At 69.7% G+C, this 46,522-nt stretch carries 39 protein-coding genes; 21 read left to right on the forward strand and 18 right to left on the reverse strand.

The genetic code is table 11. The features are described 5' to 3' along the window. Positions 1-345: 345 nt before the first annotated feature. Positions 346-666 carry a hypothetical protein gene (locus ABT130_RS30160; protein ID WP_350960958.1) on the reverse strand — a complete coding sequence of 107 codons (321 nt, stop codon included), beginning with the start codon at positions 664-666 and terminating at the stop codon, positions 346-348. Between the two features lie 403 nt (positions 667-1,069). Between ABT130_RS30160 and ABT130_RS30165 the strand changes: the two genes are divergently transcribed. The 11 genes from ABT130_RS30165 (at position 1,070) to ABT130_RS30215 (ending at position 18,870) form a co-directional block, all read left to right on the forward strand. Beyond that, on the forward strand, positions 1,070-1,981 hold the full coding sequence (locus ABT130_RS30165; protein WP_350960961.1) for an alpha/beta fold hydrolase: 912 nt from the start codon (positions 1,070-1,072) through the stop codon (positions 1,979-1,981). An 80-nt stretch (positions 1,982-2,061) separates the two neighbouring features. Beyond that, positions 2,062-3,243, forward strand: coding sequence for an adenylyltransferase/sulfurtransferase MoeZ (moeZ, locus tag ABT130_RS30170; RefSeq protein WP_350960963.1), 1,182 nt, complete (start codon positions 2,062-2,064; stop codon positions 3,241-3,243). Between the two features lie 175 nt (positions 3,244-3,418). Next, entirely contained in the window at positions 3,419-4,153 is a 735-nt protein-coding gene (locus ABT130_RS30175; RefSeq protein ID WP_350921863.1) for a hypothetical protein, read from the forward strand. Beyond that, positions 4,147-5,430 (forward strand): S8 family peptidase, encoded by a 1,284-nt coding sequence (locus tag ABT130_RS30180; RefSeq protein ID WP_350960965.1) that lies wholly within the window; start codon positions 4,147-4,149, stop codon positions 5,428-5,430. The genes ABT130_RS30175 and ABT130_RS30180 overlap by 7 nt, the downstream gene beginning before the upstream one ends. Before the next feature lie 130 nt (positions 5,431-5,560). After that, the gene (locus tag ABT130_RS30185) at positions 5,561-6,520 is read left to right on the forward strand and encodes a hypothetical protein (RefSeq protein WP_350921868.1); all 960 of its coding nucleotides are present in this window, start codon (positions 5,561-5,563) and stop codon (positions 6,518-6,520) included. Then, positions 6,514-7,821 (forward strand): S8 family peptidase, encoded by a 1,308-nt coding sequence (locus tag ABT130_RS30190; RefSeq protein WP_350960968.1) that lies wholly within the window; start codon positions 6,514-6,516, stop codon positions 7,819-7,821. The genes ABT130_RS30185 and ABT130_RS30190 overlap by 7 nt, the downstream gene beginning before the upstream one ends. A 129-nt stretch (positions 7,822-7,950) precedes the next feature. Beyond that, positions 7,951-8,301 (forward strand): hypothetical protein, encoded by a 351-nt coding sequence (locus ABT130_RS30195; RefSeq protein WP_343977409.1) that lies wholly within the window; start codon positions 7,951-7,953, stop codon positions 8,299-8,301. After that, the gene (locus tag ABT130_RS30200) at positions 8,289-8,597 is read left to right on the forward strand and encodes an MGMT family protein (RefSeq protein ID WP_350921873.1); all 309 of its coding nucleotides are present in this window, start codon (positions 8,289-8,291) and stop codon (positions 8,595-8,597) included. The genes ABT130_RS30195 and ABT130_RS30200 overlap by 13 nt, the downstream gene beginning before the upstream one ends. 113 nt (positions 8,598-8,710) lie before the next feature. After that, complete coding sequence (locus ABT130_RS30205; protein WP_350960971.1) at positions 8,711-11,611, forward strand: CDP-glycerol glycerophosphotransferase family protein; 2,901 nt, start codon at positions 8,711-8,713, stop codon at positions 11,609-11,611. A 274-nt stretch (positions 11,612-11,885) separates the two neighbouring features. Then, positions 11,886-15,086 (forward strand): ATP-dependent helicase, encoded by a 3,201-nt coding sequence (locus tag ABT130_RS30210; protein WP_350960974.1) that lies wholly within the window; start codon positions 11,886-11,888, stop codon positions 15,084-15,086. 103 nt (positions 15,087-15,189) lie between these two features. Beyond that, complete coding sequence (locus ABT130_RS30215) at positions 15,190-18,870, forward strand: ATP-dependent helicase (protein WP_350960977.1); 3,681 nt, start codon at positions 15,190-15,192, stop codon at positions 18,868-18,870. Positions 18,871-18,877: 7 nt separating this feature from the next. Here ABT130_RS30215 and ABT130_RS30220 read toward each other — a convergent pair whose 3' ends face one another. Further along, positions 18,878-19,465, reverse strand: a complete 588-nt coding sequence (locus tag ABT130_RS30220; protein WP_350960980.1) for a TetR/AcrR family transcriptional regulator — start codon at positions 19,463-19,465, stop codon at positions 18,878-18,880. Positions 19,466-19,582: 117 nt separating this feature from the next. Between ABT130_RS30220 and ABT130_RS30225 the strand changes: the two genes are divergently transcribed. From ABT130_RS30225 to ABT130_RS30235, 3 genes are all read left to right on the forward strand, one after another. Continuing rightward, positions 19,583-20,155, forward strand: coding sequence for a dihydrofolate reductase family protein (locus ABT130_RS30225; RefSeq protein ID WP_350960982.1), 573 nt, complete (start codon positions 19,583-19,585; stop codon positions 20,153-20,155). Between the two features lie 123 nt (positions 20,156-20,278). Next, positions 20,279-20,986, forward strand: a complete 708-nt coding sequence (locus tag ABT130_RS30230) for a TetR/AcrR family transcriptional regulator (protein WP_350960985.1) — start codon at positions 20,279-20,281, stop codon at positions 20,984-20,986. A 32-nt stretch (positions 20,987-21,018) separates the two neighbouring features. Continuing rightward, positions 21,019-22,212: a cytochrome P450 gene (locus ABT130_RS30235; protein ID WP_350960987.1), complete on the forward strand. Its 1,194-nt coding sequence runs from the start codon at positions 21,019-21,021 to the stop codon at positions 22,210-22,212. 74 nt (positions 22,213-22,286) lie between these two features. On the opposite strand, the gene ABT130_RS30240 is transcribed toward ABT130_RS30235, so the two are convergent. Further along, positions 22,287-22,616, reverse strand: a complete 330-nt coding sequence (locus ABT130_RS30240) for a hypothetical protein (protein WP_350960989.1) — start codon at positions 22,614-22,616, stop codon at positions 22,287-22,289. A gap of 432 nt (positions 22,617-23,048) precedes the next feature. Between ABT130_RS30240 and ABT130_RS30245 the strand changes: the two genes are divergently transcribed. Next, on the forward strand, positions 23,049-23,387 hold the full coding sequence (locus ABT130_RS30245; protein WP_350960992.1) for a hypothetical protein: 339 nt from the start codon (positions 23,049-23,051) through the stop codon (positions 23,385-23,387). Between the two features lie 81 nt (positions 23,388-23,468). Here the strand turns inward: ABT130_RS30245 and ABT130_RS30250 are convergent, their stop codons facing one another. Then, the gene (locus tag ABT130_RS30250) at positions 23,469-24,272 is read right to left on the reverse strand and encodes an SAM-dependent methyltransferase (RefSeq protein ID WP_350960995.1); all 804 of its coding nucleotides are present in this window, start codon (positions 24,270-24,272) and stop codon (positions 23,469-23,471) included. Positions 24,273-24,500: 228 nt separating this feature from the next. Between ABT130_RS30250 and ABT130_RS30255 the strand changes: the two genes are divergently transcribed. Beyond that, entirely contained in the window at positions 24,501-25,331 is an 831-nt protein-coding gene (locus ABT130_RS30255) for a hypothetical protein (RefSeq protein WP_350960998.1), read from the forward strand. Here the strand turns inward: ABT130_RS30255 and ABT130_RS30260 are convergent. Next, on the reverse strand, positions 25,284-26,660 hold the full coding sequence (locus ABT130_RS30260; RefSeq protein WP_350961001.1) for a phenylacetate--CoA ligase family protein: 1,377 nt from the start codon (positions 26,658-26,660) through the stop codon (positions 25,284-25,286). The genes ABT130_RS30255 and ABT130_RS30260 overlap by 48 nt on opposite strands. Positions 26,661-26,793: 133 nt before the next feature. Then, entirely contained in the window at positions 26,794-27,423 is a 630-nt protein-coding gene (locus ABT130_RS30265) for a TetR/AcrR family transcriptional regulator (protein WP_350921906.1), read from the reverse strand. Between the two features lie 833 nt (positions 27,424-28,256). Between ABT130_RS30265 and lepB the strand changes: the two genes are divergently transcribed. Both lepB and ABT130_RS30275 read left to right on the forward strand, forming a co-directional pair. Next, a complete protein-coding gene (gene lepB, locus ABT130_RS30270) occupies positions 28,257-28,859 on the forward strand; it encodes a signal peptidase I (protein ID WP_350961004.1) in 603 nt (200 codons plus the stop codon). A 102-nt stretch (positions 28,860-28,961) separates the two neighbouring features. Next, the gene (locus tag ABT130_RS30275; protein ID WP_350961007.1) at positions 28,962-29,468 is read left to right on the forward strand and encodes a DUF6879 family protein; all 507 of its coding nucleotides are present in this window, start codon (positions 28,962-28,964) and stop codon (positions 29,466-29,468) included. 470 nt (positions 29,469-29,938) lie between these two features. On the opposite strand, the gene ABT130_RS30280 is transcribed toward ABT130_RS30275, so the two are convergent. From ABT130_RS30280 to ABT130_RS30295, 4 genes are all read right to left on the reverse strand, one after another. Beyond that, positions 29,939-30,547 carry a hypothetical protein gene (locus ABT130_RS30280; protein ID WP_350961010.1) on the reverse strand — a complete coding sequence of 203 codons (609 nt, stop codon included), beginning with the start codon at positions 30,545-30,547 and terminating at the stop codon, positions 29,939-29,941. A 156-nt stretch (positions 30,548-30,703) separates the two neighbouring features. Continuing rightward, positions 30,704-30,916, reverse strand: a complete 213-nt coding sequence (locus ABT130_RS30285) for a DUF397 domain-containing protein (protein ID WP_350961012.1) — start codon at positions 30,914-30,916, stop codon at positions 30,704-30,706. A 28-nt stretch (positions 30,917-30,944) separates the two neighbouring features. Further along, positions 30,945-31,148 (reverse strand): DUF397 domain-containing protein, encoded by a 204-nt coding sequence (locus ABT130_RS30290; protein ID WP_350961014.1) that lies wholly within the window; start codon positions 31,146-31,148, stop codon positions 30,945-30,947. Positions 31,149-31,158: 10 nt separating this feature from the next. After that, a complete protein-coding gene (locus ABT130_RS30295; protein ID WP_350961017.1) occupies positions 31,159-32,001 on the reverse strand; it encodes a helix-turn-helix domain-containing protein in 843 nt (280 codons plus the stop codon). An 878-nt stretch (positions 32,002-32,879) separates the two neighbouring features. On the opposite strand from ABT130_RS30295, the gene ABT130_RS30300 reads away from it, so the two are divergent. Then, the gene (locus ABT130_RS30300) at positions 32,880-33,884 is read left to right on the forward strand and encodes an ATP-binding protein (protein ID WP_350961020.1); all 1,005 of its coding nucleotides are present in this window, start codon (positions 32,880-32,882) and stop codon (positions 33,882-33,884) included. A gap of 153 nt (positions 33,885-34,037) precedes the next feature. On the opposite strand, the gene ABT130_RS30305 is transcribed toward ABT130_RS30300, so the two are convergent. From ABT130_RS30305 to ABT130_RS30340, 8 genes are all read right to left on the reverse strand, one after another. Further along, entirely contained in the window at positions 34,038-34,928 is an 891-nt protein-coding gene (locus ABT130_RS30305; RefSeq protein WP_350961022.1) for an aliphatic sulfonate ABC transporter substrate-binding protein, read from the reverse strand. Beyond that, positions 34,928-36,040 carry an LLM class flavin-dependent oxidoreductase gene (locus ABT130_RS30310; protein WP_350961025.1) on the reverse strand — a complete coding sequence of 371 codons (1,113 nt, stop codon included), beginning with the start codon at positions 36,038-36,040 and terminating at the stop codon, positions 34,928-34,930. The genes ABT130_RS30305 and ABT130_RS30310 overlap by 1 nt, the downstream gene beginning before the upstream one ends. Next, positions 36,030-37,076, reverse strand: a complete 1,047-nt coding sequence (locus tag ABT130_RS30315) for an LLM class flavin-dependent oxidoreductase (RefSeq protein ID WP_350961028.1) — start codon at positions 37,074-37,076, stop codon at positions 36,030-36,032. Before ABT130_RS30315 ends, ABT130_RS30310 begins: the two co-directional genes overlap by 11 nt. A gap of 72 nt (positions 37,077-37,148) precedes the next feature. After that, on the reverse strand, positions 37,149-38,615 hold the full coding sequence (locus ABT130_RS30320; RefSeq protein WP_350961031.1) for a zinc-binding metallopeptidase family protein: 1,467 nt from the start codon (positions 38,613-38,615) through the stop codon (positions 37,149-37,151). Then, positions 38,612-39,334, reverse strand: coding sequence for an ABC transporter ATP-binding protein (locus ABT130_RS30325; protein ID WP_350921952.1), 723 nt, complete (start codon positions 39,332-39,334; stop codon positions 38,612-38,614). Before ABT130_RS30325 ends, ABT130_RS30320 begins: the two co-directional genes overlap by 4 nt. After that, a complete protein-coding gene (locus tag ABT130_RS30330) occupies positions 39,331-40,164 on the reverse strand; it encodes an ABC transporter permease (RefSeq protein WP_350921954.1) in 834 nt (277 codons plus the stop codon). Before ABT130_RS30330 ends, ABT130_RS30325 begins: the two co-directional genes overlap by 4 nt. Then, positions 40,161-41,177, reverse strand: a complete 1,017-nt coding sequence (locus ABT130_RS30335) for an ABC transporter substrate-binding protein (protein WP_350921957.1) — start codon at positions 41,175-41,177, stop codon at positions 40,161-40,163. The genes ABT130_RS30330 and ABT130_RS30335 overlap by 4 nt, the downstream gene beginning before the upstream one ends. Further along, positions 41,170-42,159, reverse strand: a complete 990-nt coding sequence (locus ABT130_RS30340; protein ID WP_350961034.1) for an ABC transporter substrate-binding protein — start codon at positions 42,157-42,159, stop codon at positions 41,170-41,172. The genes ABT130_RS30335 and ABT130_RS30340 overlap by 8 nt, the downstream gene beginning before the upstream one ends. Positions 42,160-42,285: 126 nt before the next feature. Between ABT130_RS30340 and ABT130_RS30345 the strand changes: the two genes are divergently transcribed. Beyond that, entirely contained in the window at positions 42,286-43,062 is a 777-nt protein-coding gene (locus tag ABT130_RS30345; RefSeq protein WP_350921961.1) for an IclR family transcriptional regulator, read from the forward strand. Positions 43,063-43,218: 156 nt separating this feature from the next. After that, positions 43,219-46,437 (forward strand): penicillin acylase family protein, encoded by a 3,219-nt coding sequence (locus ABT130_RS30350; RefSeq protein ID WP_350961037.1) that lies wholly within the window; start codon positions 43,219-43,221, stop codon positions 46,435-46,437. Positions 46,438-46,522: the final 85 nt, after the last annotated feature.

Here is a 46,522-nt window from a genome sequence, read left to right on the forward strand (position 1 = left end):
CTCTTCCCCTCCCCGCCGCTCTTCCGTTGTGGTGACGTGCCGGAGGTGGGGCACATGGGCGAGGGCCCCGCGGTTCGAAAACCGCGGGGCCCCGCTGTGATTCGTGAGAAATGAGAACTCGCACTTTGTCGAGAGCCAGGGCTTGGGGATTTCTCCTCAAGTTCCGGTATTCGAGGTCCGGTCGCTGCTTCTCGGTGAGAAGCGGTGATCGTGGCGAATACGGTGCCCTGTCGCTCCGTTACGGTTCCGAAGCCGCTTCAAATCGCGGATTCGGCCGTGAGTGGCCTCATGTTCCGGCTGTGCCGCGCCCCGATCGGGGTGTGACTCCGGTGATCGGGAGGCCTGCTACGCCCTTTCCCTTTCCTCGCGCTCGACGAGAACGGGTACGAGGCGGTCGTTGCGGTTGAAGTTGTCCAGGTGGTTGTCGTTGTTGCTGCGGTTGTTGAGGGTCAGCCTGAAGCGGTGGTGGGTGCGGCGGAAGTGCGAGCGGCCGCAGCCGCAGCCGCGACCGCAGCCGCCGCCCCAGGTCGGGAAGGCGGCGCCGGTGATCGTGGTGGTCATCGCGCTGGCGCTGGTGACGGTGGTCGCTGCGCCCATGCCGACGACTCCGCCGGTCAGCGCCGTGCTGATCGCGAGCCCTGCGAGGACACCCTTGTACTTGGGCATTGCGTTTCCCCCTTGAAAGGATCGGTTGCCCCGATTTTCGGCACTTACCGAATCATCCGGGAATTACCGGAGATGGCGAGTGATGAGCCACCCCTGGTTGTCATGATTTCCTCGCATGTCTGCCGATAAACAGAGATCAAATCCTTTTGCACTCTCCTTATCTATTTGTGGTCGATCTTGGATGGTTACCGGCTAATTTAAGATTAAATGTCTTTAATGTCGCTTTTGTTCTTCAAGGAGAGGGGGCTGGAGGGGGCATCTAACTAATGGCGATAAAGTGTGTAATAAAAAGATATTCAGCTAAAATAGGCTTATGTGCCTTTTGTGGCATCCGGGGGCTGTCGTCTGTCGTAGCGAGAGGCGAACTATCGTGGAAGAGCGGCCGGACGACAGGAGGAGACGCGTGGTACACAAACCGATCCCCAACTGGCAGGGCGAGATGGTCGACCTCGGCGACCAGCGGATCCACGTGCGATCGACCCCGCCAGGCCCCGCGGAGACCGCCGTCTACGTACACGGCCTCGCGGGCTCCGCGACCAACTGGACCGACCTGATGGGTGAGCTCTCCGACGTGGTGACCGGTCATGCCGTCGACCTGCCGGGCGCCGGATACTCGCCCGAGCCGCCCGGCGGCGACTACTCCGTCGACGCCCACGTACGGACCGTCACCGCCCTGATAGAGCGGGTCTCGCGGACCCCCGTCCACCTGTTCGGCAACTCCCTGGGCGGAGCCGTCTCCGTGCGGCTCGCCGCCACCCGTCCCGACCTGATCCGCTCGCTCACCCTGATCTCACCGGCCCTGCCCGACCTGCTGCCCAGGTACGGCCCCGTGCGGGTGGCGCTGTCCGCCGTGCCCAGGCTCGGCGAGTGGGCGGCGAGCCGGCTGAGCCTGCTGCCCGCCGAGCGCAGGCTCGGTGCCACGCTCGCCATGTGCTACGCCGACGTGGGGAGGATTCACCCGGAGCGGCTCAAGGAGGCGATCGAGGAGGTGCGCCGCCGGGACGGCCTCCCGTACGCGGGGGCGGCACTGATCAACTCGGCGCGCGGCATCGTCGCCGAGTACTTCCGGCGCGGGGAGACGAACCTATGGCGGCAGGCGGCCCAGGTGACCGCGCCCACGCTGGTCGTGCACGGCCGCCACGACCGGCTCGTCAACCCCCGGATGGCGGCCCGTGCGGGCCGGACGTTCCCGCAGGTGAAACTGGTGCTGCTGCCCGACGCCGGGCATGTGGCCCAGATGGAGTTCCCCGACAGGGTGGCCCGCGAGGCCAGGATCCTGATAGGTGAGACGGTCCTCACTCCGGTTGGGGAATGACCAGGGCACCAGGTTAGGTTGTGAGTGGAGCGTGCTGCGCTAGCCGTATCGTCAAGACCCCCTGAAACGGGAGCAGAACTGTGTCGTTGCCACCGCTGGTAGAGCCGGCAGCCGAGTTGACCGTCGATGAGGTGCGCCGCTACTCGCGCCACCTGATCATCCCGGACGTGGGCATGGCCGGGCAGAAGCGCCTGAAGAACGCGAAGGTGCTCTGTGTGGGCGCGGGTGGCCTGGGTTCCCCGGGGCTGCTCTATCTCGCCGCCGCCGGAGTGGGCACGCTCGGCGTCATCGACTTCGACGTGGTCGACGAGTCCAACCTGCAGCGGCAGGTCATCCACGGCCAGTCCGACGTGGGCCGCCCCAAGGCCGAGAGTGCCGCGGACAGCGTCAGGGAGATCAACTCCCTGGTCAACGTGGTCATCCACAACGAAGTGCTCACCACGGACAACGTGATGGAGATCTTCGCCGGCTACGACCTGATCGTGGACGGCACGGACAACTTCGCCACCCGTTACATGGTCAACGACGCGGCGGTCCTCCTCGGCAAGCCGTACGTCTGGGGCTCCATCTACCGCTTCGACGGCCAGGCCAGCGTCTTCTGGGCCGAGCACGGCCCCTGCTACCGCTGCCTCTACCCCGAGCCCCCGCCGCCCGGCATGGTCCCCTCGTGCGCCGAGGGCGGCGTGCTCGGCGTGCTGTGCGCGTCGATCGGCTCCATCCAGGTCAACGAGGCCATCAAGCTCCTCACGGGCATCGGTGAGCCGCTGGTCGGCCGTCTGATGATCTACGACGCCCTGGAGATGAACTACCGCTCGGTCAAGGTCCGTAAGGACCCCGAGTGCGTGCTCTGCGGCAAGAACCCGACGGTCACCCAGCTCCTGGAGGACTACGAGGCGTTCTGTGGCGCGGTCTCCGAGGAGGCCCAGGAGGCCGCCTCCGGCTCCACGATCACCGCGGCCGATCTCAAGTCCATGCAGGACGCGGACGAGAACATCTACCTGATCGACGTCCGCGAGCCGAACGAGTACGAGATCGTGTCCATCCCCGGCGCGGTGCTCATCCCCAAGGGCGAGTTCCTCAACGGATCCGCGCTGGAGGGGCTCCCGCAGGACAAGAAGATCGTCCTGCACTGCAAGTCCGGTGCCCGTTCCGCCGAGGTCCTGGCGGTCATCAAGAGCGCGGGCTTCTCCGACGCCGTCCACGTGGGCGGCGGCGTGCTCAGCTGGATCAAGACCATCGACCCGAGCCTGCCGACCTACTGACCGGCCCGGTGGGGCTTTCACCGCCCGCGCCCCGTGGAGCACGCGCCCCACGGGGCGCTCGCCGTTCCCCTGCCGTTCGGGAGGCACTCGCCCCGCCGCCACATGTGCTTTCCGCTCCGACGGATATGGACGGAACGGCGGATGGCACCCGCCTCACCGCATTAAGGTCGAGAGCGTGAACGAAGTCCCACGTCAGCGACGGCATTCATGGCCGGCGCTGGTCGTGGCATCGGCGCTGACGCTGTTCTGCGCGGTCGTGGCCGGGGTGGCGACCAGCGCCGCCGGAACGGAGCTCACCCGGGGGCCGACCCAGGCGGAGCTCGATCGGGCGGCACTCGACGAGGTGGCCCGGCGCTGGCAGGCGTGGCCCGCCGGGCGGGTCTTCCCCAAGACGGTCCGTTACGCCGCGGAGCAGGGGGGCGAGGAGAGGGCCCGCAGGGTGGGCATCTCGCCGGAGACCCGCTGTGACGACGCGGTCGACGCCAAGCTGCGCAAGGCGCTCCGGGAGGCCGGCTGCCTGGGCATCCTGCGCGCCACCTACATCGACGCGCTCCAGGGGATCGTCGTCACCATCGGGGTCGCGGCCTTCACCGACGAGATCGGCGCCACCAGGGCCAAGGCGGCGCTACCCAGGGGCGACCGGCCCTCGCCGGGCCTGAGGGCGCTGGCCTTCCCCGGCACCGTCACCGACCGGTTCGTCTCCGCGGGGCGCCAGGCCGGCCTCGTCCGGCAGGCGGGTCCCTACGTGGTGATGGCCACGGTCGGCCAGACCGACGGCCGGCCCGCCAGCGCGGTCGGCGAGCAGCGGCCCACCCTGTTCGCGTTCACCGGCGACATCGCCGACCGGATCCTCGCCGACCTGACCAGGCCCGCCCGTCCCGACTGTGCCTCCGCGGAGTGGCGATGCTGACCGTGCCGAGGCGTCTGTCCGCCGCCCGCGGGGCGCTCGCGGCGACGACGCTGCTGGCACTGGTGGTGCTGACGGGGGTGGCGGGACTGGCCCCGGCCGCGCGGGCCGACGACGTCAGGGACAGCCAGCAAGAGGTGCTGCGGACCCTCGACCTGCCCGCCGCGTGGCGGGTGTCCGAGGGGGAGGACGTGATCGTGGCTGTGCTCGACTCGGGGGTGGACAGCGGCCACCGCGACCTGGTCGGGTCGGTGATCGAGGGTAAGGACTTCACCGCCGGGGCCAACCCGCGGGGTGTGCAGCCCCTCCGGCTGCACGGCACGTACATGGCGTCGCTGATCGCCGGGCACGGTCACGGGCCAGGCGGGGCGGACGGGGTGATCGGTGTCGCGCCCCGCGCGAAGGTGCTGTCGGTGCGGGTTATCCTGGAGGACGAGGAGCCCGGGTTCCGGGAGTTCAACACCGCCGAGCGTTACGAGAACGTGGTGGCCAGGGGCATCCGGTACGCGGTGGACCACGGTGCCGACGTGATCAACATGTCGATCTCCAAGGAACTGGCGACCAGGGAGGAGCGGTCGGCGATCCGCTACGCGATCTCCAAGGGGGTCGTGCTCGTCGCGGCGGCGGGCAACGACGGCGCCGAGGAGACCGACGCCAGCGGCAACGCCCCCTACTCCTACCCGGCGGCCTTCCCGGGAGTGGTCTCGGTCGCCGCGACGGACCGGGGGCTGCGCCGTGCCTCGTTCTCCAACCGGAACCCCTCGGTCCTGGTGGCCGCGCCGGGGGTGGACATCCTCGGGGCAGGCCCCGGCGACGAGTACTGGGTAGGCCGCGGCACCTCGCAGGCGACCGCCCTGGTATCGGGGGTCGCCGCCCTCATTAAGGCGAAATATCCAGAAATGTCGCCCGTGCTGGTTGTCCAGGCGATCACTGCGGGAGCCACCCGGCGGCCCACCGGCGGCTACGACACCGGCATGGGCTTCGGCGTCGTCAACGCCACCCGGGCACTCGCCGCGGCCGCCAGGATCTCCCGGCACACCCTCACCGCGGAGGGGGCCGGTGGTCACGACCCCGCCCGCCCGCTGGGCCTGGCGGTCGAGCCGGTGCGGGTCGTCCACCGTGACCGGGACAGGATCAACCTGTACGGCGGGGTGGCCGTGGCCGCCGGGCTCGGCGCGATCGCCTGCCTGGTCACGATCGCCGTGTTCGTCGGCCGTGCGCGCTCGTCGACGACCTACCAGGAACCCACGCCCGACGCGGTCACCGCGCCCTGGCCGTGAGCACCGGGCCCGGACCCGGGTCGCGGCCGGAGCCGGGCCGAGGTCGGCACCAAGGTCGCCGCCGGAGCCGGCACCGCGAAAATGCACGCCGCTGATAGGGCGGAGAGGGCAGGCGACGTAGCATCGGAGTATGTCGCAGTCAGGGCGGTCCCAGGAGCCGGAGCGGCATCTGGGAGCCCCGGCCTCCCGCGCTCGCGGCGGCTGGCCACCGTCCGGCTCCCGGGTGAGCGCCGCGGGGGGCGGCCGGACCAGGCGGGCGCCCGCGCAGGACGCCACGGTCAGGCGGCACCGCGTGCGCTCCTGGCCCGCGGCGGGCCGTGACCGCGCGGCGATTCAGCGTGCCGAACTGGCGGCCCTGGAACAGGGCGTCCGGTTCCGTACGATCTTCCTGATCCTGGTGGGCACGATCCTCGCCATCGCCGCCACCAACGTGCTGACCGGTGCGGTCGGGCTGCTGCGCGAGACGAGCTCGCGCCCGCTGACCGCCGCCGAGCAGGCCCGCTACATCTCCGACGACATCGCCAGGCGCTGGTACACCTGGACCGCGGACCTGGTCTTCCCCGTCGAGCTGCAGTACATCGGCCTCGGCAGGGTCCAGCAGTACGCCCGCAGGGTCGGCCTCGCGCCCGAGGTGGCCTGCGCGGCCGGTACCGACGCGCAGGTGGGGTCGGTGCTCACCCGGCACGGCTGCCGCACGCTGCTGCGGGCCACCTACGTCGACCAGACGTCCACGTTCGTCTTCACCGTGGGCATCGCCGTGCTCGCCGACGAGGAGCGGCGGCTCGCCGCCTCCGCGCAGCTGGCCGTGGACGACAGGGTGGGGGTGCGGCCCGTGGCCTTCCCCGGCACGGCGACCGAGCTGTTCGGGGCGGCCCAGCGCCAGCACAACGCCTGGGTCGGCGTCGGCCCCTACATCGTCTTCTCCACCGCCGGTTACACCGACGGCCGCACCCGCCAGGCGATCGCCCCGGAGGAGATCCTGCACAGCGAGCTGTGGCCCGCGGCCCAGGCGGTCGCGGGGCGCATCGCCAGGGCCCTCGGCGACGAGCCGAGCGCCGTGCCCCAGTGCACCCAGGGGAACGTGTGCTGAGGCGGCGGTTGTGGGCGACGGGAGTGCTGGTCGCGATCTCGGTGGCGGTCCCGGCGGTGCCCGCCTTCGCGACCGTGCCCGCCGGGATGCCCGCCGGGATGCCCGCCGTTCCGGTACTGGCCGCGCCGCCGGAGGGCACCGCCGACGTGCGCGAGGACCAGCGCTGGGTGCTGGAGATGTTGCGCGCGCAGGAGGCGTGGAAGGTCACCAGGGGCTCGGGCGTCACCGTGGCCCTGGTCGACAGCGGGGTGGACGACCAGGTGGCCGAGCTGCGCGGGCGGGTGATCTCCGGACCCGACATGGGATCTGTCAAGTTCGACCGGAGCAAGCCGGACGCCGGACGGCACGGCACCGCCATGGCCTCGCTCATCGCCGGGGCGGGCAACGGCGAGGAAGGTCTTCTCGGGATCGCCCCCGAGGCCAGGATCCTCTCGCTGCCGCTGATCGTCGAGGAGCGGCCCAAGGACGGTTCCGTGCTGCCGGAGGAGGATCTGCGCTCGCGCACCGACAGCCCGCTGGCCCGGGCGATCCGTTACGCCGCGGACAACGGCGCCAAGGTCATCAGCATGTCGCTGGGTGCCTACGGGCCGCACCAGAGCGAGCGGGAGGCGGTCTCCTACGCGCTGTCCAGGGGCGTGGTACTCGTCGCCGCCGTGGGCAACGACGGAGACTCCCAGTACACCATGGACAACTCCACCTCCTTCTGGAACTTTCCCGCCGGATATTCCGGGGTCATCGGTGTGGGTGCGGTGGACAGGCTGGGCAAGCCGGCGAGCTTCAGCAGTGACAATCTGTCGGTTCTGGTTTCGGCGCCCGGTGTCGGGGTGCCGGTGGTCGTCCCCGGCGGAAACTACGGATCCTCTGAGGGGACCAGTTCGGCGACCGCGCTGGTGGCAGGGGTCGCCGCACTAATAAAAGCGAAATACCCGAATATTGCCCCGCAGATGGTGGCGCAGGCACTGGTCTCCACGGCTTCGGCGAGTCCCACCGCCGGCTACGACGACCACATCGGGTTCGGCGTCGTCGACGCCGCCGCGGCGCTCGCCAAGGCGGATCGGCTCGTGGCGGGTGCGGTGGAGATCTCGGTCCCGGATGACAAGCACTTCGGCGCCGGCGTCCCGCACGAGGAGTACAGCAGGCCGGGCCCCGATCCGCTGAGGCTCTGGCTTTACGGAACGGGCCTGGTCGGCGGCCTGGTGGCGTTCGCGGCGGCCGTGGTGATGCTCGGCCGGCACTCGGACGGGAATGGGCCGGTAGTGGTCGATGCCGAAACGACCAAGCGTGGGAGATCGCGGGGATAAGCGCAGTTTGAAGTCAATTAGAACGCGTTTAGGACACTGTTCGGATGCGGTAGCCCGAATGTCGGGATTTACACTCCGGGAAACCCGGAAGGTTCGCTATTCTCCCGCGTTATGGGGTACGAGTTGCGCGTGGAGCGCCCTGCGCCTCTCGCCTTCGCGGAACTCGCGACTGTGCTGGGGCAGGCGGGGTTCGAGTTCAGAGGGTCGCAGGAGTCGGGGGAGGTCCTGGCCCGCCACAATGGCGCGGTTCATGCCATAGCGATATGGAACGGCCGCCTGTCCGGCGCCCCCGGATCGGACTGGCAGGTGGCCCAGCTGGCACGCGTGTCCGCTCTGCTGGGAGCGCGGCTGGTCGGCGAGGACGGCGAGTCCTACGCGATCCGCGGCGGTCTGGTCGAGCAGTTGAACGGCTCGGTGGCCTACGAGTTCGGCAAACTCGACGAGATCCTCTCGGCCGGACCGACGGTATGGAGCCAGTAGGCCATCCCACCCCGTACGCCGAGCGGGTGCTGGATCTGGTCGAGCGCATTCCGCCCGGCATGGTGATGTCCTACGGCGACATCGCCGAGTATCTCGGCGAGGGCGGCCCGCGCCAGGTCGGCAGGGTGATGTCCACCTGGGGCGGGGGCGTGCCCTGGTGGCGCGTCGTGCACGCCGACGGCACCCCGCCACCCGGCCACGAGCAACGATGCCTGGCGAACTGGCGCGAGGAACGGACCCCGCTGAGGGGCGCCCGAGCCGATATGCGGGAGGCCCGATGGGACGGAAAGCCTTAGATCACAAAAGCCTGTAAATCCCGGGAACCCTTAATTCACCGCGTAACCGGCCCTGCCGTGGCGCACTACCATGGCCTAGGACAGCGCTCTGTCCGAAAGGCGGTGCTTTCCCCATGGCCATCGGTGCCACCCCCGCACGAGCCAGCGGCGACCCCGTCGTTGATCGTCTTCGGGTTGTCCAGGATCTCTGCGACCGGGGAGAACCACTCGACTCGATCATGGCCGCGGTGCTGGCCGACGGGCTGAAGCCGCATGAGCGCCGTCGTTTCGACGCCGACGCGCTGGCCGGGCCGCTGGGCTCCCGGCTGGACATCGCCACCAAGCGGGGTGCCGCGCGGCGCCGCGAGTTCGTCACGGTCCTGAAGCCGTACGTGACCGGTGTGGACGCGAGGGTCAAGCGGGACCTGCCGGTCGCCCGCAGGATCGCCTTTCACCTGATCGAGCACCGCGAGATCGACGACCTCGCCGACGGCGACGCGCTGCAGAAGCTCGTGGCCGCCGCGGCGGAGCCGTCCAGGCGCGTCCGCAAGAAACTCCGCTGGTACGCGGATCTGCCGCTCCAGGACGAGCTGCCCGAGGCCCTGTTCCGGCTGCGGGCCGCGGACCTCATCCCGATGACCCAGATCGAGGACATCTCCTGGTCCGGCGGGCGGCTGCACGTCAGCGGCCACGCCTATCTGGCCGGGCTGTCGGTGCGCAGCCGCCGCTTCAACAGGGCCACGGTGGTGCTGCGCGGCCCGCGCTGGCTGCCGCCGGTGCGGCTGCGCACCCGGAGGGTCTTCCACCCCGAGGCGACCTACGGCGCGGAAGAGGCCGGCTGCAACTACGACTGGTCCGGGTTCACCGCCGAACTGAGCCCGTGGCCGCTGCGCTGGCGTTCCGCGGTGCGGGCCGTCGTGCGCGGCGGCAAGCGGCTGCTGCGCCGCCGCGCCACCGTGCAGGACACCACCACCTGGCGCGCCGAGATCGTGATCTGGAGCCGGGGCGCCCGTGCCGTCGGCCTGCTGCGCGGTCCCTCCACCGGCCGTACCGAGCGCCCCTCGGGGCTTGATCTCGGCGGGGGCTGGTGGATCCGCCCCGTCTGGACCTCCGACCGGGCGCTCCAGGTGGTGCTACAGCCCACCAGGGCCGAGCTGACCGGCGTGAAGCTGGACGGCGAGCGGCTGGAGGTCCAGGTCTTCCTGCCGGGCAAGGAGGCGAGCAGGGGGCACGCCAGGCTGGACGGTCATCGGATCGCCGCGGACTTCACCCCCGTCGACGGCGGCACCGCGGTCGTCGTGCCGCTCGCCGTGGCCTCCCTGCTGCAGGAACGCGACGGCGGCCGTCTCTGGATCGAGCCCAAGGGCGATCCCGCCGCCTCCGTCATGATCGGCAAGGCGGAGGAGAGCCGCACGGTCGTCGGGGATCGTGAGATCACCGTGCTGCGTGACCGGCGTGACCGGGTGAGCGTCTCCGCGCACCGGATCCGCCCGGTCATCACCGCCGCGACCTGGGACGAGCAGGGCGTGCTCGTCCTGGAGGGCTCCTACCCGGGCTCCGGCGCGGCCGAGCTGACCCTCAAGCACCGCAGCGGGCTGATCCACGCCATCCCCCTGGAGCGGGAGGGCTCCCGTTTCACGGTGCGGATCGCGGCCGCCGCGATGCCCCGTTTCGGGGACACGGTGCCGCTGGGCAGCGGCACCTGGAGCATGGCGGTCCGCGACCCGGCCGGCCAGATCGTCCCGTTCCGCGTCGACCACGCCATCCTCGACGATCTGGACGAGGACACGAAGATCCGTGACGGCCGTGAATACCGCCTGATCTCCACCCGCTTCGACATTCCGGTGCTCTCCGTCGCCGAGCACCGCCCCGACGACGAGAAGGGCGCCGGCGGCCTGTACGCGCTGCGCCGCGGCTTCTATCCCGCGGAGCGGACCCGCGAGCTGAACGACGCGATCGTCTACGTCGCCTACGACGGGCGGCAGTACGAGGGCAACGTCCGCGCGATCTACGAGGAGCGCGTGCGGCGCGGCGACGCCGGAGAGCACATCTGGGTGGTCAAGGACGGCGCGTTCACGCCGCCGGGCCCCGCGGAGCTCGGCTTCGGCGAGGGCGAGGGGCCGACCGTGGTGCGCGCGGGCAGCCGCGAGCACTACGCGGTGCTGGCCCGCTCGCGGTACGTGGTGACCAACGGCTTCCTGCCGCCCTGGTTCCGGGCGCGAGAGGACCAGACGGTCGTGCAGACCTGGCACGGCACCCCGGTCAAGCGCCTGGGCAACGACCTGCCGCACATGTCCCGTGACCCCAGGCCGCCGGCCTGGCACCGGCAGGCGGTCGAGGTGCGCGGCTGGGACCTGCTGGTCTCCCAGAGTCCCTGGGCGACCCGGGTGCTGCGCAAGGCGTTCGGCTACCAGGGGGAGGTCCTGGAGAGCGGCTACCCGCGCAACGACGTGCTGGTGGCCCCCGACCGCGACGAGATGGCGGCGCGGATGCGCGCCAGGCTCGGCATCGCCGAGGGGGCGAGGGTGGTGCTCTACGCGCCGACCTACCGCGACTACGACCGCAAGAACGCCTCGATCCGCCTGGACCTGGCCGAGGCGCACCGGGTGCTCGGCCCCGGCCACGAGTTCCTGATCAGGGCGCACTCGATGCAGGCGGCGCCCAACGTGCCCGCCGGCCTCGGACGCGACGTCATGACATATCCCGATATTACAGATCTGCTGCTGATCGCCGATGTGCTGATCACGGACTACTCGTCGGTCATGTTCGACTTCGCGGCGACCGGCAGGCCGATGCTCTTCTTCACGCACGACCTGCAGCGCTACTCGTCCAAGCGGGGCATGTACCTCGACCTGGCCGCGGAGGCGCCCGGCCCGCTGCTCTCCACCGGGGCCGAGGTCATCAAGGCACTGCGGTCGATCGACGAGGTGACCGCCGCCCACGCCGAGCGGTACGACCTCTTCCAGCGCACCTACGCGCCCCGCGACGACGGCAAGGCGACGGCCAGGCTCGTCGACCACGTCTTCCTCTCCTGAGCGGTTCCCGGGGGCGGCCGCCGAGCGGCCCCCGGGATCGGCCGCTCGGCCCCTGAACCCGTTCCGGGACGTTCCGGCGCAGGTCAGCGCCTTGCTCTGATCATCGATCCCAGCCGGCCCCGCCCGTAGCCCACCCGGCGGGGCCGACAATCCGCCATGCCGTACCCGCCGACTCGGCACGATCATCGTCCGGGATCTGGTGGAATGGCGAGTTGTGAGTGGTCAGGACTGGCGGCTGGTACGTCGTGAGGGTGCGGGGAGAACTGTTGCCCCTGTGCTGGACGAGCACCAGCGGGCGGTGGTGGCCCACGAGAGCGGCCCGCTGCTCGTGCTCGCCGGGCCGGGCACCGGCAAGACCACCACGATCGTGGAGACCGTCGTGGACCGGATCGAGCGCCGGGGCGTCGACCCCGAGCGGGTGCTCGTCCTCACCTTCAGCCGCAAGGCCGCCGAGGAGTTGCGCGAGCGCATCACGGCCCGGATGCGCCGTACCACCCGCACCCCGCTCTCCCTCACCTTCCACAGCTACGCCTACGCGCTGCTCCGCCGTGAGGCGGTGATCGCCGGAGGGGTGCCGCCGCGCCTGCTGACCGGCCCCGAGCAGCTCCTGGAGATCCGCCGCCTGCTCCACGGCGAGCTGGAGGACGGCGCCGTCCACTGGCCGCAGGACATGCACGAGGCGCTCAAGACGCGCGGCTTCGCCTCCGAGCTCCGTGACTTCCTGGCCCGCGCCGCCGAACGCGGCCTCGACGGGCCGGAGCTGGTCGGGCTGGGCCGCCGCCACGGCCGCCCCGACTGGATGGCCGCAGGCAGGTTCGCGGACCGCTACCAGGCCAGATTCGACCTCGATCTCGAACCGGTGCTCGACTACGCGGAGCTGATCCGGGCGGCGGGGGCGCTGCTCTCCGACCCCGAGGTGCGCGACCGCGAGCGATCGGCGTACGACGCCGTCTTCGTCGACGAGTACCAGGACACCGATCCCGCCCAGGAGTTCCTGCTCCAGCAACTGGCGGGGGAGGGGCGCGACCTGGTCGCGGTCGGCGATCCCGACCAGTCGATCTACGGTTTCCGCGGTGCCGACGTCCGAGGGATCATGAACTTCACCGACCGGTTCCGCGACACCCACGGCGCGAAGGCCCCCGTCGTCGCGCTGCGCGTCTGCCGCCGCAGCGGCCGGAACCTGCTGCGGGCCACCCGCCGCGTCACCACCCGGCTGCCCGCCATCCCCGGCGGGGCCGCCCACCGTGACCTGCGCGCCCTGCCGGACGCCGACCCCGGTGACGTACGGGTGCTGGTGGCCGACGGGGCACCTCAGGAGGCGGCGATCGTGGCCGACACGCTCCGCAGGGCGCACCTGCTCGACGGGGTCCCCTGGTCGCGGATGGCGGTGCTGGTCCGCTCCGCGACCCGCCAGGTGCCGCTGCTGCGCCGCGCCCTGGTCACCGCCGGGGTGCCGGTCGTGGTCGGCGGCGGCGAGGTGCCGCTCTTCCAGGAGCCGGGCGTGCGGCCGCTGATCAGGCTCATCCAGGTGGCGCTGCACCCGGAGACCCTCGACGAGGGGGTGGCGGAAGAGTTGCTGACCGGCGCGCTCGGCGGCACCGACATGATCGGTGTGCGCCGCCTCCGCCGCGCCCTGCGGATCGCCGAGCACGAGGCGCTGGCCCAGCCCGCCGAGCACGAGGCGGCCGAGCAGGCGGATCGCGACGTGGCTCTCGATGTGGATCTCGATGTGGATCTCGACCTGGAGCGCGCGGCCCCCGGCCCCCGCTCCTCGGGAGAGCTGCTGGTCGCCGCGCTGAAGGACGCGCGGGAACTGGTGCGGGTGGAGCCGCACGTGGCGCTGCCCGCCGAGCGGGTCGCCGGTCTCATCTCCGCCGCCACCGAGGCCGTACGGCAGGGCGGCACCGCCGAGGACGTGCTGTGGACCGTCTGGCAGGCCACCGGGCTGGCCGGAAAGTGGACCGAGGTCAGCCTCAGGGGCGGTGTCAGGGGCACCATGGCCGACCGTGACCTCGACGCCGTCGTGGCGCTCTTCGACCACACGGCCAGGTTCGTCGACCGGCTCCCGCACGCCGGGGTGGACGTGTTCGTCGAGGACCTGGTCGCCCAGGAGATCCCCGGCGACTCCCTCGCCGCTCGGGCTCCCGACGGAGACAAGGTCCGCATCCTCACCGCGCACCGCTCCAAGGGCCTGGAGTGGGACGTGGTGGTCGTCGCCGGGGTCCAGGAGGGCGCCTGGCCGGACCTGCGGCTGCGCGGGTCCATCCTGAGTACCGACGACATGGTCGCCAGGGCCGAGGGTTCCGAGCACGAGAACCCGGCGGCCGTCTCCGCCGCGCTCGCCTCCCAGCTGCTGGCCGAGGAGCGTCGGCTGTTCTACGTGGCCGCCACCAGGGCCAGGAGCAGGCTCATCGTCACCGCCGTGGGCGGCGACGACACCGAGGAGCGGCCCTCCCGCTTCCTCACCGAGCTGGTGCCCGGCTCGACCGAGGAGGCGGGCGTCGACGAGCGGTCCCGCTGGCTGAGCATGTCCGCGCTGGTGGCCGACCTGCGATCGGCGGTCACCGACTCCACCAGGCCAGAACCGCTGCGCAGGGCGGCGGCCGAGCACCTGGCCAGGCTCGCCGCCGCGGGAGTGCCCGGCGCCCACCCCAACGACTGGTACGCCCTCACCCCCATCTCCGACGACCGCCCGCTGAGCTGGCCCGACGACATCGTGCGCGTCTCGCCCTCGGCGGTGGAGAGCTTCAGCAAGTGCGGCCTGCGCTGGCTGCTGGAGACCTCGGTGGGCGCGGGCGGCACCGACGTGGCCCGAGGTCTGGGCACCGTCGTGCACGCGCTGGCGGTCCTCGCCGCGACCGGCATGCCCACCGAGGAGACCCTCGGCAAGCGCCTGGACGAGGTCTGGAACGAGCTCGACTTCGGCGGTGTCTGGTACAACCGCAAGCAGCGCGCGGTCGCCGAGGAGATGATCTCCAAATTCGTCGCCTGGCACGAGAACAACCCCCGGACACTGGTCGGCCTGGAGGAGGCGTTCACGGCCATGGTCTCCGAGGGGGTGCAGATCAAGGGCCGGGTCGACCGGGTCGAGCGCGACGGTGAGGGCCGAGCCGTGATCATCGACATCAAGACCGGCAAGACCGGCGCCAAGGACGCCGAGCTCGAACGCCACCCCCAGCTCGGCGTCTACCAGCTCGCCGCGTTGCTCGGCGCCTTCCAGCGGCACGGCCTGACCGAGCCGGGCGGCGCGGCCCTGGTCCAGGTGGGCGACGCGGCGGGCAAGAAGCAGGCCAAGGAGCAGACACAGCCTCCCCTGTCCGACGACCCCGACCCGGATTGGGCCAAGGACATGGTCGGCACCGTCGCCGTCGGCATGTCGGGGCCGTTCTTTCAGGCCAAGGTCAACGACGGCTGCCGCACCTGCGCCGTACGGTCGAGCTGCCCGGTCAGCAAGAACGGAGACCAGGTGTGCTGAACCGCCTCGGCGCGGGGTGTCTCCGGCACCACGCGCCGTTCCTCGGGCACGTCCGTGCCGCTCTCCGGCACCGGGGCCGTGTCGCGTCCACCGGGGGCGCCGCGTGCTGAGCCCGGTTCAGCTTGCCGCCAAGCTGGGCATCCTGCCGCCGACCCCGGAACAGGCGGCCGTGATCGAGGCCGGGCTCGAACCGATGGTCGTGATGGCCGGGGCCGGGTCGGGCAAGAGCGAGACCATGGCCGGGCGCGTCGTCTGGCTGGTCGCCAACGGGCTGCTCCGCCCCGAGCAGGTGCTCGGCCTGACCTTCACCAGGAAGGCCGCCGCAGAGCTGGCCGCGCGGGTGCGCGAGCGGCTCAACGGTCTCGTCGAGGTCGGGCAGGTGCCGGCGGAGCTGATGGAGGGCGAGCCGACCATCTCGACGTACCACGCCTACGCGGCCCGTCTGGTCACCGAGCACGCCCTGCGCGAGGCGCTGGAGCCGACCATGCGCCTGGTCTCCCCGGCCGTCTCCTGGCAGCTCGCCAGCCGGGTGGTCAGCGCGTACGACGGACCGATGGAGCAGGTCGAGTGGAGCCCGGCGACCGTCACCCGGGCGGTGCTCGAACTGGCCGGTGAGCTGGCCGAACACCTGCGCACCCCGCAGGACGTGCGCGACGTCGGCACCAAGCTCGCCCAGCGGCTCGCCGAGCTGCCCGGCACCCCGACCAAGGACCAGCGCAGACCGCTGCTCACCCAGCGGGCCAGGGAGCAGCTGCTGCCGCTGGTCGAGGCGTACGACCGCCTCAAGCGCAGCCGGGAGGTGGTCGACCACGGCGACCAGATGGCGCTGGCCGCCAGGATCGCCGACCGGCACGCCGACGTCGGCGAGATCGAGCGCGGGCGGTTCGCCGTGGTCCTGCTGGACGAGTACCAGGACACCAGCCACGCCCAGCTCGTCCTGCTCCGCGCCCTGTTCGGCGGCGGCCACCCGGTGACGGCGGTGGGCGACCCCTGCCAGTCCATCTACGGCTGGCGCGGCGCCTCGGCGGGCAACCTCACCCGATTCCCCCGTGACTTCAGGACCGCCTCGGGGGAGCTCGCGCCTGTCAACCGCCTGTCGGTCAGCTTCCGCAACGGCGACGCCGTGCTGGACGTCGCCGCCCGGCTCCAGCTGCCGCTCCGGATGGAGGCCAGGGAGGTACCGGTCCTGGTGCCCGGTAAGAACCGGGTCGAGCGCGGCCGGGTGATGTGCGCCTTCCACGAGACCGCGGACGACGAGGCGCGCTGGGCCGCCCTGGAGATCGCCAGGGTGCTGGGCGTCGAGAGCGCGCCCGACGGCATGCCGTGGGGCGACGGCGAGCGCAAGAAGGCCAAGCAGAGCATGTGGGGCGGGCCGCAGTCGCTCCAGCCGCACGACGTGGCGATCCTGGCGCGCAAACGCTCGCAGTTCCCCGCGCTCCGCAAGGCCCTGGAGGAGCGCGGCATCCCGGTCGAGGTCGTCGGCCTGGGCGGCCTGCTCCTCGTGCCGGAGATCGCCGACATCGTCTCCACCCTGCGAGTGATCTACGACCCGAGCGCGGGGGACGCCCTGGTGCGGCTGCTCTCCGGTCCCCGCTGGCGGATCGGCCCCGCCGACCTCAAGGAACTGGGCGAGCGGGCCCGCGAGCTGAACCGGGAGACCCGCGAGGGCGCGTCGCCGGTGGCCGACCCGCTGGACCAGGTCGTGGCCGACATGGCCGAGGAGCGCGGCAGCCTGGTCGACGCCCTCGACGAGCTGCCCGACCGTCCCGCCTGGCAGGATCTGTTCTCCCCGCTGGCGGGGGTGCGGCTGGTCGCCATGGCCCAGGAGTTGCGCCTGCTGCGCGCCCACACCGGCCAGCCGCTGCCCGACCTGATCCTGGAGATCGAGCGCAGGCTCGGCCTGGACATCGAGGTGGCGGCCAGGGGGACGGCCGTCGGCCCGTTCGCCGCCCGCGCCGACCTCGACGCCTTTCTGGACGCCGCCGCCCGGTTCGCCGGAGACTCCGAGGATCCCACGCTGGGCGCGTTCCTGGCGTTCCTGAAGGCGGCGGACGAGGAGGAGAACGGACTGGACGCCGGGCGGGTGGGCGAGAGCAACAGCGTGAAGCTGATGACGGTCCATGCCTCCAAGGGGCTGGAATGGCCGGTCGTGGTGGTGCCCGGCCTCTCCCAGGCGCTGTCGAAGGCCGGGACGCTCACCGTCGGCACCGTGTTCCCGGCCCGCTCCACGACCAGCCCGAAGTGGACGGAGAACCCCCGCAAGCTGCCCTACCAGCTCCGTGGAGACGCCTCCGACCTGCCCGGACTGGCCGGGCTGGCCAAGGAGGAACTGGCCGACTTCGACGAGCGCTGCCGCGACCGCGACCTGCTTGAGGAGCGCCGCCTGGCGTACGTCGCCGTCACCCGCGCCCACTACCTGCTGATCGCCTCCGGCTACCGCTGGGGCACCGCGTCCAGGCCGCTGGAGCCGTCGGACTTCCTGCTGGAGATCCGCGACACCTGCGGCAGGGTGGCCTTCTGGGCCCCGGAGATGGAGGAGGGCGCCACCAACCCGCTCCTCGCCGAGCCGGCCGAGGCCCGGTGGCCGATCGAGCCGGACGATGCCCGCTACGCCGCCGTTCTCGACGGCGCCACCATGGTGGAGGCCGCCCTCGCGGCCCTCGCCGGGAGGGCCGCTCCCGTCTCCTTCGAGGACGTCCCCTTCCCCGAGGGTCCCCGGGACTACGAGGATGTCCCTCTCCCCGAGGCTCCCCGGGACGAGGAGGTGCCCTTCCCCGAAGATCCGTGGGACGAGGAAGCGTTCTTCCCCGAAGACCTGTCGGATGGGGAGGATGACCACGGTGACACCGTTCCCGAGGACCAGGGGGGTGGTGATGTGCCCCTTCCCGGCGATCCGCAGGAGGGGAACGTGCCCTCTCCGGGAGCCCCGGGAAACGGGGATGTGTCCTTTCCCGGGGAGGCGGATGTGCCTTTTCCCGGAGCGACGGACATCTGGCAGGGCGACCGCGCCGATTCCGAGGTCGAGGCCGGAGCCGGGGCCGAGGCAGGGGAACGGCGGCCGGTGCCGGCGGCCGAGCTGCGGGGGTGGGACAGGGAGCGGGCGAAGGCCTGGGAGCGTGACATCGAGCTCCTGCTCAGGGAGCGGGAGATGAACCGGCGGCGCGGTGGCGGCAGGGTGGAGCTGCCCGCCCACCTGACCGTCTCCTCCCTGGTCACGCTGGCCTCCGACCCCAAGGCGCTGGCCAGGCAGATCCGCCGCCCGGTGCCCAAGAAGCCCGCGCCGCTGGCCCGCCGGGGCACCTCCTTCCACCGCTGGCTGGAGGGGCGCTGGGGCCAGCAGCGGCTGATGGACGAGTTCGAGCTGCCCGGCGCGTCCGACGACTTCGAGGAGACCGACGCCCACCTCGACCAGCTGCGCGACCGCTTCGAGGAGAGCGAGTGGGCGGGCAGGGAGCCGCTCGACGTCGAGGTCCCCTTCGAAACCGTGATCGCCGACCGGGTGGTCCGCGGCCGGATGGACGCCGTCTTCCAGATCTCCGAAGGGCGCTACGAGGTCGTCGACTGGAAGACCGGCCGGCGTCCCCGGGGCAAGAAGGCCGAGGCCGCCGCCTCCGTCCAGCTCGCCGCCTACCGGCTGGCCTGGTCCCACCTGGCCGCCGTCCCGCTGGAGCAGGTGGGAGCGGCCTTCCACTACGTCCTGCTGGGCGAGACGGTCCGCCCCGTCGACCTCCTCGACGAGCACGGCCTGGTCGCCCTCGTCGAGTCGGTCCCAAGCCTCGGCTGACCCCGGTCTACCGGGCCGGGGTGTCCGGGGGCAGCAGACGGTCCACCGCATCGTTGATCAGGTCGTGGATTCGCGACTCGGGGAAGATGTCGGGCAGGGTGAGCCGCTCGACGATCAGCCAGTTCAGGGCCAGATAGAGGAGCACGACCACGGTGGTGTCGCCGGGCAGCCCCGTCTTCAGGTGGCGTTCGATGTTGGCGTCGAGGTCGGCCCGGATGGTGCGGGTGAGCACGGCGCGCAGCTCGGGGCGGCGGGTGGCCTCCAGCCGCAGCTCCAGCAGGGCCAGGTAGCCCGAGCGGAACTCGGTGATCCGGTCCACCACGTCGCGCATCAGCTTCGCCAGCCGTTCGCGGTCACGCGGCCCGGTCAGGCTGTCGGCCATGGCGCTCGCACCGGGGTGCAGTCGCTCATAGATGCGCCCGCCGGCCTGGGTGAGCAGGTCGTCGCGGTTGGCGAAGTAGTTGGACGCGGTGCCGTTGGGGACCGCCGCCCAGGCGTCGACGGCGCGGAAGGTCAGGCCGCGCGCCCCCTCAGCCGCCAAAACCTCGATGGCCGCGTCGACGAGCGCCGCCCGCCGTTCCGGATTCTGCCTCATCGGACCTCCCGCTTGACACCACTCTAAGTGTAGTACTACGTTCAAACCACTTCACTTAGAGTACTACGAACAGAGTGTTGTGGCCGGAGGCTCGCGCCACGAGACGAGGAGAATCGGATGCGAAAGCTCACCTACTACGTAGGTGCCACCATTGACGGCTTCATCGCCGACCCGGACGGCGGATACGACTTCTTTCCCGGGGTGGACGCCATGATGGAGTTCCTCGTCGCCGACTGGCCGGAGACCATTCCCACCGCCTTCCGCGCCCAGGCGGGTCTTGAGAACGTCGCGAACAAGCGGTTCGACACCGTCCTGATGGGGCGTGGCACCTACCAACCGGCATTGGACGCCGGCATCGTCAGCCCGTACGCCCACCTGCGCCAGTACGTCGTCTCGCGCACCATCCCCGAGATCGCCGACCCCGGGGTCGAGCTGGTCTCCGGCGACCCGACCGAGCTGGTACGGCGGCTCAAGCGTGAGGACGGCCTCGGAATCTGGCTGTGCGGTGGCGGGACGCTCGCGGGCGCCCTGTTCCCCGAGATCGACGAGCTGGTCATCAAGTGCTACCCGGTGGTCATCGGCTCGGGCATCCCGCTCTTCGCCATGAAGTCCGAGCCGAATCTCTTCGATCTGGTCGACACCCGCACCTTCGGAAACGGGGCCGTGGTCCTCACCTACACCAGGAAATGACCCGCGCGTTTTCGGCGCGATCGTCCGTCGCGAGGGGTTGTCCGGCTGAGGGCGAGGAGTTACCGTCTGACTTGTTGACCAGATTTCATAATTGGTCACGAGGTCAGAGGGAAAGGTTTCAGGGTGACGGAACGAGCAGGGCAGACCGTCGGCCGCGCCGACCGCATTCTTGACGCGGCGGCCGAGCTGCTCGTGCGCCTCGGCTACCGGAAGGTGACGATCGACGACATCGCCCGGCTGGCCGGCATCGGCAAGGGCACCGTCTACCTGCACTGGCGCACCAAGCAGCAGTTGTTCGAGGCCGTGCTGCTGCGCGAGTCCATCTGCTATGTCGAGGAACTCCTCGACGAGCTGCGCCGCGATCCGGCGATGCTGCTGCCGCACCGCTTCATCCCCGCGTCGTTCCTCATCGTCGACCGCCGGCCGGTGCTGCGGGCGCTGTCCGAGGGATACCTGCGGCAGGCGCAGAGCAGGCCGGCCGACGCCTTCCTGCACAGCCAGGAACTGCTCGCCGCCGAGCGGTTCTACGACCTGATGACCCGGCACGGCCTGCTCCGCGACGACGTGCCGAACCTGGCGTACACGCTGAGCGCGACGATGACCGGGTTCCACGTCTACGAGAACCTGGATCCGATGGCCACCGCGCTGGACATACGGGCCAAGGTCGACTCGATCGCCCACGTGGTCAGGCACGCCTTCGAACCGGCCGAGCCACCGACGCCCGAGGAACTGGCCAAGGCGGTCTCGGAGGTGATCGCCGTCTTCGAGGACCTGATCCCGCCCTACCGCACCTGGATCTACGCGCACGAGAGAACGCACGAGCCCGGCTGATCCCGGACCCGTCCCGATGAGAAAGGCACGCCATGACCACCATCGCCGACACATGGGGCCTGCACGAGGGGCACTTCTGGCTACGCGGAAGGCGGCCGGACCAGCCGGTGAGCTTCGACGCCGCCACCGGGATGTGGAACGTCTACGGCTACCCCGAGGCACTGCGGATTCTCGGCGATCCGAAGACGTTCTCCTCCGATACCAGCCGCGTGGTGCCCGAGGTCGCCAAGCCCGCCGAGCGCAGCCTGACGCAGCTGGACCCGCCCATGCACAGCAAGCTTCGCAAACTCGTCAGCCACGCCTTCACCCCGAAGGTCGTCGCCGACCTCGAACCGCGCATCGCCGCGCTGACCAACGAGCTGCTCGACGCGGTGGCCGAGACGGACCGGCTGGAGCTGGTGGCCGACCTCGCCTACCCGCTGCCGGTCATCGTCATCGCGGAGCTGCTCGGGGTGCCCAGCTCCGACCGCTACCTGTTCAAGCAGTGGGTGGACAGGATGTTCGAGGGGTCCCAGCGGTTCTCGCTCGTCAACCGGAGCGAGGAGCAGGAGCGCAACCTGGAGTTCGTCATGGAGCAGGCCAAACACCTGGCCGACTACCTTGGCGAACACGCCGCGGAGCGCAGGGTTCGGCCACGCGCGGATCTGCTCACCCAGCTCGTCGAGGCGGAGGTGGACGGTGAGCGGCTCAGTCAGGCCGAGGTGGTGAACTTCGCCAACGTTCTGCTGATAGCCGGGCACATCACCACCACCATGTTGCTGGGTAACACCGTGCTCTGCCTGGACGCCCAGCCCGAGCAGTTCGCCCGCGCCCGCGCGGACCGGTCGACGGTTCCCGCCGTGATCGAGGAGTCCCTGCGCTTCTTCAGCCCGTTCGCGGCCCTGGGCCGGGTCACCAACGTCGACGTCGAGCTCGGTGGACAGCACGTGCCCGCCGACCAGCTGCTCATGGTGTGGATCGCGGCGGCCAACCGCGACCCCCGGCAGTTCGCCGACCCCGACGTCTTCGACCCGACCCGTGACCCCAACCCCCACCTCGGTCTCGGCAGGGGAATCCACTTCTGCCTCGGCGCGCCGCTGGCCCGCCTGGAGGGCAGGGTCGCGCTCGACATCCTGCTCGACCGCTTCCCCCACCTGCGCACCGACCCGGACGAGCCACCGCAGTTCATCCCCAGCCCCAACATGACCGGCGTACGGAAACTGTCCCTGCTCACCTCCGCCGGCTGAGCGGGCTGCTCCGCCAGGAGGAAAGGGGCGTGGAGGCAAACGCCTCCACGCCCCTTTCCTGGTGTTCGTCGCCCCTAGCAGTGTCGGGCGCGGGCCTTCTTGTACCCCAACTCGAATCCGCGCTTGTACTCTGCGGAACCGCTAGGGGTACTGCTGCCCACGCCGCTCGTGCAGGAGGCCTTGCCGGCCTTGTACCCGGCCGCGTACCCCTTCTTGCAGTTCTTGTCTTTCTGGCATTGCTTGGTCAGGGACGGTTTCGCCGTCGCGGTGTGCGAGGGGCTGGGCGCTGCCGCCTCCGGGGCGGTCGGGGCCGCACCTGCCATGCCCGCCAGGCCGCCGATCAGCGCGATACCCGTCGCGCCGACTGCGATCGTCTGAAGGATTCGGTTGGACATGGTGCTCATCTCCCTTGCCGATCAAGCGGTGCCGTCGTGCCGGCCGAGGCCGGACCACGGGACCGCGACATTCTCAGCGGGAGAGTGATACCCGACATTCACTGACAAAAGCACACAAAACGGACTATTCATTTCAAACCTGTAATCATCGCAAAAAAATATTCGGCAGGAATCTGGGATTCATTGTTGAACGGATGAACTCCCGGGGGCAGGCAAGTCTTTTAGGCCCCACTCGACGAGCGGCACGCCCGGTTTGAGGGGGAAGCGGCGGGGCAACCCGCCACTCTCCCTCAGGTGCCTGAACGGGCCGCCCCAGGCTTGACGGTGCTCCGGCAGCCAAGATCCTTTATGTGATGAAAATAGGGATGCACGGAGAGGAAGGCCGCTCTACTCTCGGTTCCGCTGACATTCTTGAACGGTTGGACGGAACGGGAGGAACCCATGGAGAACGTGGCAGAGGCCCGTGCCGACGAGCGTGCCAGGATCGTCGCGGACCTGCGCCGTGCGGCCGAGGGCTACCGCTCCTACGCTGTCTTCATCGAGGAGATCACGGACCCGTCGACGCCGTGCGATCTGAGCGACAGTCTGCCGGTCGTGCAGGCGGAGGCCGAGATGCTGGAGAACGCCGCGAAGGTCGCCGAAGGCGATCGCCGGGCGCTGGCGAGGCTCATCCCGCCCGTCCTGCAGACGGACGAGGACGTCGCCGCGCTCGCTTCCTCTCCCGAGGACGCCGAGGTGCACAGGCGAATCCGCGACCATGCCGTCCAGACGCAGGAATGATCTTTCGTGACCGATGAAGCATCCGGGCAGGAAGCTCGTGCTCTCGCCCGGCACATCACGCGGGTCAGGAGGGTGTGACCGTCAGGGCTTGCGGCCTACTCCGACGTAGCCGATCGAGGTGTTCCGCTCGCCGAACAGGGGCGGATCGACAGGGCGCCAGTCCTTGGGGAACACCAGGCCGGGTTCGACCAGCTCGTAGCCGTCGAAGAAGCGGGAGATCTCCGCGTGCGTGCGCAGGCTCAGCGCCTCGGTGGCCCGGTTGTAGATCTCCAGAGCCTCCGGCGTGGTGTCGGGCTTGGCGTCGATCGCGTGACTGAGAACGAGGTGGCTGCCTGGCGCGCTCGCCTCGTAGAGCCGCTGGATGATCTGGTAGGCGCCCGCGCCGTCGGGGTTCTCGTCCGGGATGAAGTGCAGAATGGCCAGCAGCAGGAACGCCACGGGCCGGTCGAAGTCGACGTGCTCGCGCAGCTCGGCCAGCAGCGTCTCCGGGGCGCGCGCGTCGGCCTGCACGATGGTGACGTTGTCGCCGTTCGCCAGGAGCGCCCGGCTGTGCGCGCACACGATGGGGTCGTAGTCCACGTAGACCACGTGGGTGTCGGGCGCGACCGCGTGCGCGATCTCGTGGGTGTTGCCCCGCGTGGGCAGCCCGGAGCCCAGATCCACGATCTGCCGGATGCCCGACTCGACCAGATGGCGTACGGCACGTGCGAGGAACGCCCGGTTCTCCCTCGCGGAGTCGCGGGTCTCGGGGAAGAGCTTCAGAATCTGCTCGGCTGCGGCCCGGTCGGCGGCGAAATTGTCCTTGCCGTCCAGGTAGTAGTCGTACATCCGGGCGACATTGGGCACGTTCGGGTCGACCCCGGCCGGCGTAGCCTGATCATCCACGCTTGCTCCCGATTGTTCGGCATCCGTCTGGAATTGATCTTAGAGAGTCTGCCGAACGTTAGCAGCAGGATGAGGTCATCGATGTGGGGCTTCGGCGGCGGACGTCGCAGGGGCCGGCGAACAGCCCAAACGGCCTGCCCTCCCGGTCGGGTCTAATCCCTCCGGTGATGTGTCGATCATCCTCGCGAGTGACGTCACGGCCCTGCCTCTGTTGTCACGATCTGGTCTGTGGCAACGGAGGCAGCTCTACGGGCGGGTTGGTGGCGGGTCGTCGGGAGGGGGGTGCTGTTCCTCGCGGCGATAGCCGCCTCCTGGTGGCTCGTCGGTATCATCTTCGCCCTCGGCTCAGGATGGTCGTTCCTGGGCGGGTTTCTCGGCCTCGCCCTGGTCGGCTGTGCCCTGGTGGTGCTGGTCGGGATCTCCGAGGACGTCCCCTGGGCGGCCTGGGGGACATTTCCATTCCTCGCCGTACTGCTGTTGACCGGCATGTTCCTACCGGGCGACTACTACCTGAGCACCTTCGGTGAACCGGTGACCACGACCGTGGCGGAGCGGACATGGGTCGAGGGCCGGAGGTCGAACAGGGACCATTACCGGTATGTCCTGCGGGGTCCGGATGGTCGACTCCTTGAAGAGGTAATCAGGAAAAACAAGTACGAGCCGCCACTGGAGATCGGGGCGCCGGTCGAGATGCTGGTGGATCCCCGGGGCGTGTTCGAGGCCAGAGAGCCGTCGGAGCTGGGATCGTTCACCGTTCTCTGGGTCTCGGCGGCCGGGGTGGTGCTGATGGCGATCGTGCTCAGCGTGATGGGTGAGCTGAGGCGCCGGACCATGCTCCCCAAGGGTTCAGGCGCTTCGAAAGCCGATGACTCCGAAAGGCCCCCGACAAAGCGCGGTTCCGGGAACCCCGCCGAGTCCGACAGACCCAAAAGCGCACCCCCGACGCGCCGTCCGCCCGGCCATCCGGCCCCGACGGACGCGTGTGCGATACGGACTGGGTGCTCAACGTCGTCACGGCGTGGCCAGGGGGATGATCCTGCGGTATTTGCCGCCGGGTGACTGCTGTGGTGGCTCCTCGGCGCGTTCGATCGTGACCTCACCGACCTTGTGCTCGGTGAGCAGGTGGGTGACCTTGTCGCGCACGGTCTGCCACACGCGGTCGGCGTCGGCACCATCTGCGGTCCGTAGGCGTACGCGCAGGACGGCGGGCGCGGTCTGGACGAGCTGGAACTGCTCGATGCCGGGAACGTCCAGTACGGCGCCGAAGGCCATGGGCGAGATACCGACGTGCTCGCCGCGATCGGTGGGGAAGGTGAGCAGGTCAGCGACGCGGCCCTGCACCCGGATGGCGGGGAGCGGGTTGCCGCACGGGCAGGGGTCGGGGCGGAGCAGGACGCTGTCGCCGAGGTCGTAGCGCAGGATCGGCTGGACCCGGTTGGCGAGGTTGCTGATCAGGACGGTGTGCGAGTGCTGACCTGGCGGGACAGGCCGGAAGTCGGCGTCGACCGGCTCCAGGACAGCCCAGTCGCTGTTGACGTGGTACCAGCCGTGCGCGCAGCCGAAGCTGAGGAAGCCGCACTCGGTGGAGGCGTAGGCGGCGCGGACCTTGGCCTGGAACGCGGTGGCGATCCGCTCCCGGGCGTCCGGGGTCAACGTCTCACCGCCGGGGACGACGACCGCCGGGCGGATGCGCAGACGGCCCGCTTCCTGCTCCCCGGCCAGCAGCGTGAGCATGCCCACGAAGCCGGCAAGACTGGCGGGATCGTACCGGTTGAGCTCGTCGACCAACTCCGCCATCGGCTGTTTGATCGAGAAGACCCGCATCATCCGGCCGAGCCACGGTCTGTCCAGGCGGAACCGGGCCGGCGTCGCGACAGTGGAGAAATGGCCGCCGGGTGCGGTGACTATGGCGGTACGGCCGGCGCGGGCGAGGGTCCGGATGACATCGCGGGCCGCCAGCCCGCCGCTGGCGCGCAACCCGACGGCGGTGCTCACCGCCAGGCTCCGCTCGTCCAGCACGAAAAGGCCGCGCAGACCGCTGGTGCCGGAGGTGGTGACCACCAGGTACCCGCTCTGGAACCGCTCCCCTACAAGGCTCGGGTCGGCCACGAACGCCTCGACCCGCTCGAGCGTCACCTGGCGGTCGGTGACCCAGTCGTCGAAGCGGGCCATCAGCATCTTCTTGTCGGTGACCGGAAGCAGTGCCGGGTCGTCGACCTGCTCTGGCAGGTCCCGATACAGCTCGCGGTAGTACGGCGAGTGAGCGCGGGCGTAGGCCACCATCTCGGCCAAACGAGCGCGCTGCCGCTGCGCGATCGCCGCGGGGCCTTCCCGCATGGCGCGTCGTGCGTCGCGGACGAGCTGTCGGACGCTTTCTTTTTCTTCCATGAAGGGCTGGTCCCTTCTCCTCATTGGTGAGCGGAATGTTGCCTTCCTCGGGCGCTGGGCAGACCATCGGGCCCGGCGACAAGTGCATTCCCTGGCCTGGGAGCGCGGGCGTTGATGGTGTTGAGCGCCCTCGTCATGGGCTTTCCGTGGGCGGCCGCACCGAAAGCAGGCCATGCATGGCGATGTCGAGGCCACGCCGGGTGGCCTCCCACAGTTCCTCCTGCGACCGGCCAAGCTGGACGCTCGCCAGGCCCGCCTGCTGGATGGCGCCTATCAAGGATCCGGTCATCGCCGCCGCGGTGATCGGATCCAGATCGTCGGGGAACGCCTTCAGCAGTTCGCCGGCGATACGCCGCTGCAGCTCCAGCAGCAGGTACAGCCCCTTCGCCTGAAGCGCCGGCGTGGTTAGGGCCAGCCGGGCCGCCGCCGACAGCTCCTCGGGCTCCCGCCGGGGAACCTTGGGCCAGCGGTGGGCTCTGTACTCCTGGATCATCCTCGCCAACACCTCGCCCGGGCTCTCGTCCGGCCGACGTTCCGCGATCGCCCGGAACAGCACATCGAAGTCCCGCTCCGTGTCGACCCACAGCACCTCGTCCTTGCCGCGAAAGTAGTTGGAGAACGTCTTGGGATCGACGTCCGCCGCCGCGGCGATCTGCGCCACCGTGGTCTGCTCATACCCCTGCTCCTCGAACAGCCGGATAGCCGCCATGACGATCCGCTGTCGGGTCAGCCGCTTCTTCCGTTCGCGTCGCGACTCCTGCATGCCCCAAATATACGTCTACTAGAATTTTCCCGACAAGCGGAATAATTCATGAACTGTCACAAGGGCGCCAGGGGTATCGGTGAAGGAAGCGGTTCGGGAGATGCGCCGATCATCGTCACAGTGGATGAGTCATCGGTCACGGCTGAGCGGTGTGCGCGCAGCTAAGTGGTCTGCGCTGGAAGCCTCTCGGAGGTTTGACGGTCGGTGTGTCAGTGGCCATGTAAAAAGTGGGCCAGACCCACACGCACCTGGCCATTGACAATCGTGCTCAGCGTGATGGGTGAGCTGCGACGCCGGACCATGCTCCCCAAGGGGACAGGTGCTTCGAAAGCCGATGACGCCGATGACTCGGAGAGGCCCCCGACAAAGCGCGGTTCCGGGAACCCCGCCGGGCACGGCAGCCCCAAACGAGCGAACGGCTCCAAAAGATCCAAGAAGCGAAGAGGCTAGGGCTCCCATTGCGGCGGCATGGTCCTCGTTTCCCGGCGCCACGCCCACTGGCTGGGGAAACTCATGCACCACCTCCGTGGACACAACCCGTCTCAACGGCTGGTAACGCGTAATGGCGATGAGTTCGCCAGAGGCGCCGAAGCTCGAAACCCGGCTCTGTTGTCGACGTGGCCGGCGGCGTGCGGCATCGTGACCAGGCCGTCGACGAACGCGGTGATCTTGTGGTGGGAAGCGGTAGTTTTCATGTGAAAAGTGCCTCGTGGACTGGTGTGGACAGGGCCTTCGACAGGCCCTGTCCTCCCAGGTCGTAGGAACTTTTCCGGGGTAGACGATCAAGCCCGGCGAAATTCACCGCGAAAGCCCGAAGCCGATGGAGGCATCTCATGACCGCCGGGTCCGAGAACAAGCAGAACAAGTCCCCCCGCAAGGGTGGCGTGCGCGAGAGCCTGTTCCTGTTGGTTTGCGGCGTCGTGGTGGCGGTGCTGCTGCAGCTTTTCGTCTTCCGGCTGTTCTGGATCCCGTCGGAGTCCATGGAGAACACCCTGCGCGAGGGCGACGGCGTGGTCGTCAACAAGCTGCACGGTGCGACCGAGCGTGGTGACCTGGTGGTCTTCAAGGGCTGGAACGGCGAGGACACCATCAAGCGGGTCATCGCGATCGGCCGCGACACCGTCAAGTGCTGTGACGCCAAGAAGAGGATCACCGTGAACGGGGTCCCGCTCGACGAGAAGGACTACCTCCACCCCGACGACTTCCCCTCGGGGGAGGAGTTCGAGAAGGTCGTTCCCGAGGGCCGCCTGTGGGTCATGGGCGACCACCGCTCTGCCTCCCAGGACTCCCGCAGCCACGAGGAGCAGGAAGGCGAGGGGACGATCGCGGAGGCCGACGTGATCGGCCGTGCCATGGCGATCTTCTGGCCCTTCTCCCGGGTGGCCGTCCTCTCGACGCCGGACACGTTCACCCAGGCGTTCACCGAGGACAGGTAACCGCATCTTTTCCGCTTGACTCGTCCCAGCAGGCTGTCGCCGGCGCCCTGGCGGTGAGGCCGGAGCGGATGATGCAGTTCTTTCCGGAGGTGAACGGCAGGGATGGAGCCAACATTTGACGATCTGCTCGTCTCGGCGCGGAGGTCGGCCGTACACCTGGAAATGCGCGATGGCTACATGCGCAGCGATCCGGCGTTCATCGCCTGGAAAAGGGGAGAGGAGATCGTCCCGGCCACCCGATGGCCGGCATGGTTCGCACCCGTCGGTACCGCTCGTGCTCGGGGCGTCCAGATCCAGAGGGCACGCATCGTGTCCGAACCGATCACCGACTATGTCCGCTTCGAGTACGACATCACGGAGGGGTTGAACCTCGCGGCGGGTGAGGACGTGCGGTGGCTACCCCGATGCCGGGCCTCGGACCTGGCCTTGCCCGGCAACGACTTCTGGGTCTTCGACGACACCACGGTCATGTGGAATCACTTCACCGGAGACGGTGAATCGGCAGGAAAGGAAACAAGTGACGATCCGGCGGCGGTGAAACTGTGCACGTCGGCGTTTCTGGCCGTCTGGGAGAGGGCGCTTCCGCATGCGGAATACCGGGCCGTCTGACCGTAGCCTGGCAAAGAAATCAAGATCGGATCACGGTGAGCGTGCTCAAATCAGTAATCATCCTCCGGAAAGTGGTAGCCATGACTGCGGCGCTGGCATCCTTTACGGGTGCTGTGATGATCGTTTCTATGATGGTGAATGTCAGAACATGGGCGCCTCGGCTGATGGTGGCGGCCAGCATTCTTTCCCTGTGTTTTATCCCGCTCATGATCATAGAGAAGAGTCGCATGGCGTCCGAGAAGGATCGGTCTCCGGAGAGGGGTGAAAATCCTGAGCCGGCGCGTCGCCAAGAACGCCGGACTGACCCAGTGGGAGCTCCGCGAACAAACCATGATCTTCTTTGCCGAGTTCGCTCACTCCGACGTCTGTGATCCTCAACCCCCACCTTGGCCCCGGCTCCGGCCGGGACATTCACTTCGGTTCCGCCATCGCCGCATATCTGTGTCGGTATCCTGGCAGGCGGCCTTCTCTCACGCGTTCGCCGACGCCAGGCCGCTCTTCTCCAGAAGTCTCATCCAACTGTCCCGGTGCTGGCCTCGCCGCTTACGGCGGTTGACGGCATGCCCCCCGATGACGGACGCGATGAGCTGGGGATAGCCCTCGCCGAGGACGTGGAAGTCGAAGAACGTGACGATGTCGGGTGACAACTCCGTGGTCTCGACCGTCTCGACGTCGACGTGCTTGTAGGCGAAGGCGTAGTCGTCCCCGTCGCAGAAGTAGACGTCCCCGTCCTGGAGGTCGAGGTAAATGCCGTTGCCGCACTCGATGTCCTCGGGAGCGCCGTAACGCTCACAGCCGATGCTGAGCGGATTGCCCAGCGGACAGTACGGATTGATATGGCGGTCAGCCCAGGCTTGACGGCTCGCTGTCTCGGGGGGCCGCTGGAAGCGAAAGTAGTCTCCGCCCAACCGGTGGAACAGGCCGAACACCTCCGCCACCCCCGGGGGAAGCCCGGGGATGGGTTCTGACTCCCTCGGCTCCTCGATGATCACGCCGAAACTGTGCTCGGCCTCCACCCGCTTGAGCAGATCCAGCTTCGCCCTGATCCCGGCCGGCTTCCCGCTGCTCTCCTCGTCCATGTAAAAGGTCCTCTGCCGTCATCGAAGATCGTGTGCGGTGGCATCCTCCCACCCTCCACCACCCGAGACCGGACCAGAACGGAACGAACTCAACGCGTGCGGTCACGTGGAACGCCCACTGAAGGCCGGTGATCAGGCCCACAAGGACGCGGCCGATTACCCCTGGTCGAACTCACCATTCCTCACACCACCGATGAACCCGTGCCATTCATCAAAGGTGAAGCTCAGCATGGGGCCGTTGGGATCTTTGCTGTCTCGTACGGCTCGGCCGCCGCTGGGCAGGTTGGCTACCTCGACGCAGTTGTCGTTGTTGGTCCCGCTGAGGGTGCTCTTGCGCCATTTCAGATGGTGGAGGTTGGGGGTTTCCACCTGGCGGCTCCTTGGTGGGGTGTTTTGGTTAGTCGAGTTTGTTGTTTTTGATGCTGGTGATGAAAGTTCTCCATGCGCCGGGGGTGAAGTTCAGTGTGGGGCCGTTGGGGTTTTTGCTGTCTCGTACGGCTCGGCTGCCGCCGGGTAGGTTGGCTACCTCGATGCAGTCGTCGGTGTTGGCTCCGCTTAGTGTGCTCTTGTACCAGCTGAGGCTCTGGGCGCTTTGGTCCACTGTGCTTCACCTATCCCGTGAGTTGCTCTACGAGTTTCGCAAGGTACCGAACCGACTCTTCTGGCGATAGAGCCAATGTCATCACATGATTGTAGATAAGGCTATATCGCTGGTAGTCCACCTGCTGCTCAAGCCAGAGGTTTTCCGTTACGGTCACGGTGTAGATGAGGCTCGGGTCGTTGGGGAAGTCCAGAATGACGAACGCCCCGTCCAGGGCGGGGTGGGCGCCGGCGGAGTCGGGAACCACCTGGATGGTGACGTTCGGCCTGGCGGCCATCGCGATGAGATGGCTGATCTGCTCACGCATCACCTCGGCTCCACCGATCAACTTTCGCAACGCGGCCTCGTCGATCAATGCCAGCAGGGTTGGCGGATTCTCACTGGTGAGGATCTCCTGGCGCGCGAGCCTTGCCTGCACATGGCGTTCAATGAGGTTCTCGTCCAGAACCCGGCCAGCTCGCCATACCGCTTTCGCGTATGCCTCTGTCTGGAGTAACCCCGGGACGAGGACAATCTGCCAAGTTCGGATGATGCTGGCGCCTGCCTCGAAGTCGGGCAGGCTGGTCCGGAAGACGTCCTGGTACTTCTCCCACCAGCCGCGCTGGCGTGACTCCCTGGCGAGGGTGATCATCGCCTCGCGCTGGTCTTCGTCGGTGACACCGTAGAAGTCGAGCATCAGGCGGATGTCATGGACGCTGGGAAGCTTCCACTCGTTGCGCTCCATCCTCGATATCTTCGACGGCTCCCACTCCAGTCTTCTGGCGGCCTCGGTCACCGAGAGGCCGGCTTCCTGGCGGAGTTGGCGGAATGCCTGAGAAAGCCTCCGTCGCTTGACCGTAGGGCTGTTCACCATGCTGAGACCTCCCTTGGGAATTGTCCGATATGACCTCCGGTCAAAATGGACAATTTATCGCACAATCACTTGTGCGTTGCGATTTATACTTTGCTCTGCCAGCATGCTAGTGGGCTTGAGGCGAGAAAGTGGGCGCATTGCGACAGTGGTAAGCGCTCGCCCTCGGGGCCTGGGTAAGCGTGTCCGAGTTGATGATATATCGGCGATTAGCATATTTAATGCTACTTGCAGGTCGACAATTCGGACATAAGTTGCATTTCAGCCTTGAATCGACAGAAGGAATATCTGCTCTGATCGATGTGGAATAAGAGGGATGGCGACGTTAGTGATCCTGGTCTACCTATCCGGCCCAAGCGGTTGCGATGGTCGCATCCCGTCTTGTCTCCACTGAACCGATGCCAATAGGCGAGGCCGCCACGGTGCAGCAACACCGTGACGGCCTCTTGAACCGGACTCTGGAGGTCCAATCCCATGCTCGATTTTACAAGAGCGATCCGGGTCATCCGAATGCGCTTCAGTGGTGACCGGCCGCCCGCCCCGTTGGGGTGTCGGTGGTGTGGGCATTCGCCCTACGCGCACGATGACCGATGCCTGCCCCATCGGCAGGCGCACGCCTACGAGCGGCCGACGCCCGCGCAGTTCCGGGCGCGGCTGGCGGAGTGGTGGCGGCTGGGGTTCGCGGGGCGCCTGTCAGCCTCGGCGGAGGTACGCCCGCCGGGGGAGACACGGTCGTTTTCCGGTCACGGACGTCACGCCCGGCCTGTGGAGCCGGTGGTCGCCGGGTCGCTCGCGTCGTACGGGCGAGGTCGACCACCGGACGATCTCACTTTGAGCGGGCGGAGGTCGTACCCGGGCATGCTGCGGCAAGGGAAGGCGGCGTGAGCGGGCGGCATCGGCGGGGAGAGCCCGTCGATCAGCGGGGCCCACGGCAGTGGGACCGCGAGCAGCGGGAGGTCGCGGCCCGGCTGGATCGGGCCGAGGCGGGCTGGCTGGTCATGTACGGGGTGGGCGGGCGCCGGTTCTACGCCATCGCCGCCGGGCAGGTTCCCGAGCCCCTGGTCGTCGAGGCGCGTACGGCCGAGGAGTTGTGCGCGCTGATGCGCGAGAGCGAGGCCACCGAACCGGCGACGGTGCCGTCACCCGAGCAGCCGCCCGGCGTGCGTATGGTGCCGGAACCCCAACGACAGCCGGGACTCCAACGACAGCCAGAACCCCAACGACAGCCAGAACCCCCAAGGCGGCCGGAATCTCACCGACAAACGGAATCCCACCGGTACTGGCAAGGAGATTCGATGATCGCAGGCACCCCCGACGGGCTCCGGACCGTCTGCTGGGACATTCCCCGTGACCCGGCGACCGTCGGTGAGGCCCGCCGGATGACGCGGGACACCCTCACCGGCTGGGGCCTGGCGCCGGAGTTCGCCGACGACGCGGTGCTGGTGGTCGGCGAGCTGGTGGCGAACGCCACGCTGTACGGCGAGGAGCCGATCCGGCTCTCGCTCTGGGGCATGCCCCAGGGAGTCTGCGTGCGGGTCACCGATCACGGCTCCGAGCGGCCCCGCAAGCTCAGCCTGGGTGAGGACGCCTCGCACGGCCGGGGGCTCGCGATCGTGGAGGCGCTGGCCGACCGGTGGGGCGTCGTTCCGGTGCCGGGCGGGATCGGCAAGACGGTCTGGGCCGCCTGGGGGATCTCCCACTCGGAGTCCGACGCGTCCCGCACCGTCGACTGCGCGGAGCTGGTTCCGTCCTCCGGAGTCCGTGAGGAGGCATCCATGGAAAAAGGATCCCGTGCCCGAGCAGGGGCGTTCCTGCGGTCCTCCTCCGTCATCGAGGCGGCGTTCATGGCATCCGCCCGGTTCCGTGCAGGCGACCTGCTCGCCTGATGTCCGGTATGGACCGCGATCCCGCGGCCGAGAAACCGGGACCGCCAGGGCGGCCTTCCCGATGCTCAGAGCAGGTGAGGAAGGCCGCACGGGGCCGCATCAGCCAGCCGGTGAGGGGAGGTGATGCGCCGGCTGCGGGATCACACCGGACGGTCAGCCCGTGACCAGTTTGCCGAGTTCGGGGAGTACCGCGTCGGCGACGGTGATCCTCTTCTCGATCAGCCCGTTGGCGTGGAAGAGGTCGGCGACGTGCTGCTGCTCGGCGACGAACTCCTCGCTGATCGGGTGCAGGCCCCACGGGCGGGTGCGCAGCGCGTGCTCCCAGGCGTCCAGGTCGCCGCCGTCGTCCTTGGCGAACAACTCCGCCGCCGCGCGGGGGTTCTGCCGGGTCCACTCGTCGGACTCCTGGAGCGCGGAGACGATCCTGGCCAGCTCCTCGGGCTGTTCGAGGGCGAAGTCGCGGCGGGTGAACCACAGGGAGCGGTGGCTGAACAGGCCGTCGGTGGCGACCAGTTCCCGGACGGATGCCCGCTGCTCGACCCCGGTGAGGTAGGGGTAGGAGCCTACCCACGCGTCGACCTCGCCGGACAGGAACAGCTCGGCGGCGTTGTCGTAGACGTCGACCGGGACGATGTCGCTCCAGCCGAGACCGACCCGCTCCAGGGCGAGCAGCAGCAGCGTGGTCTGCCACGAGCCGTGCCCGAGGGCGACCCTCTTGCCCTTCAGGTCTTCCAGGCTCCGGATCGGCGAGTCGTCGAGGACGACCAGGCGACCGTTCTCGATCCGGGGTTCGGAGATCGCGACGTAGACGACGTCGTGCCCCTTGGCCTGGGCGGTCACCGGGGGTGTGGCGCCGGTGCCGATGAAGTCGTAGCCGCCGTCGAACAGGTGGTCGCTGTGCACCGACGGCAGCGCCCTGGTGGGGTCGACCCGCTCGCCGGTCGGCAGGGAGCGCAGGTTCACCCACTCCACGTCGGGGAGTCCCCGGTGGCGCAGCACCCAGAGCGAGTTGTTCTGGGGGAAATATCCGACTCGGGTGGTCATCAGGTACGTCCTTTCAGGAGGGGGAGCACGTGTGTGCCCACCCGGTGTGCCTCTTCCAGGTGCGGGACTCCGGCGAGGATGAGGGCGTCCACGCCGAGCCCGATCAGTTCGTCGAGCCGTTCGGCGACCTGGTGGTAGTCGCCGACCAGGCCGAAGGCGGGGCCGTCGCGCAACTCGCCGAACCCGCCCCAGATGTTGGGCGAGACCTCCAGGTCGCGGAGGTCCCCGCCGGCCGAGGCGAGGAAGGACCGGCTGCGCCGCACGCCGACCGAGTCGCCGGAGCCGGACTCCCCGCCGGAGTCGCGGTGCACCCTGGCCGCCCAGCCCCGGCGGAGCTCGTCCCACGCCTCCTCCTCGGTCTCGCGGGCGAGCACGTCCACCCGGACCGCGAACTTCGGCGGGGTGTCGCTGTGCGCACGGACCAGGTCGAACTTCTCCGCCAGCGCGGGGTACGGCTCCAGCCAGGACAGGTAGTGGTCGGCGTGCCGCCCGGCGGCGGCGATCGCGGCGGGGGAGGAGCCGGAGAAGAAGATCTCCGGGAACGGCTGCCCGGCCAGTTCCTCGGGCAGGCCCGCGTTCTCCACCTGGTAGAAGCGGCCGTGGTGGGTGTGGGAGCCGTGCCACACGCCCTTGAGCACGTCGAGGAACTCCGAGGTGCGCGCGTAGCGGTCGTCGTGGTCGATCCGGTCGCCCCACCAGAGCTGCGCGGGTCCGCCGCCGCCGGAGATGACGTTGTAGACCACCCGCCCGCCGGTGGCCCGCTGCAGGGTGGCGGTCATCCGGGCCGCCTGCACCGGGTGCAGGAACCCTGGCTGGAAGGCGATCATGAACCGGTAGGAGCGGGTCTCACGGGCCAGGGTGGCCGCCGCGGCCCACGGGTCGTCGGTGTGCGGGAAGGACGGCAGCAGCCCGCCGACGAAGCCGGAGTCCTCGGCCGCCCTGGCCACCTCGGCCATGTAGTCGACGTGGCTGTAGCCGTCGGGGGCGCCGTCCCTGACTCCCGGCGCGAGGGCGCCCGGCAGGTCGGCGAAGCCGCCGCGGCTGCCGCCCCTGCGGCGCAGCGAGGGCTGGTCGCCCTCCATGTGGATGCGCCAGTAGATGTCAACCGGCATGGGTGCTCTCCTTCAGCAGCGGCAGCAGGTGCTCGCCCAGCCGGTAGGTCTCCTCGGGGCGCGGCCCGGCCTCAAGGAAGAACTCCGAGACGCCCCGGTCGGCGTACTCCCCGATCGCGGCGGCCACGGCGGCGTAGCAGCCGGTCAGCCCGGTGAAGCCGGTACGGCGGGCCGCCGCCAGCGCCTCGTCGTCGTCCTCGCGGGCCAGCACCGGCAGCCGCAGACCGTACGCCACGCCGGGCAGTCGCGCGGTCAGGGCCTCCAGGTCGTCCTGCGGTGAGAAGACGTGCACGTCGGCATGGCGGGCGGAGAGCTCAAGCGCCTCCGGCGAGGTGCCGCCGAGGTAGACGGTCGGGAAGACCCGTCCGGAGAGCGGGGCCGCGAAGCCGCCCCCGGCCACCTGGTAGAAGCGGCCCCGGTACTCGAAGTCCCCCTGCCAGACGCCCTTGGCGACGGTGAGGAACTCCTCGGCCCGCGCGTACCGGTCGGCTCCGGTGAGGAAGTCCCCCTGGGCCCTGGCCACCGCCGGGTCGAGGTCCACCGCGAGCCGCCAGCCGAGCCGGTCGGCGGAGAAGCGCTGCAGCGAGGCCGAGAGCTTGGCCAGGTAGACCGGGGTGGCGATGCCCGGGTGGAACTCCGCGATCACCCGCAGGTGGCGTGAGTCGCGCAGCACCCCGGCGGCCAGCACCAGCGACTCCTGCCCCTCGGGGTCGAAGGGCAGCAGCGCGCCGGACAGCCCCGCCAGCTCGGCGGCCCGGCCCGCCGGTCCCGCCGGATCCGAGCGGGCGGGCCGTACGTCGGTGACGAAGCCGGGCAGCACCGGCCGGGCGGCGCTCCGGGTGGGCAGCGTGACGTTGAACCTGGCCATCACGCCACCGCGCCGGGCGGAACGTCGCGCGTTCGCGTCACTGTGCGGGGTGGAACGCCGCGCGCCCATGGCACCGTGCCGAGTGGAACGTCGCGCGTCCGCGTCGCCGTGCGGGGTGGAACGTCGTGCGTCCGTGGCACCGTGCCCGGGGAAACGTCGTGTGCCCATGCCACTGTGCCGGGGCGCCGTGCTGTGTGGGAGCGTTCTCGCGGACTGGCCGGAATCGATGGGACAGCCATGTCAGATCTTTCCTAGAGGCTCGGTGGAGACGGGAAAAGGCAGCGCGGGGAGGGTGAACTCCTGTCCGGTCTCCTTCAGGAACTCGGGCGGCGGCGGGTAGCGCGGGGGAGTCGCGTCGGCGGGCAGCAGGCTGTGCCAGGGCTCCCGCGCGTCGAACTCGTTCCGGATCGCCGCCAGCGTCTCCGGCTGCTCGACCAGGGCGACCGCGGTGGCCGCCAGGTAGCGGGCGGCGGCCAGCAACCCCTGGTGGGCGATGTTCGTGCCGGTCGACGCGGTGGCCGCCCAGGAGTGGAGCGGTACGCCGAGCGGCACCACGGGCGCGACCAGGCTGAGGTGCGGGGCCTGCCAGCCGACCTCGGAGGTGTCGCTGGACGGGCCGCCGAGGTCGGTCTCCGGCGGCGGGGTGAGCGGTGCGATCCCGGTCGCGAGCCCGATCCGCGGCCTGTCGATCGCGGCCTGGAGGCGGAGGGCGAACTCGTGGTCTGAGTCGGTGAACCGAGCGGGACCCAGCTCGGACATGGTGTGATGCAGCAACTCGGCCCCGGCCCGGTTGCCGAGCCCCTGCCGGATCGCGGTCACCAGGCGGTGCTCCAGCCGGGTCCGGCCGGCCGTGGCGGCTGCCCCGGCGCACTCGACGACCTTGTCGTACAGGGTCCTGGCGCGTTCGTGGGTCGCCTCGCGGACGTAGACCCAGACCGTCTGCACGTCGGGTGTCACGTTCGGGGCGCCACCCCCGCTGAGGGTGTAGCTCACCCGGCCGGACGGCGAGACGTTCGCGGCGCGCAGGTGTTCGATCATGGTGGTCAGCAGCAGGGCTCCGTCCAGGCCGCTCCTGGTGCCCAGCGGGTCGGACCCGTGCCCGGCCGAGCCGAGGAAGGTGAAGGTCCCGGAGATCAGCGCGCTGGTGACGTTCCAGCCGGTCGCCGTGACGGGTGCCGGATGCCAGTCCAGGAAGGCGTCGAGCCCGTCGTAGGCGCCGTCGCGCACCGCGTACGCCTTGCCGACCAGCTGTTCCTCGCCGGTGGAGGCGAAGACCTTTACGGTCGCGCGGTCGCCGAGCGCGACGGCGGCGGCGATGGCCGCGCCCGCCGACGCCGCCGCCAGCGCGTTGTGCCCGCAGCCGTGCCCCGGACCGTACGCGGGGCCGTAGAGCGGGTCGCCCGCGTAGCCGATCGGGTCGTGGTACGGCACGCCCGCGTGCTGGGACAGGCCGGGCAGCGCGTCGTACTCCACGTTGAACCCGAGCACGGGGCCGCGCCCGCCGCGGGTGGCGACGAAGGCCGCGGGGAATCCGGCGGTGCCCCACTCGATCGCGAAGCCGTACGAGCGGAGCAGGGTCGCGGTGGCCGACGCCGAGCGCCACTCGCGGAGCGACGGTTCGGCGTACGACCAGATGGTGTCCGACAGGCCGGTCAGCACGGGCTCGTTCGCGTCGATCCAGTTCAGCGCGGTTTTCTCCGTGCTCACCGCGCCACTCCCACGTGTCCGGGCTCCTTGGCGGAGACCCCGAGGTCGGCGAGCAGGCGGCGGCGGAGCGCCACGAAGTCGCCGTCCACCCGGTCGCGGGGGCGGTCCAGCTCGACGGTCAGGTCGGTGACGAACGCGCCCTCGCGGAGCACGACGATCCGGTCGGCGAGCAGGATGGCCTCCTCGACGTCGTGGGTGACCAGCACCACGGCGGGGCGATGCCTGGCGCACAGTTCGGCGATCAGGTCCTGCATGTGCAGCCTGGTCAGCGCGTCGAGCGCGGCGAACGGCTCGTCGAGCAGCAGCAGCTCGGGCTCGCGGACCAGGGCGCGGGCCAGCGCGACCCGTTGCGCCTCGCCGCCGGACAGCGTCGCGGGCCAGGCGTCGGCGTGGCCGCTCAGGCCCACCTCGGCGAGTGCCGCCAGGCCCTTGGCGCGGGCGCCGCGGCCCTGCCCGAGGATCACGTTGGCCAGCGCGCGCTTGGAGGGGATCAGCCGAGGCTCCTGGAAGACGACGGTCCGCACCGGCGGGACCAGCACGGTCCCGCTCGTGGCGGCGTCCAGCCCGGCGAGGATCCGCAGCAGCGTCGTCTTGCCGGTGCCGCTGGCACCGAGCAGCGCGAGGAACTCACCGCGCCGTACCCGCAGGTCGATCCCGTCCAGTACGGCGCGGTCACCGAAGACCCTGCGCAGGTCCGTGGTCTGTACGGCCAGGCTCATCGGGCCGCCACCGCCTTCCGCCATGGCATGGTGAACCGCTCGGCCAGCCGGAGGATGACGTCGGCGGTCAGCCCGATCAGCGCGTAGAGGATGACGCAGAGGGCGAGGATGTCGGTGCGCAGGTAGTCGGTGGCCCTGGCCATCAGGTATCCCAGACCGGCGGTGACGTTGATCTCCTCGGCGGCGATCAGCGCGACCACGCTGAGCGTGGTCGACAGCCGCAGCCCGGCGAAGATCGAGGGCAGCGCGCCCGGCAGCACCACCTCCCTGGCGAGAGCGAGGCGGCCGAGCCCGAACGAGCGGGCGGCCTCCACGACCTTGCGGTCGACGTTGCGCACCCCGCTGGAGACGTTGATGTACATCGGGAAGGTGCAGGCCACGCTGATCAGCAGGATCTTGGAGGTCTCCTCGATCCCGAACCAGACCATGAACAGCGAGGTCAGCGCCAGGAACGGGATGGCACGCAGCGCCTGCATGGAGGAGTCGAGAAGCTCCTCGCCGAGCCTGCTCAGCCCGGACAGCACCCCGATGACCAGCCCGGTGGAGGCGCCGAGCAGCAGGCCGAGGCCCGCGCGGGTGAGCGAGACACCCAGCGCCTCCTGCATCTGCCCGTCGGCCCACAGCTCGCCGAAGGTTTTGACCACCTCCTGCGGACCGGCCAGCACGTCAGGGGTGATCACTCCGGACGCGGTTCCCGCGTACCAGAGCCCGACGAGCAGGACCGGGCCGAGGACGCGCAGGGCCAGGCTCGCCGCCGGATGGCGGCCGGTGTTCCTGGGCGGGTCCGGCGGGACGAGCCCCGCCGTTTCCTGTCCGGTCAGGACCGTCATGAGGCCGCGTCCGGCAGTGAGGTGACGTCGACGACGTACTGGGAGACGTCCAGCGGGGCGGTGAGGACCTTCTGGTCGAGGAAGAACTTGGCGACCTCCTGGTACTTGGCGATCTCGGCGGCGGTCACCGGCTGGGCGGGCTTGCCCTGCTTCTGGATCTGGACCACCAGGTCCTGCTGGGCGCCGGTCACGGCCTGCGGCCCGGCGGAGGTGAAGACGTTGAGGTAGGCCGCCGGGTCGGCGTTCTCCTTGGCGGTGCCCTCCTCGATGAACGCGTACAGCGCCTTCAGCACCTCGGGGTGCTTGTCGATCAGGGTGTTGGCGGCGACGTAGATGACGTAGTTGTCCGACTCGATCTCCGCCCCGCTGGCCAGGATGCGGGCGTCCAGGCTGGTCACGGCCGGGATGAGGAAGGTGGAGAAGGTCGACCAGGCGTCCACCTTGCCGGAGCCGAAGACCGGCGCCGTCTGCGGCGGGGCCAGGTAGACCCGCTTGACCTTCTCGACCGGCACGTTGAACGTCCGCAGCGCCTTGAGGAGCAGGTACTCGCTGGTGCCGCCGTGGCCGACCGCCACGGTGTGCCCGGCGAGGTCGGCCACGGACTTGATCGGGGAGTCCTTCTTGACCACGATCCCCTCGCCCGCGAGGTCCGGCGGGACGGTGGCGAAGATCTTGAAGCTGGGCTTGACGGCCAGCGCCGTGACGCCCGAGGTGATCGAGCCGACGGCGATGTCGAGCGACCCGGCGTTGATGGCCTGCGCCGCCGGAGCGAAGACGGAGAAGTCTCCGGCCCACTGGACCTTCGCGTTCACCTTGGCCAGGGCGGCGTCGAGGCTGCCGTCCTTCTTCGCCACCGCCAGGAAGCCGCTGTTGCCCGGATCGGAGATCCGCACCACCACCGGCTCGGCCTTGGCATCCGGCGCGGCGGCGGCCGAGGTGTCCGCCGAGGGAGTGGAGCCGCACGCGACCAGCAGGGCGAGGGGGAGCGCGGCGGCCAGGGCGAGTCTACGCATGGGATTCTCCGTGGGATCGGGCATTGGCGAGCGGGGTGTGGTCGGCCCAGGTGGCGACGTCCACCGCCGACTCCAGGAAGCCGTGGCCGCGCAGGAACCGCTCCTGCTCGGCGAGCAACTCCAGGCGCTCCGCGGACAGGTCGAGGTGGAGGGAGGCACCGGAGTGGTAGGCGCCGGCCACTCCCGCCGAGCCCGCGCCGGTCTCGGCGCCCAGGATCCTGGTGACGTCGGCCGGGTGGTCCGCCGCCCAGTCGGCCGCCCGCAGGAGCACCGCGAGGAACCGGGTGACCAGGTCGGGGCGCTCGTCGAGCAGCCGCTGGTGGACGGTGATGGGGCGCGGCGTCCCGTTGTTGATCCGCGCCCGCCGGTCGGGAACGGCGTCGAGGTCGACCGCCACCTCGGCGTTGTGGCGCAGGGCCGCCTCGACGGCGAGCGCGCCCTTGACATAGACCGCGTCGACCTCGCCGCGGGCCAGGGCGGCCAGTTCGGCCTCCCACTGTCCGCCGCCCGGGGGAGCCTCGACGTCCACCGGGTCCGCGTCGCCCAGGTCGAGTCCGGCCAGGGAGAGCGCGCCCCGGAAGCCCTGTAGCGCCATGGCCCGCCAGAAGTCGATGGCGAGGCGGTGCCGGGGGACGGCCAGACGTAGACCCTTGAGCTGCTCCGGGCTCTCCAGACCACTGCCGCCGCGGACCAGGATGACCTGGCGCTCCTCGATCCAGGTCAGGCCGATGAGCCGGGTGGCCTCGCCGCGCGAGCGGGCCCAGAGCGCGGGGACGTTCCCGCCCTCGCGGAACAGGCCGGTCAGCTCGTGGGTGAAGTGGTGGTCGGCGGAGACGTCGGCCGCCGCGTCCTGCAGGGACCGGACGCCGATCCCGTCGGGTGCGAACTCCTCGGTGAGCCAGCCCCGGTCGGCGGCGACACCGGTCGCGGTGGGCACCGGACACCGGGTGAACCAGATCGTGTCTGGCGCAGCTGTGGTCATGCGAAAGAGTTTGCTAGTAAATTGGTAGGAAATGCAAAGTATGTCCCGCGATGCGGGAAACCTTTGCGCCGCTGACCGCTGCTACCTGCTCATATCCCTCCCCACCCGAGAGAAGGAGATTCCCGCATGACGGCATCGAGCCGCGTGGACGGTGTCCAGTCGGTCCTGCGGGCGGTCGGGATACTCAACTGCTTCCGCGAGGGCGAGCCCGCGCTGACCGTCTCGGAGCTCGCCCGGCGGACGGACCTGTCCACCTCCACTGCGCACCGGCTGGCCCGCAGCCTGCTCGACACCGGATTCCTGGAGCAGGACACCGAGACCGCCTGCTACCGGCTGGGTCCTTCGATCACCGAACTCGGTCAGCTCTCCTTCCACCGGCGCGGCCTGCACAAGGTCGCCCCGGAGCTGGGGCAACTCGCCCGGGTCACCTCGGCCACCGTGGATCTGGCGGTCCGCAACGGCCCGCACGCGGTCATCCTGGCCGGGGGTTCCCTCAACCCCGACCGGGGAGTCGGCCTGCACCGCCCGCTCCACTCGACGGCGCTCGGCAAGGTCCTGCTCGCCTGGGCGCCGCCGGGGAACGGCGACCTCGCCGCGCTCGGCCCGCTCCAGGCCCAGACCCAGCGGACGATCATCGACCACGCCGCCCTCCGCGCCGAGCTGGACCAGGTGCGCCAGAGTGGCCACGCTCTCAACGACGAAGAGTCCTCGGAGGGCGTCCGCACCGTCGCGGTCCCCGTTCTGGACCGCGCCGACCGCGCCCGCTACGCCCTCGCCGTACGGGCGACGCCCCGGCTCATCAGCGACGCGCGAATCCCCTGGTTCGTCAAGCAGGCCCGCGCCTGCGCCCGCGTCCTGGAGGTGCTCCTGCTGCCTCCCGCCGAACGCCGCTGGCACTCGTGATCCGGCGGGCACGGCACCCCGGCTTCGACCTGCCGCACTGACGGCGAGTCATGAACCGGCGCAGACGATTATCACACCGGCCATTGATTCGCCGTTGGTCCGGAACGTATGTTCCTAGCAACATCCGAGTATGCCTCATGTTTTAGGGATTCTCCTATGCATGCACGTCTCAGGCGGACGATCACGGCGGCCTCCGCGCTGCTGATGGCCCTCGCGCTGACATCCCCCCTCGTACCGGCATCCGCATCCGTACCGACGTCCGCGGTCACGGCCGCGGCGGCCTACCCTCCCGACGACTACTGCCTCGGCGAGTGCGCCGACATCCTGCCCCCGGGCCAGAACGGCAACGCGACCCTGGCCGGGATCCTGGCCCACCAGTCGCTGGGGACGAAGCCCAAGCACAGCGACGACCAGCTCGGCAAGTACGCCAACCTCCTCTCCGGCTACACCGGGCTGACCAACGACCAGATCGCCAATTTCTTCAACGACGCCTCGTTCGGCGTCCCCGAGGGGCAGGTGGAGAGCACCATCAGCCCCCGCTCGGACGTGACGATCGTCCGTGACAAGGCGACCGGCACCCCGCACATCACCGGGACCACCCGCGAGGGCACGATGTTCGGCGCCGGGTACGCGGGCGCGCAGAACCGCCTCTGGGTGATGGACCTGATGCGGCACGTCGGCCGGGGTGAGCTGACCTCGTTCGCCGGAGGCGCGCCGGGCAACCGGGAACTGGAGCAGAGCGCCTGGCGCAACGCCCCGTACACCGAGGCGGACCTGCAGGCGCAGATCACCAGGCTGCGGAACGCCGGCCCCCGGGGCGCGCAGCTCTACACCGACGTCGAGCACTACATAGCCGGCATCAACGCCTACATCGACACCTGCATGGCCAACCGGGACTGCCCCGGTGAGTACGTGCTGACCGGGCACATGGACGCGATCACCAACGCGGGCGGCCCGGTGAAGTTCACCATGACCGACCTGGTGGCGATCTCCGGTGTCATCGGCGGCCTGTTCGGCGGCGGCGGCGGTGCGGAGATGCAGTCCGCGCTGGTCCGGGTCGCGGCCCGCGCCAAGTACGGCACGACGGTCGGCGACCAGGTCTGGGCGGCGTTCCGCGCGCAGAACGACCCGGAGACGACGCTCACCCTGCACGACGGCCAGAGCTTCCCCGCGGGGAACGCGCCCGCCGGAGCCACCGGAGTCGTCCTCCCCGACCCGTCGACGGCGCCGGTGAACATCGTCGAGAACAGGACCGGGTCGGCCACCACCCCGGCCTCGGCCCTGACCGCCAAGGGCATGCTGGACGGGCTGCTCGTCGACAACTCCAAGCCGGGCATGTCCAACGCCGTGGTGGTCTCGGCGGCCAAGTCGAAGACCGGGCACCCGGTCGCGGTGTTCGGCCCGCAGACCGGCTACTTCGCCCCCCAGCTGCTCATGCTCCAGGAACTCTCCGGCCCCGGCATCCGGGCGCGCGGCGCGGCCTTCGCCGGACTCAACCTCTACGTGCTGCTCGGCAGGGGCACCGACTACGCCTGGAGCGCGACCTCCAGCGGCCAGGACATCACCGACACCTACGCCCTGCAGCTCTGCGAGCCCGGCGGCGGCGCGGCCACCGTCGCGTCGAACCACTACCTCTACCGGGGCGTCTGCACCGCGATGGAGACGCTGCGCAAGACCAACTCCTGGAAGCCCACGGTCGCCGACTCCACCCCCGCCGGCTCGTACGACCTGGTGATCCAGCGCACCAAGTACGGGCTGGTGAGCTGGCGCGGCACGGTCGGCGGGCAGCCCACCGCCTTCACCACGCTGCGGTCGACCTACCACCACGAGGTCGACTCGGCGATCGGCTTCCAGATGTTCAACGACCCGGCCGCCATGGGCGACGCGACGGCTTTCAAGAACTCGGCCGCCACCATCGGCTTCGCGTTCAACTGGTTCTACGTCAACTCCACCGACTCGGCGTACTTCATGTCGGGCAGCACCCCGGTCAGGTCCTCGGTCTCCGACCCGAACCTGCCGATGACCGCCGACGCGGCCCATGAGTGGGCGGGCTACGACCCGGCCACCAACAGCGCGACCTACACCGCTCCCGCCACCCACCCGCAGGCGGTCAACCAGGACTACTTCGTCAGCTGGAACAACAAGCAGGCCAAGGACTACGGCGCCGCGGACGGCAACTTCAGCTTCGGGCCGGTCCACCGGGCCGACCTGCTGGACGCCCCGATCAAGGCGGCCCTGACCGGAAGCGGCAAGCTCGACCAGGCCGGCACCGTGAAGATCATGGCGGAGGCCGGCGTGACCGACCTGCGGGGCAAGAAGGTGCTGCCCGACCTGCTCCGGGTGATCAACAGCGCCGCGGTGACCGACCCGGCCCTCGCCTCCGCGGTCTCCAAGCTCTCCGCCTGGACGTCGTCGGGTTCCAGGCGGCTGGAGACCTCGCCGGGCAGCAAGGCCTACGCCCATGCCGACGCGATCCGCGCGTTCGACTCGTGGTGGCCCAGGCTGGTCCGCGCGCAGTTCAAGCCGGGACTGGGAGACGGCCTGTACCAGTCGCTGGTCAACGCCCTCCAGATCAACGAGTCCCCCTCGGGCCATCAGCAGGGCGACCAGTCCACCCTGCCCACCTCCGCGAACGAGGCTCAGGCGCACAAGGGCTCGGCGTTCCAGTACGGCTGGTGGGGCTATGTGAGCAAGGACCTCAGGAGCGTGCTCGGTGACCAGGTCACCGGGCCGCTGCCCGCCAGGTACTGCGGGGACGGCACGGTGGCCGGCTGCCGCACCGTCCTGCTGAACAGCCTGTCGGAGGCGCTCGCCGAGCCCGCGGCGACGACCTACCCCGGAGACGACGTGTGCGCGGCGGGCAACCAGTGGTGCGCCGACGCCGTCGAGCAGTCGCCGCTCGGCGGGATCACGCACTCGCTGATCTCCTGGCAGAACCGGCCGACCTACCAGCAGGTCCTGTCCTTCCCGGCCCGCCGGGGCGACGCGATCACCAACCTGGCGGAGGGGAGGACGGCCAAGTCGTCGAGCAACCAGCTCCTCTACCCGGCGAGCAGGGCCGTCGACGGCAACCCGACGACCCGCTGGTCGAGCTCGTCCAGCGACAACCAGTACCTCCAGGTCGACCTCGGTTCCGCCACGACCGTGGGCAGGGTCATCCTGCGCTGGGAGGCGGCCTACGGGGCCGCGTACTCGATCCAGACCTCGACCGACGGCTCCACCTGGACCACCGTCTACTCCACCACCGCCGGAAACGGCGGTGTGGACAACGTGACGTTCACCCCGACCACCGCCCGCCACGTCCGCATGCAGGGCGTCACGCGCGGGACGACGTACGGCTACTCCCTCTACGAGCTGGAGGTATACCCCCGATAAGGCACGCCCTGAGGTAGCGGACGGCTCCGTCAACCGGTCACCAGTTGGCGACCTCGAACATCGCACCTGGACGGATGTCCCCGNG

This window comes from Streptosporangium sp. NPDC001681 (assembly GCF_040298085.1).
In the GTDB taxonomy this organism is placed as follows: Bacteria; Actinomycetota; Actinomycetes; order Streptosporangiales; family Streptosporangiaceae; genus Streptosporangium.

Bases quoted from the DNA above. Each gene is read 5' to 3' on its own strand.
- ABT130_RS30160 (WP_350960958.1), bottom strand. From the start codon at position 666: ATGCCCAAGTACAAGGGTGTCCTCGCAGGGCTCGCGATCAGCACGGCG.
- ABT130_RS30180 (WP_350960965.1), top strand. From the start codon at position 4,147: ATGCTGACCGTGCCGAGGCGTCTGTCCGCCGCCCGCGGGGCGCTCGCG.
- ABT130_RS30185 (WP_350921868.1), top strand. From the start codon at position 5,561: ATGTCGCAGTCAGGGCGGTCCCAGGAGCCGGAGCGGCATCTGGGAGCC.
- ABT130_RS30200 (WP_350921873.1), top strand. From the start codon at position 8,289: ATGGAGCCAGTAGGCCATCCCACCCCGTACGCCGAGCGGGTGCTGGAT.
- ABT130_RS30205 (WP_350960971.1), top strand. From the start codon at position 8,711: ATGGCCATCGGTGCCACCCCCGCACGAGCCAGCGGCGACCCCGTCGTT.
- ABT130_RS30220 (WP_350960980.1), bottom strand. From the start codon at position 19,465: ATGAGGCAGAATCCGGAACGGCGGGCGGCGCTCGTCGACGCGGCCATC.
- ABT130_RS30225 (WP_350960982.1), top strand. From the start codon at position 19,583: ATGCGAAAGCTCACCTACTACGTAGGTGCCACCATTGACGGCTTCATC.
- ABT130_RS30235 (WP_350960987.1), top strand. From the start codon at position 21,019: ATGACCACCATCGCCGACACATGGGGCCTGCACGAGGGGCACTTCTGG.
- ABT130_RS30240 (WP_350960989.1), bottom strand. From the start codon at position 22,616: ATGAGCACCATGTCCAACCGAATCCTTCAGACGATCGCAGTCGGCGCG.
- ABT130_RS30245 (WP_350960992.1), top strand. From the start codon at position 23,049: ATGGAGAACGTGGCAGAGGCCCGTGCCGACGAGCGTGCCAGGATCGTC.
- ABT130_RS30260 (WP_350961001.1), bottom strand. From the start codon at position 26,660: ATGGAAGAAAAAGAAAGCGTCCGACAGCTCGTCCGCGACGCACGACGC.
- ABT130_RS30265 (WP_350921906.1), bottom strand. From the start codon at position 27,423: ATGCAGGAGTCGCGACGCGAACGGAAGAAGCGGCTGACCCGACAGCGG.
- lepB (WP_350961004.1), top strand. From the start codon at position 28,257: ATGACCGCCGGGTCCGAGAACAAGCAGAACAAGTCCCCCCGCAAGGGT.
- ABT130_RS30275 (WP_350961007.1), top strand. From the start codon at position 28,962: ATGGAGCCAACATTTGACGATCTGCTCGTCTCGGCGCGGAGGTCGGCC.
- ABT130_RS30280 (WP_350961010.1), bottom strand. From the start codon at position 30,547: ATGGACGAGGAGAGCAGCGGGAAGCCGGCCGGGATCAGGGCGAAGCTG.
- ABT130_RS30295 (WP_350961017.1), bottom strand. From the start codon at position 32,001: ATGGTGAACAGCCCTACGGTCAAGCGACGGAGGCTTTCTCAGGCATTC.
- ABT130_RS30305 (WP_350961022.1), bottom strand. From the start codon at position 34,928: ATGACCACCCGAGTCGGATATTTCCCCCAGAACAACTCGCTCTGGGTG.
- ABT130_RS30310 (WP_350961025.1), bottom strand. From the start codon at position 36,040: ATGCCGGTTGACATCTACTGGCGCATCCACATGGAGGGCGACCAGCCC.
- ABT130_RS30315 (WP_350961028.1), bottom strand. From the start codon at position 37,076: ATGGGCACACGACGTTTCCCCGGGCACGGTGCCACGGACGCACGACGT.
- ABT130_RS30325 (WP_350921952.1), bottom strand. From the start codon at position 39,334: ATGAGCCTGGCCGTACAGACCACGGACCTGCGCAGGGTCTTCGGTGAC.
- ABT130_RS30330 (WP_350921954.1), bottom strand. From the start codon at position 40,164: ATGACGGTCCTGACCGGACAGGAAACGGCGGGGCTCGTCCCGCCGGAC.
- ABT130_RS30335 (WP_350921957.1), bottom strand. From the start codon at position 41,177: ATGCGTAGACTCGCCCTGGCCGCCGCGCTCCCCCTCGCCCTGCTGGTC.
- ABT130_RS30340 (WP_350961034.1), bottom strand. From the start codon at position 42,159: ATGACCACAGCTGCGCCAGACACGATCTGGTTCACCCGGTGTCCGGTG.
- ABT130_RS30345 (WP_350921961.1), top strand. From the start codon at position 42,286: ATGACGGCATCGAGCCGCGTGGACGGTGTCCAGTCGGTCCTGCGGGCG.
- ABT130_RS30350 (WP_350961037.1), top strand. From the start codon at position 43,219: ATGCATGCACGTCTCAGGCGGACGATCACGGCGGCCTCCGCGCTGCTG.